We start from the raw sequence: 56,366 nt of genomic DNA, 5'->3' as shown, positions 1-56,366 counted from the left end.
ATCAGCAGCCCGTGCCAGGGCCGCTGCACGCGCATCAGTGCCGCGGGCAGCACCGCCAGCGACAGCAGCTGCAGCCACCACAGCGGCTGGCCATAGCTGGCCGGGAAACCATCACTACGCCAGGGCCAGGCCAGCGACCAGGCTTGCAAGACCCCGGCGACCAGTGCCAGGCAGGCCCACAGCCAGGGAAAGCGGCGGGGTGACTCAAACAGGGAATAAGAAGAATAGGACGCGGGCACAGGTCAATCAGGGTTTGGCAGGGGGGAACCACCGCGCGCTCTTTGGGCACGGCCGCTGGGCGCACTATACGCGATCCCCCTCTGGAGCGGGCAGCGGCGCGGAGGGCCCAGCGCAGCTGCCGGCTACGTCGGGCAATGGTCGATAGAAAATAACAAATGCAGCAAATTCGCTACAAAAGAGAATGCATTTGAGAACAATTATCGATTGCAATATAAAATTACAAACTAGTTACCCATCACTTCTGCCAACCCCTTTCACCCTCCCCAACCATGCAATACGCACGCTACACCCCGGTGGTTCACGCCGTTCTGCTGGCCATTGGTGCCATCGGCTTTGCGGCCCCTGCCTTGGCACAAACGGCCGACACCACCGACACCGCGGCAGCCAACGCCAAGGCCGACGCCCCCAGCACCACCTTGGAGACCGTGACCGTCATCGGCTCGGTCAACGATCTGCAAAGCCTGGACTTCTACGCGCCCAACTCCAGCGCCGTGCTGCAAAAGGACCAGATCGACGCGCTGGGCGCGCGCAAGCTCGACCAGGCCCTGCAGTACCAGGCCGGCGTGGTCAGCGAGCCCTTTGGCGCGGACAACAAGGTCGAGTGGTTCAAGATCCGTGGCTTTGACGCCTCGGTGTCGCTGGACGGCACCCCCACCTCGCCCAACGGCTACTTTGTCTGGAAGCCTGAAATCTTTGGCGTGGAAACGGTGGAAGTCGTCAAGGGCGCCAATTCGCTGGTCTTTGGCGCATCCGAATCCGGCGGCGTCGTCAACCTGGTGACCAAGCGCCCCAAGAAGGAACGCGCACTGCAGCTGAACACCGAGGTCGGCAACCAAAAGCGCCTGGGCGCTGGCATCGACTACAACGACATCGCCAATGCCGATGGCACCGTGTACTACCGCCTGGTGGCGCAAGCGCGCCGCGAAGACGGCATGCAGCGCGAAACCAATATGAAGAGCTACTACCTGGCGCCCAGCGTCACGATGGAGTTCACGCCCCAAACCTCGCTGACCCTGCTGGGCAGCGTGCAGCGCGAAGATGGCCGCCCCACCAACGGCTTCCTGCCCGCCTACGGCACCATCACCGATACGCCTTATGGCCGCATCGACCGCCGTCTCAACGCAGGCGAGCCCGGTGTGGACCACCTCAAGCGCACCCAGTCGAGCCTGGGCTGGCTGCTGAGCCACCAGATCAACAGCGACTGGAAGTTCACGCAGAACTACAAGTACACCCACCTCGATCTGGACCAGGTCAACACCTTTGCCTATGGCTCGGACGGTGACCGGACGCTGTCGCGCGGCTACACCTACACCGATGGCAGCTCCAAGAGCCATTACCTGGACAACCGCATCACCGGCAAGCTCAAGCTGTCCGACAGCATCCAGCTGCTGCCCACCTTCGGTATCGACTACCTCAAGTCCGACACCGATGGCCTGAACAACGGCTTTGGCTTTGTGCCGGGCCTGGACATGTTCAACCCCGTCTACGGCGCGCCTTTCGACATCACCGGCACGCCTTATGGCCTGCACTCGAAGCAGTGGGGCGCTTATGCCTCCACCCAGCTGCGCGTGGGCAGCCACTGGAACTTCAACGCCGGCTTCCGCCATGACAAGGCCAAGAACACGGGCTCGGTCAGCGGCTCCGATGCGGCCTACGATGTGAGCAAGAACAGCGTCAACCTGGGCGCGATGTACATCACCGACTTCGGTGTCTCGCCCTACATCAGCTATTCGGAATCGTTCAAGCCCATCACCGGCGTGGACAGCGAAGGCAGGGCCTACAAGCCCTACGAAGGCAAGCAAAGCGAAATCGGTCTGAAGATGGAGCCCACCTGGCTCAACGGCACCCTGACCCTCGCCTACTTTGACATCAAGGAAAAGAACGCGCTGATCTCGGACGCCTCCAACATCCAGACGCAATCGGGCAAGCGCACCAACAAGGGCATCGAGCTGCAGGGCGACTTCAAGTTGGGCGCGGCGACTGCCATCAAGGCGGCCTACACGCACAACAACTCCAAGCAGGACATCTCGGCCACGCAGACCGTGCGCACGCCGCTGATCCCGGACAACCAGGTCAGCCTGTGGCTGAGCCACAGCCTGAGCCTGGCCAACAGCCAGAAGCTGACCGTCGCCGCCGGCGCCCGCTACAACGGCCAGACCGAAGACCAGCGCTACAGCCCCGGCAAGCGCATCTCCGGCTACACCTTGCTGGACCTGATGGTGCGCTACGACCTGAGCCGCGAATGGGCACTGCAACTCAATGCCCGCAACCTGACCGACAAGACCTATGTCAGCGGCTGTGACTTCTACTGCTACTACGGCGGTGGTCGCACGGTGGATGTGCAGCTGCAGTACCAGTGGAAGTAAGCCACTAAGATTGAATGCATAGTGCCAGTGCTGCGGGCCGCGCCCGTGGCACTGGATTGGCTTCTTCTCTGTCTTTCTCTCCATGACGACTTCTTCCGGCAGTGCCGCCCCCTCTGCCGCCGACACCGGACCCGCGCAGTGGTCCTTGCGCGCTTTGCTGACGGTTGTTTTTCTGGGCCTCACCGCCGGGGTGCAGATGAGCGACTATGGCCTGCAGGCCATCTCGCTGTCGGCCATCCAGAAAAGCTTTGCGATCAGCGATGCCGCCATTGGCGCGCTGCAGGGCCTGGCCGGTGTGCTGGTGGGCAGTGCGCTGGCGATTCCGCTGGCGCGGTTTGCCGACCGTTTCTCGCGCAAGCGTGTGCTGCTCTGCCTGATTGCCGCCTCCACCGCGATGATGGTGCTGAGCGCGCTGGCACCCAACTTCCCCCTCTTCTTTCTGGGCCGCTCGGCCGCTGGCATCACCGAGTTTGCGATGGTGCCGCTGGTCTACTCGATGATCCCCGACCTGGCACCGCAGCGCCACCGCGTGCTGGCCAACCTGGGCTTTGCGGCGCTCGTCTCCAGCGGCGCCAGCGCCGGCTTTTATTTTGCCGGTGATATCCAGAGCGCGGCCGTTGCGCTTATTCCGGGTGACATGGATGCCTGGCGCAAGGCCTTCATGCTGCTGTCGGTGGCCGGCCTGCCCTTGCTGCTGGCGGGCCTGTTCACCGCCGATCCGCCGCGCTACATCGCCAGCAGCGATGGCGCCAGCGGTGCCTCGCTGCGCCAGTTTCTGCGTGCGCGCTGGCAGTCCATTGGCCTCTTTGTCGGCATTGCCGGCAGCCTGATGATTGCCGTGCAAGGCTTGAACCAGCTGATCGCCTTGGCGCTGGAGCGCCGCTTTGAGGCCACGCCCGCCCATATTGGCGAGGTGATGGGCCCGATCCTGCTGGTCAGCACCCTGGGCTGCCTGCCCGTGGTGGCCTGGCTGGACCGCTGGCTCGCCCAGCGCCTGGGCCAGGCGGCGCGCCCGCTGATCATGGGCGTCTGCGCACTGCTGGCCATCCCGGCCATCCTGATGCTGTTCTCCACCGCATCGCTGCCGCAGGCCTTTGTCGTGGTGGGGCTCTTTCTCTTCATCACCTGCACCGCCAATGCGCTGGTGCCGACCATGCTGCAGGACCTCACCCCCGCCGCCTTGCGCGCCCGCATCTTTGCGCTGTGGAGCTTTGTGGTCTCGGTGTTCAGCGCGCTGGGGCCGCTGCTGGCGGGCTTTATCTCCACCTGGGTGGTGCAGGGCCATTTGCTCAGCGCCATCTCGGTCACGGCCGTTCCGGCACTGCTGGTGTCGGCCTGGTGTGCCTGGGGGCTGTTCCAACGCAGCCGGCCCCAGGCAGCGCTGCCACGCTAAACAGCTGGCGGCTTGCCGGCCGTGGCGCAGTGCTGGGCAAAGGCCCAGAGGCGCGCGGCCTGGCCCAACACACTCTCCTGCTGGTCGCTTTCCTGGTGGCCGCTGTCCGGGTTCAGCAGCAACAAGGCGGGCGCCGCGCTGGTGGAGCGGCGGCGCACATTGGCCATCAGTTTGGCCGGCTCCCAGTATGGCACGCGGTCATCCTTCAAGCCGGCGGTGCACAGCAGCGGCGGGTAGGCCGCCTCACGCACATTCTCGTAGGGCGACAGCGCGGCGATGTAGTCATAGGCAACCGGGTCGGCCAGCGGATCGCCCCAGTCCGGGCGCAGCAGCGGCACCAGCGGGTGGTCGGCATCGCTCATGGTGTTGAGCATGTCGACAAAGGGCACCTGCGCGATCACGCCCGCCCAGTGCTGGGGCTGCATGTTCATAGCGCCGCAGACCAGCAGGCCGCCAGCCGATATGCCCTGGGCCACCGTCTGCTGCGGTGTGCTGTAACCCAGCTGCTGCAAATGCTGCGCGCAGGCGATGAAGTCGGTCATCGAATTGCGCTTGTGCTCGCGGCAGCCGCCCTGGTACCAGTCATGGCCCTTCTCTGAGCCGCCGCGCACATGGGCAATCGCATAGCGGTAGCCGGCATCGGCCCAGGCGAGGGCCGGCAGCGAGAACGAGGCCTCGTGCGCAATGCCGTAGGCGCCATAGCCGGTCAGCAGCAGCGGCTGGGGCTGGCTGGCATCGATGTCCTTGCGCGAAAGCACCGTCAGCGGCACCCACTGGCCGTCATCGGCACGGGCCTGCAGGCGCTCGATGCGGTAGTTGGCCGGGTCCAGCCCACTCCAGGTCTCGCGGCCCACCTCGGTCATCTGGCCGTCGGCCAGGCGGATGTCCAGCCAGCGCGGCGGCTGGGCCGGCGTCTGGTGCTTGATGCGCACATGGCTGGCATCCCAGTGCTGGCCGGGCAGCAGGTCCAAGGTGTAGGCGGGTTCGTCGAAGCGGACCGTGGTTTGCGCCCCGTCGCGCTGCAGCAGCACCAGCTGGTGCAGGCCATCCACCCTCTCCAGCCGCACCAGCGTGCTGGCAAAGGGCTGCATCTTGATGATGGGCACGCCATGGCGGTGGGCGGCCAGCGTTTGCTGGGGCTGCAGGTCGGGGCCCAGCCGCAGGATCTGGCGGTCGGTGGCGCCCCCGGCATTGGTCAGCGCCACCAGGCTGCCATTCCATTCGTTGACTTCGTAGCGGATGCCGCGCTCGCGCGGGCGCAGCAGGCGGGGCGCGGCATGCTCCTGGCCGGCGGCAATCAGGTGCAGCTCGCTGGTGTCGGGCCCGAACAGGCTCAGCACCACAAAACCATTGGCCGCCGTGCGCGCCACGCGCATGAAGAGCGCCGGGTCGGCCTCCTCATGCACCAGCACCGGCTGCCCGCCCTGCAGCGCGCTGCGGTAGAGGCGCGAGGGTCGGCTGTGCGCATCGCGCCAGATCCAGAACAGGTCCTGCGACGACGGCGAAAAAGTCAGGCCGCCATAGCCAAAGGCATCGCCCTCCACCAGCACCTGGGTCTGGCCGGTATCGGTGTCGAGCACGCAGATGCGGTGGCGGTCATTGCCGATCAGGTCTTCGGCCCAGGCGTAGTAGCGGTCGTCCGGGCTGGCCTGGTGGTCGGTGGCGCGGTAGTACCGATGGCCCTGCGATTGCACGGCCTCGTCGACCAGGGTCTGCACCCGGCCATCCGAATGGCTGCGCACAAACACCCGCTGGCCGCCCGCCCCGGGCTGGCTGCTGTAAGCCCAGCCTTGCAGTGCGGCGGGCGCAGCCAGCGCAGTGCTGCAGACATGGGCAGCCATCGCATCGTAGAAGCGCTGCGCCGATGCGGCCTGCGGCGCCAGCATCTGCTGCGCATAGTCGCGCTCGGCCTGCAGCAGGCTGCCCAGCGGCTCGGGCAGGTTGTCCATGCTGCGCGTGCCGGTCTCTGGGATGTATTTGAGCCAGGCAAAGTCATCATTGCGGCGGCGGCCCAGCTGTTCAATCCAGTGGTCCTGGGGCGCCGCATGCGGGGCGGTGATGGCCGGCCAGGCTGGCTGCTGAGCCGTGGTTGCGCTATCAGCGGCAGCTGCCGGGGTGGGGGCTTGTGGGGAGGTGGGCATGGAGCAGCATTTTAGGGAGGCTGCGCTACAGCCCTGCCCATAAGGCCAAACACCGGGCAGGCGCAGCGAGCGCCGATAAAAAATGGCAGCGAACCGGGGTTCGCTGCCATGGATTGCAGCCCAGCTGCAGGCGGTATGGGCGCCTATCCGGCGCGGACTCAAGCGTCTGCGGCCGGGTCCGACACTGGCGCGGCCCGCTGCACGCGGAACCAGCGCACGGCGCCGCCCTTGGTCAGCAGCACCTCAAAGTGCAGGCCGCCCAGCATGATGTGGGCGCCGCGCTTGGGCACATGGCCCAGCTCATGGGCAATCAGGCCGCCAATGGTCTCAAACGACTCATCGGGGTCGCTGCTCTCGAGCACCACGTTGAACTCGTCAGCCACCCGCTCGACAGGCGTATCGCCCGAGATGCGGAAGGTGTCATCGGCCAGCGCAAAGATATCGCCCTCGTCTTCGGGCAGATCGAACTCGTCCTCGATCTCGCCGACGATCTGTTCGAGCACATCTTCAATCGTGACCAGGCCGGCCACACGGCCGAACTCATCGATGACGATGGCCAGGTGGTTGCGGTTGCCCCGGAACTCGCGCAGCAGGTCGTTGAGGCCCTTGCTCTCGGGCACAAACACCGCCGGGCGCAGCAGCGCGCGCAGATTGAGTTGGGGGGAACGTTGCAGCTTGAGCAGGTCCTTGGCCATCAGGATGCCAATGATGTTTTCCTGCTCGCCCTGGAACACCGGGAATCGCGAATGGGCGGTGTTGATGACGGTGTGCAGCACCGACTCGTAGTCGGCTTCGATGTCGACCAGGTCCATGCGCGGTGCGGCCACCATCACATCGCCTGCGGTCATGTCTTCCATGCGGATGACCCGCTCCAGCATCACGCGGGAGTCGGCGTTGATGACATCGTTGCTTTCGGCTTCCGCCAGGGTTTCGATCAACTCGTCCGCAGAGTCTGGGGCCGGGTGAATCAGTTCAGCGACCTTCTGGAAAAAGGTGCGTTTGTCTTCCTTGTCAGGGAAGCGCGAGGGATGGGGGTCTGACACTGTCTTGGAATGCAGGACGTGCGGTAGTGAAACAAGCGATCAGCATAACGGATTGCGGATTTCCTCCGAAATCGCTGCCCAATCCTTCAGCACTCCCCTGTGACAAACCCGGCTGTTTAGAGCCGATAACACGGCCCAGCAAACCGAAGGTTTGCGGTTGAGACTAGGCGTCCTGCCGCAGGCAGTACAGTAGTACGACAAGGCAGGGCAACGACGTATCAAGGGTTGTGTTAGCGGCTCCTACTGGCCCGACTTGTGCCGGCCTTCCTGCACATCACGCCGCACTTCCTGCACGGTCGACAGGAAATCCCAGAACTGGCGCGCCTGCTTTTTGAACTGGTAATCCATCTCGCCCATCTGGTCCTCGACCAGGTCGGCCATGCGGGTGTCAAAGCCGGCGGGCGGCAGCTTCAGGTAGGCCTCGGATTCGGAGCCATCGCGCTCCACCGTGGCGCCGGCCTTGCGGGCGATCTTGAGCATCGCGGTGTTCTCGGACAGTGCATGGATGAACAGCATCTGCACGCCTTTGGTGCGCGCATCCATCGCGGCGCGCTCGAACAAGCGGCTGCCCAGGCCCTTGCCCCGGCCGGACTTGAGCACGGAGACGCCAAACTCGGCGCAGCTGGCCATGTTCGACGACGGCGGCGCGTAGGCCACATGGGCCATCGCAATCAGCTTGAGGCTGCGGTTGTAGATGCCAAAGATCTCGTCACGCTCGAAGTTCAGCCCGTCCACATAGCGCTCGATCTGCGCGTCGCTGGCCTGGTAGCCAAAGCGCAAATAGCGGTCCTGCGCATCGAGCGCCAGCAGATGGGCGAGGATGCGCGGGCGGTGACGCTCACTGAGGGCGCGGATAGGAACCATAGAGGCGGAAGGTCGTGGCTTCTTGCCGTCGGGCTGCTGCGGGCTCTCGCCCAACCGGCCAAAGAAGGGGAAAAACGCCATCATGCCGTTGGCAACGGATGAAGGGAACCATTCTTTCGTCGTGATCATGGGGTAAATATACGGGTTAACCCGCGTATTATCAATCATGCTGCGATGCAGCATATTTCGTGCCTATGGCTTACCCCGCGCTTACAAAGGGTATTCAAAGCCCCCGGCCATGCGGCTTTGCGGCGCAAGTGGGCACTCGGGCATGCGGTTTGAAGGGCCTGTGAGCGGTCCAGCAATCGCTGCGCCGTTTGCGCTGGCGCAACATCGGCTGTGGTTCAGACCCCGGGCAATACCGGCAGCGCTGTGGTGAGCTTGACACGGTCCAGCACAAAGCTGGTCTTGCAGTCCTGCACAGCGGGGTGGCGCAGCAAGGTGTCCATCACAAAGCGGCTGTAGTGCGCCATGTCGGCGACGACCACGCGCAGCAGATAATCCATGTCCCCGGTCAGCGCCACGCATTCGACCACCTCGGGCCAGCTTTGCACGCTGGCGCGGAAGAGATCGAGCGGGTTGCGCTTGCTCGCCTCGGTGAACTTCTCCAGCCGCACATTGAGGTAGGCGGTCATCGACAGGCCCACCGCCTCGGGCTTGACCAGGGCCACATAGCGCTCGATCACGCCCACCTCTTCGAGGCGCTTGACCCGGCGCAGCACGGCGCTCGATGACAGGCCCACCTGCTCGCCCACGACGTCATAGGTCTCGCGGCCATTGTGCTGCAGGCGCTGCAAGATGGCACGGTCGAGCTTGTCCAGGGGGTAGGCAGAGGTGGTCATGGCAGGGGTCCGGAATGTTTTTGCTGCACCGCAGCAGCGCGACACAACAGGATCACGCAATTTTAATGCTTGATTTTTAGCAAGAACACACAAATCAGGCTTTCACTGGGATTGGACTGGGATAAATCGCCAAAATGCTGCGCACCAAGATCGGTACAGTGGAGCCACAGCAGCCAGCCGACGCTGGCGCCACCCGAGACGATCCACAGGAGACCTGCGATGACAGCCGCCATTCCCCACCAGACCACCGAATTCACGACCTGGGACAACCCCATGGGCACCGACGGCTTCGAGTTCATCGAATATGCCGCGCCCGATCCGGTCGCCATGGGCAAGGTCTTTACGGCCATGGGCTTCAAGCCCGTCGCGCGCCACCGCCACAAGAACGTGACCCTGTACCGCCAGGGCGAGATCAACTTCATCATCAATGCCGAGCCCGACAGCTTTGCCCAGCGCTTTGCCCGCCTGCACGGCCCCAGCGTCTGCGCCATCGCCTTCCGCGTGCAGGATGCCAAGGCCGCCTACGAGCGCGCCCTGGGCCTGGGTGCCTGGGGCTATGCCGGCCAGGCCGGCCCGGGCGAGCTGAACATCCCCGCGATCAAGGGCATTGGCGACAGCCTGATCTACCTGGTGGACCGCTGGCGCGGCAAGAACGGCGCCCAGGCCGGTGACATCGGCAACATCGGCTTCTTCGATGTGGACTTCGAGCCGCTGCCCGGCGTCAGCGCCGAAGAGGCGCTGAACCCGCACGGCCATGGCCTGACCTATATCGACCACCTGACCCACAACGTGCACCGGGGCCGCATGGACGAATGGGCGGGCTTCTACGAGCGCCTGTTCAACTTCCGCGAGATCAAGTACTTCGACATCGAAGGCCAGGTCACCGGCGTCAAGAGCAAGGCCATGACCAGCCCCTGCGGCAAGATCCGCATTCCCATCAATGAAGAGGGCAAGGAAAAGGCCGGCCAGATCCAGGAATACCTGGACATGTACAACGGCGAAGGCATCCAGCACATCGCGATGGGCTCGGACAACCTCTATGCCACCGTGGACCAGCTGCGTGCCGGCGGCGTCAAGCTGCTCGACACCATCGACACCTACTACGAGCTGGTGGACAAGCGCCTGCCCGACCACGGCGAGGACGTGGCCGAGCTGAAAAAGCGCAAGATCCTGATCGATGGCACCGGCCAGAAGTTGCTGCTGCAGATCTTCAGCGAGAACCAGCTGGGCCCCATCTTCTTCGAGTTCATCCAGCGCAAGGGCGACGATGGTTTTGGCAATGGCAACTTCAAGGCGCTGTTCGAGAGCATTGAACTCGATCAGATGCGCCGTGGGGTGCTATAGGAAAAATTGAAGGGCTGCGGCTTTGATATTCCTCAATTTGCCACGCGGCCTCTCTATACTGCGGAGCGATTTATCAATCTGGAAACAATTGTGAAACGCACCGTCACCCTCGCCGCCGTTCTGTCTGGTTTCATGTTGGCTGCCAGCGCGCAGAACGCCAGCCAACCGCTGACCTTTGTGGTCCCCTACCCCGCCGGTGGACCGCTGGACACCTCGGCCCACCTGCTGGCCCAGGGCGCCGAAAAGCAACTGGGCGCCATCACGGTGGCCAACAAGCCGGGGGCCGGCGGTGCCACGGGCGCGACCTTGGTGGCCCAGGCCAAGCCCCAGGAGAACATGGTGCTGATGGGCGCGGTGGCCACGCATGCGGTGCTGCCCTACCTGGGCACACCGCCACAGTACGACGCACAAAAGGACTTCAAGCCCTTGATCCTGGTGGCGCGCGTGCCCAACGTGCTGGTGATGAAAAAGAGCCGTGCCGAGCAGCTGGGCATCAAGACCACCTCGGAGATGGTCAGCTACATCAAGGGCCACCCCGGCAGCTTGAAGATGGGTTCGGGCGGCAACGGCAGTATCGGCCATATCTCGGGCGAGATGCTCAAGTCGCTGGCCAATCTGCAGATGCCCAGCGTGCCCTACGCCGGTGCAGCCCCGGCCCAGAAGGCGCTGCTGAGCGGCGATATCGATGTGGTGTTTGACAACCTGGCCTCGGCCCTGCCGCTGATCAAGTCCGGCGAGCTGTTGGCGCTGGCCGTGACCACCTCGGACCGCAATGTGGCCCTGCCCCAGGTGCCGCCGGTGAACGAGTCGGTGCCAGGCTTTGATGTCTCTACCTGGTTTGGCGTGTTTGCCCCCGCCAGCCTGCCCGACCAGGAAGCGCAGAAGTACGCCTACGCCTTCCAGGGCGCGCTGACCGATCCGCGCTTCAAGGCCGAGTACCTGAAGATGGGCATTGCGCCCGAAGACATGCGCCTCAAGGAGCTGTCGCACTTTGTATCGCAGGAAGCACGCAAGTTTCAGTTTCTGATCAACACGATCAAGATCAAGACCAACTGAGCGCCTGCAGCCTAACAACTGCGGGTGCCCGGCTGGTCCTATAAAAAATGAAGGAGCACAGCATGGGACAAGCACCCGTGGTTTATGGACAATCGGACCGGCCGCCCCGCGGCGACTACAGCCGCGCGCAGGACGACTACACCTGCGCGCAAGACTACGCCGCCTACACCGAGGCCGACCACGACACCTACCGGCGCCTGTATGCGCGCCAAAAGGCCTTGCTGCCGGGGCTGGCGAGCCAGGCCTTCATCGATGCGCTGCCATCGCTCGGCGTCGAAGACCGCATCCCGCACTTTGAAGACATCAACCAGCGCCTGCGCCAGGCCACCGGCTGGGAGATCGTCGCGGTGCCGGGCCTGATCCCGGAGGTGCCTTTTTTCAGCCTGCTGGCCAACCGAAAATTCCCGGTCACCGACTGGATCCGCAAGCCCGAGGAGTTCGACTATGTGGTCGAGCCCGATATCTTCCACGACCTGTTCGGCCATGTGCCGCTGCTGTTCAACCCGGTCATTGCTGACTATGTGCAGCGCTATGGCCAGGGCGGCCTCAAGGCCGAGCGCCTGGGCGCCTGCGAAATGCTCAGCCGCCTCTACTGGTACACGATCGAGTTCGGCCTGATCCGCGAGCAAGGCCAGATCCGCGCCTATGGCGCCGGCATCCTGAGCTCATCGGGCGAGCTGCAGCACGCCGTTACCAGCCCGCTGCCCCAGCGCCTGCCGCTGTCCTTGGAGCGAACGATGCGCACCCGCTACAAGATCGACAGCTACCAGCAGACCTATTTCGTCATTGACGATTTCCAGCAGCTGTTTGACATGACCGAGGGCGACTTCACCCCCGTGTATGCCGCATTGCGCGGCCTGCCGGAGCTGGCAGCGGACGCCCAGGATTAAAAGTTGCGCGCACTGCTCAGCGGTAGCGCTTGCAGGTGTGCGAGGGCAGCTCGGCAAACAAAGCCTTGTACTCCTGCGCAAAGCGGCCAAAGTGCCAAAAGCCCCAGGCCAGCGCGGCGTCCGAGACGCTGCTGCCCTGCTTGATCGCGCGGCGTGCACCATTGAGGCGCACGGCGCGCAGATAGCTTTGCGGCGAGATGCCCAGCACTTCCTGGAACGAGTACTGCAAGGCGCGGCGGCTCACCGCCAGCGCCTGGCACAGGTCTTCGACCGTCAATGAGCCATCGGCGCCTGTGGCCACCACCCGCTCCCGCGCCATGCTGACGATATGCGCGCGCCGCTGGTAGGACAGCTGCTCATCGGCCTCGCTGCCCACGCCATCGCGCAGCACCGCAGCAATGGCGGCAAGCACATCGCCGGCCATCTCGTCGAGCTGCTGGGGCGGCAGGGCTTCTGGCGTGGTATCGGCCAGGCACTGCTGCATGTCGGACAGCAGAATCGGTAGGCGCCAGCGCTCATGGGCCGAGACCGGCCGCAGATGCGGCTGCGCCAGCTGGGCCTGCAGCTGCTCGCGTTCGCTGGCCGTCAGATAGGGGTCCAGGCTGCCCTGGTCTACGACAAAATCGATGATCTCCAGGCCGCCGGGCGAGACAAACTCAAAGGGGCCATCGCCCGAGAACACAATCGCATGCCCCTCGCTGCAGGAGCGGTTGCAGAACATGGTGTTGCCCGGAATGCTGCTGGGCAGGCCGATCGCCAACTGCCCGGCGCGCAAGGCACCGGTCTGGTGCAGCGCCTGGCTGGAAAACTCGCGCCAGGCCTGGATAGGCCCCAGGTGCAAGCTGGTGACCCGGCCCTCAAAGCTGCCGGCCGACAGTTGCTCATAGCGCTGGTTCCAGCCCTGCAGCAAGGCCGCCTGCTCATCGACATCACAGGTCTGCGCCACCTGCGCAGTCGCGCAGCGCTCAGCACGGAGGCTGCTCAGCGCGGGCGATGGACAAGGGGCGCTCAGGGACATGGCGGCGCAATGGCGTGGCTAGGCATACAGGCATGGTCACGCAAAAAGCGCACCAAGGTCAACCCAGCCTTCCCCTTAGCCAGATTTGCCGAAATCGGATAGAGCCCGGAGCCCATCTTTGCCACCATCGGGGACACCACAGACAACAAGGCAGGCCATGGCCCAAACCCCCAACCCCGCAGGCGCCAGCGCCGCGCACCCAAGCAACTATTTCGAGCAGCGCCAGCTCAAGCGCGGGGCAGCCGGCTGGCTGCTGCTGGTCGGCCTGGGCGTGGCCTATGTCATCTCGGGCGACTATGCCGGCTGGAACTTCGGCCTCAAGACCGGCGGCTGGGGCGGCCTGCTGGTGGCCTCGGCGCTGATGGCGACGATGTACACCTGCATGTGCTTTGCGCTCGCTGAGCTCGCCACCATCGCGCCCACGGCCGGCGGCGGCTATGGCTTTGCCCGGCGCGCCTTTGGGCCCTGGGGCGGTTTTCTGTGTGGCGTCGCCATCCTGATGGAATACGCGATTGCACCGGCGGCGATTGCCACCTTTATCGGCGCCTACTGCCAGTCGCTGTTCGGCATCGATGGCTGGATGGTCTACCTGGGCTTTTATGCCGTGTTTCTGGGCATCCACATCTATGGCGCGGGTGAAGCCCTGCGCCTCATCTTTGCCGTCACCGCGCTGGCAGTCCTTGCGCTCGTGGTCTTCATCGTCGCGATGGTGCCGCATTTCCAAGTCAGCAATCTGTTCGACATCACCCCCACCGACGCCTGGGGCGCCAGCAGCTTTCTGCCCTTTGGCTACATCGGCATCTGGGCCTGCATCCCCTATGGCATCTGGTTCTTTCTGGCGGTAGAAGGCGTGCCCCTGGCCGCCGAAGAAGCGCAGGACCCGCGCCGTGATCTGCCAAGGGGCCTGATCGGCGCCATCGCCGTGCTGGTGCTGTTCTGCGGCCTGATCCTGGTGCTGGCGCCTGGCGGCGCGGGGGCTGCGGCCTTGATGAACTCGGGCAACCCGCTGGTCGAGGCGCTGGAATCCAGCAAGGTGCTGGGCGGGCCCACCTGGATCAGCCGCTTTGTGAACTTTGTCGGCCTGGCCGGCCTCATTGCCAGCTTCTTCTCGATCATTTACGGCTACTCGCGCCTGGTGTTTGCGATGTCGCGCGCCGGCTACCTGCCCCGGGGCCTGTCCTTGACCACGCAGCGCAAGACCCCGTACCTCGCACTGCTGGTGCCCGGCGCGATCGGATTTGCGCTGTCGCTGACCGGCCAGGGCGATCTGCTGATCCTTGTCGCGGTGTTTGGCGCCACGATCTCCTACGTGATGATGATGGCCGCGCATATCTGGCTGCGCATCAAGGAGCCGAACCTGCCGCGCGCCTACCGCACGCCCGGCGGCGTCTTCACCTCGGGCATCGCGCTGGTGCTGGCCTGCATCGCCGTGGTGGCCGGCTTTCTGGTGGACCCCCGGGTTCTCATCGGCGCCCTCATCGTTTACGCTGTCTTCGTTGCCTACTTTGCGCTGTACAGCCGCCACCACCTGGTGGCCGACGCCCCCGGCGAGACAACCCATTGAGGAAGCGCTGCGACCATGCCCTATTCCCATACCGTGGGCGCCGAGCGCCATCTGTTTGCATCGCTGCGCGAGCTGATGGCCAAGGCCACACCGGCCCGCTCGGGCGACCACCTGGCGGGGGTCGCGGCCCGCCATGACACCGAGCGCGTTGCCGCACAGATGGCGCTGGCCGATCTGCCGCTCGCGCACTTTCTGCAAGAGGCGCTGGTGCCCTATGAGAGCGACGAGGTCACCCGCCTGATCATCGACAGCCATGAGCGCGAAGCCTTTGCGCCGGTCGCACACCTGACGGTGGGCGGCTTTCGCGACTGGCTGCTGTCGGACGCCGCCAACGAGGCGAGCTTGCGCGCACTGGCACCGGGCCTGACCCCGGAGATGGTGGCCGCCACCTCCAAGCTCTGCCGCAACCAGGACCTGATTTTGATTGCGCAGAAATGCCGCGTGGTCACCCGCTTTCGCAATACCATCGGTCTGCCCGGCCGCATGTCCACCCGGCTGCAGCCCAACCACCCCACCGACGACCCCTCGGGCATTGCCGCCAGCCTGCTCGACGGCCTGATGTACGGCAATGGCGATGCGGTCATCGGCATCAACCCGGCCAGCGACAGCATCGCCGCCGTCAGCACCTTGCTCTTCATGCTCGACGAGGTGATCCAGCAGTACCAGATCCCCACCCAGTCCTGCGTGCTCACCCATGTGACCACCAGCATCGAGGCCATTGGCCGGGGCGTGCCGGTGGACCTGGTGTTCCAGTCCATCGCCGGCACCGAGGCTGCCAACCGCAGTTTTGGCCTGGACCTGGCTTTGCTACAGGAAGGCTATGACGCGGCGCAGAGCCTGGCGCGCGGCAGCATCGGCAACAACGCCATGTACTTTGAGACCGGCCAGGGCAGCGCGCTGTCGGCCGGCGCCCACCATGGGCTGGACCAGCAGACCTGCGAGGCGCGCGCCTATGCGGTGGCCCGCAGGTTCGAGCCGCTGCTGGTCAACACCGTGGTCGGCTTTATCGGCCCCGAGTACCTCTACGACGGCAAGCAGATCATCCGCGCAGGGCTCGAAGACCATTTCTGCGGCAAGCTGCTGGGCCTGCCGATGGGCTGCGACATCTGCTACACCAACCATGCGCAGGCCGACCAAAACGACATGGATGTGCTGCTGACCCTGTTTGGCGTGGCCGGCATCAATTTCATCATGGGCATCCCCGGCTCGGACGACATCATGCTGAACTACCAGACCACGTCCTTCCACGATGCGCTCTACCTGCGCAAGACCCTGGGCCTGCGGCCTACGCCGGAGTTCGAGGCCTGGCTGCAGACCATGGGCATTGCCCAGTCTGCTGGGTCGGGCCCGGGCCTGCGCCTGGCCGCTGACCTGCCCGCGCCTTTTTCGCAAGCGCTGGCCCAGCTCAACTGAAGCGCCCCATGTCCCCACGCCCTTCTGCCCCAGCCGCCCTGCCCGCCCCAGCCGAGCCCGGGAGCACCACCGTCACCCCCAACTCCTGGGAGCGCCTGCGCCAGTTCACCAGCGCCCGCATTGCGCTGGGCCGCGCCGGCACCAGCCTGCCCACGCGCGCGCACCTGGACTTTGCCCTCGCCCATGCCCAGGCACGCATGGCCGTGCATACCGAGCTTGACATGGACCCGCTCGCAGGCGAACTACAAGCGCTGCACACCCAGCCGGTGCTGCGCCTGCACAGCGCAGCCCAAGACCGCCCCACCTACCTGCAGCGCCCGGATCTGGGCCGGCGCCTGAGCGCCGAGTCGCGGGCCCTGCTCCAGGGCTTGACCGCTGCCCAGGCCGATGTGGTGTTTGTCGTCGCCGATGGCCTGTCCTCGCTGGCCATCGAGCGCAATGCCTTGCCTTTTCTGCGCCAGATGCTGCCGGCGCTGGCCGAGCAGTGGCGCGTCGGCCCGATCACGGTGGTGCGCCATGCCCGGGTGGCGCTGGGCGACGAGATTGGTGCGGCACTGGGCGCCTCGCTGGTGGTGGTGCTGATTGGTGAGCGCCCGGGCCTGAGCTCCCCGGACAGCATGGGCCTGTACATGACCTGGCAGCCCCGCCTGGGCATGACCGATGAGTCGCGCAACTGCATCTCCAATGTGCGCGAGCAGGGGCTGAGCTATGCGCAGGCCGTCCACAAGCTGCACTACCTGATGCAGCAGGCGCGCCAGCGCAAGCTCTCGGGCGTGCAGCTCAAGGACGAATCCGACACGCTGGCCGCGCCCCAAGAGGCCCGCCAGGCCTTCATGCTGGGCAGCAGCGGCCCGCAAACGCCCCGCTGACACCTGGGTGCCAGCGCCAGACATGCCGCGTCTGCTAGGCTGGCGGTCTTGCCCCTTCGCCTGCGCCACCATGTCCGCCTCCACCGCTTCGCTGCCAGCCGATCTCCAGTTCATCGAGCGCGGCTGGCTGTCGGCCAACAACACGGTATTTGTGCGCGGCACCACGGCGGTGGTCGATACCGGCTACTGCAGCCATGCCGCGCAGACCGTGGCGCTCGTCGAGGCCAGCCTGCAAGGCGCGCCGCTGCAGCGCATCGTCAACACCCATTTGCACAGCGACCACTGCGGCGGCAATGCCGCCTTGCAGCAGCGCTGGCCCCAGGCCCGCACCAGCATTGCGCCCGGCCATGCGCAGGCGGTCGCCGATTGGGACGAGCACCAGCTGAGCTACCGCCCCACCGGCCAGGACTGCCCGCGCTTTCAGATGGACGAGCTGCTGCAGCCGGGCACAGAGATCGCGCTCGGTGAACAGCGCTGGCAGATCCATGCCGCGCCCGGCCATGACCCGCATTCGGTGATTCTGTTCGAGCCCGCCTCAGGCATCCTGATCTCGGCCGACGCGCTCTGGGAAAACGGCTTTGGCGTGGTCTTTCCGGAGATCGAAGGCACGGCGGCCTTTGACGAGGTGGCCGCCACGCTGGATGTGATCGAGCGCCTGCAGCCGCGCCTGGTGCTGCCGGGCCACGGCAGTGCCTTCAGCGATGTGGCCACTGCGCTGCACACCGCGCGCCAGCGGCTGGAGCGCTTTGTGCAAAGCCCCGAGCGCCATGCGCTCTATGCTGCCAAGGTGCTGCTCAAATACAAGCTATTGGAGTGGCAACAGCTGCCTTTGGGGCAAGTGCAGGCCTGGCTGGCCGCCACGCCCTACTACGGCCTGCTGCACCAGCGCTACTTTGCAGACCAGGAGCTGGCGCAGTGGCATGCATCGCTGGTGGCCGACCTGGAGCGCTCGGGCGCTGCACGGCGTGAGGGCGCGCTGCTGGTCAACCAGTAAGCGCACCCAAGGCCGCTCAAGGCAGCTCTTTGGACAGATCCGGTTCGCCCTCGGGCTTGGGCCCCACCGAGCCCAGGCGTGCGCGCAGCGACTGGGGCTGGCCGGTCAGAATCGCCGCATAGCTGGTGGTATTGGAGAGCACCTTTTTCACATAGTCACGCGTCTCGGCAAAGGGCACGTTCTCGGCCCAGATGGCGCCGTCCAGCACCGGGCCATTGCGCCAGTTGCGCGGCCGGCCGGGGCCGGCGTTGTAGCCGGCAGCCGCCAGCGCCATCGAGCCGTCAAAATCATCCAGCGCGAGTTTGAGGTAGGCGGTGCCCAGGGTGATGTTGGTGTCGCGGTCATTGATGCTGGCCGGCGTGAAATCGGTCATGCCGATCTTGCGGGCGGTCCAGCGGGCGGTGGCCGGCATGATCTGCATCAGACCCGAGGCACCGACGCCCGAGCGCGCGTCCATGATGAAGCGGCTTTCCTGGCGGATCAGACCATAGACATAGGCGGGATCAAGCCCGATCTCGCGCGATCGGTTGACCACGGCCTCCTTGAACGGCATCGGGTAGCGCTGGCCCACATCGACCACGGTCTTGGTGCGCTCGCTGGTGTTGATGCAGCGGTCCCAGATCTGGCGCTGGCAGGCCAGCTCGGCAGCGGCCAGCAACTGGGCATCGTCCATGCCGCCGCGCTGGTGCAGGTTGGTCATGTAGTTCCACTCGCGCACCCCTTCGCTGCGCAGCCCCAGCTGGATCGCATAGAGTGCACGTGCCAGGCCCGCACTGCTGCGCACCGCCTGGCGCGCCTGCTCGTCGATGGCCACCGGCTGCGACGGGATGACGATGGGCTGGCCCAGCTCCTCCTGCGCCAGCTGCTCATAAAAGCCCTGTGTGCCGGCAATCTTTTGCAGCAGCTGGCGCGACTGCTGGGTCTGCGCCTCGCTGATGCGGCCCGCCTGCAAGGCCTTGGCCTGCCAGTACATCCAGGTCGGGTCTTCGCGCTCCTCGGCGCTCATCGCCTCGATGCTCTTGCGCACCTGCTGCCACTGGCCGGCGCGCAGTGCCGCGCGCGTCTTCCAGGCCAGCAGGTCGTCGCTCAGGTTGGACTCCTTGCTCACCTTGGCAAAGCTGGCCATCGCATCGGGCGACAGGCGCGTCGCCTGGGTCTTGCCGATCACGCCCCAGACCCAGTCGCGGCGCGGCTGCGTCAGCAGCTCGTTCCAGCGGCTTTCCATCAGGCTGGCGGCGCCATCGGGGTTGTCTGCGGCGATCTTGATCAGCCCCAAGGTGGCCAGCTCCTGCTGCTCCTTGGATGACGTCTTGGCCTTGGCCGTCAAAAACTTGCTGGGCGACTGCAGCATGGTCGCAAAGGCGGGCAGCTGCATCGGGGCCACCACCTCCACCGCAGCGCGGGCGGCGCGCGGGCGGCCCGTCTCCATGGTCTGCCGCGCTCGGCGCCAGATATCGTCGGCCTGCAGGCCGCCGGCCGAGAACAGCTCCGAGGCCGCCAGGTTGCAGCCGTCTTCCGAATCGCGCTGCGCATACCAGTTGCTCTTGACCGTGCTGGCCAGCGGCTCGCGCTCGCCGCCCTTGGCCAGATCGATCACCGCCGCGTAGCAGCGCAGCTCGCGGTCATCGCCCATGCGGAAGGCCGGGTACATCGCATCAAAATTGCTCCAGTCGCGGCGCTGGCCCAGGAGGTGCAGCCAGTCGTTGCGCAGCCGGTCTTCCTGGTAGGTGCCGGCCCAGCGGGTCAAAAAGGCCTGCACCTCGTCCTGCGTGGCCTCGTTCAGGCGGGCGCGCAGCTCCCAGTACGCGGCCCAGGGCTCGAGCACATGGCCGCGCGCGCCGGGCAAGAGCTGGGTCAGCTTGCTTTTCTCGCGCTTGCGAAAGGCCTGCTGCATGTCGACGATCACATCGTCGTTGACCATGCCGCTGCTGACCGACGGGCTCGACTGCAGCTGCACCGGCGTCTGCACCGAGGCGGGCGCGGCCGTTGCGCCCTGCAAAATCGTCTGGGCGGCCAGCGGCAGCGCGCTCCAGGCCAGCAAGGCCGCCATCAAGGGGGTAAGCAAAACATTCCGAGGCATAGCCGATCCAGGTTGTGAGACAGCGGCGCTATAGAGCGGCGCCCAGGTGATCCCTAAAATCATACACATCGCCTGACGCGCCAGCGGTCCCAAAGGCTGCAATACCCGGCCTCCTCTTACATGCGCTTACGGAAACTGCCGCAATATGTAAAAAAGCTATCTGGTTTTCACGGTAGCCAATTTGCTGGGAACGTCACTTTTGGCTGTCAGAATGGTTGACCCAGCGTGTTTCTGTAGGGATATTTGCAATGGATAAAAAAGCCGTACGCCAAGCGCTCATTGAACAGCGTCTGCATATGCCCGATCGTCTGGAGCGCGCCGAACAGCTCCAGCAAGTCCTGCGTTTTTGGCTGATGGAGCGCCAGGATGCCGTGATCGGCGCCTACTGGCCGATCAAGGGCGAGTTCGACCCACTGCCCGCGCTGCACCGCTGGAAGGAAGACGGTGCGCTGATGGACGAGCCCAAGCTGCGCCGCATTGCGCTGCCGGTGGTGAACAAGCAGCACAAGACCTTGAGCTTCCACGCCTGGTACCCCGGCTGCCCGATGGAGATGGACGCCTACGACATCCCCAAGCCGCAAAATACCGAGCTGGTCGTGCCCACCCTGCTGTTTGTGCCCTGCGTGGGCTATGGCCCGGGTGGCTACCGCCTGGGCTATGGCGGCGGTTTTTATGACCGCACGCTGGCCGCGCTGGAGCCGCGCCCCTTCACCGTCGGCCTGGGCTTTACCAATGGCTTTGTCGATGACTTCGAGCCCGAAGCGCATGACCTGCCGCTCGACGCCATCCTCAACGACAACGGCGTGGTCTGGCCCCTGGGCGATTCGTAGCCGCAAGCGAGCCCGTTTGGGGGCTTGCGCATACGGTATAAGTCGCTCTGTACCTTCATTCATCAATCGGTTGAGATCATGCTGCAGCTTTATATCGGCAATAAAAATTACTCCTCCTGGTCCATGCGCGCCTGGGTGCTGCTGCGCCAGGCGGGTATTCCTTTTGAAGAGAAGTTTGTCCGCTTCGACGGTTTTGACAGCCAGTCCGAGTTCAAGCGCACGATGACCGCCATCAGCCCCACCGGCACGGTGCCGCTGCTGCGCGATGGCGACATCAGCGTCTGGGACAGCCTGGCGATTGCCGAATATGCGGCGGAACAATACCCGGACAAGCAGCTGTGGCCCAAGGACAAGGCGGCCCGCGCCAGCGCCCGCAGCATCTGCGCCGAGATGCATGGCGGCTTCACCGCCCTGCGCAGTGCCTGCCCGATGAACATCGAGGCCGACCTGGCCGAGGTGGGCCGCATCGTCTGGCGCGACAACGCCGCCGTGCGCAAGAATGTCGAGCGCCTGTGCAGCATGTGGAGCCACCTGCTGGCCCAGCATGGCGGCCCCATGCTGTTTGACCAGTTCAGCATTGCCGATGCCTACTACGCGCCGGTGTGCTCACGCCTCAAGACCTACCAGCTGCCCATCCCCGGCGAGATCGCCGCCTACATCGAGCGCGTGCACCAGCTGCCCGGCGTCAAGGCCTGGATCGATGCGGCACTGGCCGAGCAGGACTTTGTCGCGGTGGACGAGCCCTACCGCGCAGAGCGCTGAGCATCGTCGGCCTTTGCGCAGTGTCTGGCACCGCGCTGTTGGGCTGCCAGAGCACGGGCATCGGCCGTCTGGTGATCAAAGCGCCTGCGGCCGGTACACCCGCGCATCCAGCGGCGCATTGATGCTGATCAGGTAGACAAAGCGCTCGTCCTCGGGCAGCAGGCCCTGGATCGCTTCAAACAGCTCGGCATGCGCCAGGTTCTGGCGCAGCAGCGCTTCCACCTGGGGCGCATCCGCCGTCCAGGCGCTGCGCCGCAGTGCGCGCTCTGCCACCTCTTCTGCGCCGAGGAGCGCATGTACATAGACCAGCTCATGGGCCATCGCCTGCCACTGCGCAGCAGACACCTGCCCGCTGCGCAGCACATGGTCTTGCAGGGCCTCTTCGGTCGCAGTTTGCTGGCTCTGCCTTTGTGCATCGTAGGCGGCCTGCCATTGCGGCTCGGTCAAGGTCGGTAGGGCACTGCCCAGGGCGGCGGCATCCTGCAAAGCCATGCGCTTCCAGGCCTCCAGACCAGGCATGGGCTGCGACAGCTGATAGTCCATCATCTCCGCGTACATGCGGGCATTGAGCTGGCGCAGATTCCTGGGCGTGGCCGCCACCACCGCAGATTGCAAGGGCCGCGCGTCCAGCCACTGGGCCAGGTCCTGCATGGCCGTATCGCGTGGAAACTGGCGGTACTGCACATGGCTGGGATAGTGCTCGGCATGGAACACCGGGTTGGTGCCCGCGCCCAGCGCTGCACCATTCTCATAAAACCGGACCACATCTGCGGAGAAGTAGCGGTCTGCCAGTTCCATCACCAAGGCCAGACTGCCGTTGTGCGGATGCGTGCCCGCCCAGATCTTGATTCCAGGCATTTCATCCACCGTGTAGCGCCCGGCCGATGCATAGCCCAGCGCCTTGAACTCCTGCATCACCCGGCGCACCTGCGGGTCGCTGAACTGCAGCTTTTCCAGCTGCATCGTGATGCGCGCCACCACGCCTTGCTGCGCACTGCCCAGCGCCTGCACATGTTTGAGCATGCGCGAAAAATACCAGCGAATGCCGAACTTGAGCAGCACAAACAGACCGACAAATGTCAATGCGATGGTTACCAGCACCACGCCCATGGTTGTCCACATAAATCCCTCCCTCTTTGTCTTATTTCGAATCAGCCCATCGGGCCAACCGAGCAGCATAGCGAGGAAGTGCGGCTGATGCAAAGCGCTGGGGACCTGTGGGCTCCCACTACGCAGCCTTCGCCCGACGTCAGGCCAAGCTGCGGCCAGGCTGGCGGGCCCGCTCCAGGCTGGCCTGCAGGGCCTCGGCCAGCTGCTGGGCCACCAGCTTGACCACCGGGCCTGGCGGGCGCGTGGCATCGACGGCCACGCTGATGCTCTGGGGCTCGGCGCCCTGGTCGCGGATGGGGATAAAAACCAGCGTACCGGCCGCCAGCTCAGGGGCAACATCGAGCTGCGAGGTGAAGATCAGGCGCTGCCCGCCCAGCGCCAGCTGCTTGACCAGCTGCAGCGAATTGCTCTCGACAAAGCCCCGCGCATCCTTGAACAGCCAGCTGTACTGCGCCTCCAGCAGGCGGCGGATGGTGATGGCGCGGCTTTGCAGTGCGATCGGATAGGCGGTCGCTTCCTGAAAACTGACGCTCTTGCGACCGGCCAGCGCATGGCCCGGCGCCACAACACAGCCCAGCGGCAGCTGGGCTTGCCACAGCACCAGCAGCTCACGGCGCGGCGCCAGGTTGAAGATGGCGGCCAGGTCGGCCTTGCCGGTCATCAGCGCCGTCTCGGCATCGTCGGGGGTGCTCAGCTCTACCGACAGGCTGACCAGGGGATGCTGGGCATTGAGCGCCTCGATCAGCGCGGGCAACACGCCGGTGGCATGGCTGTCCATCGCGACCAGCGACACATGGCCCTGGTGGATGCCCTGGATGCGCCGCACCTCGGCCACCATGCGGGTCTCATCCTGGCGCCAGCGCCGGGCCATCGTGATCAGCGCATCGCCAGAGGCCGTCAGCCGCATGCCTCTGGGCATGCGCTCAAAGAGCGGCACGCCCAGCTCTTCTTCCAGCGCCAGAATCTGGCGGTTGATCGCCGATGCAGCCACATGCAGCTCGCGCGCGGCTTTCTGGATCGAGCCCGAACGGGCCACCTGGTCGGCATAGCGCAAAGCGGTAGGGACAAGCGAATGGCGCATCGGTTGGGGTCTCCGGAATGCGGCGATTGTACTAATTTTGCGTATGCAGCATTGCCAAACCTATGATGGACGGCAATGGTCTGCAGGCCTAGCATGGCCTGCATGACGCCTGCCCAACGCCTCGACCACCTCAACCATTGCAGCCCTGACGAGTTCTGCGCGGCCCTGGCCGACATCTGGGAGCATGCGCCCTGGGTGGCGGCGCAGACCGTGGCGCTGCGCCCCTTTGCCAGCGCCGATGCCTTGCACAGCGCCATGCTGGCCGTGGTCGCCCGGCTCGACGAGCCCGCACGCATCCGCTTTTACGCCGGCCACCCGGAGCTGGGCGGCGCGCTGGCCCGGCAGGGCGCGATGAATGCCGCATCCACCGACGAGCAGGCGAGCCTGGGCCTGGGCCAGCTGCAGGCGGCCGAGGCCCAGCGCTGGGATGGCCTCAACCGCGCCTACCGCGAACGCTTTGGCTTTCCCTTCATTCTCTGCATCCGCCAGCACAGCCTGGCATCGGCCTTGCTTGTGTTCGAGCAGCGCCTGGGCCACACGCGGCAGATGGAGCTGCAACTGGCGCTGAACGAGATTGCCGCCATCAGCCGCCTGCGGCTGGCGCGCTACCTGCAGGCCAGCGATCCCGTCCCGGCCCCCAGCCATTGATTTTTCAGGAGTGTTCATCATGCATCGTCGTCACTGCTTTTTCAGCCTGGCCGCAGCGCTGGGTCTCCTGGCCTTCGGTGCCCAGGCCCAGACCCAGACCGCCAGCTACCCCAACCACCCCGTCAAGCTGATGGTGGCCCTGCCCGCGGGCGGCGGTGTCGACATGATTGCGCGCCTGGTCGGCCAACAGCTGCAGGCCAGCACCGGCCAGCCGTTCATCGTCGACAACCGCGCCGGCGCCTCCGGCCGCATTGGCCTGCCGGTGGTCGCCAAGGCCAGCCCCGATGGCTACACCTTGATGGCCTCGCCCGCGTCCTTCCTGACCACCAACAAAAGCATCTTCAAGGACCTGCCCTATGACCCGCAGGCCGACTTTGCGCCCATCACCAAGCTCGCCAACCAGGCCATGGTGCTGGTGGTCAAGGACCGCAAGAAATTCCCCAACGCCGCAGCCGTGCTGGCCGCCGCCAAGGCCCAGCCGACCGTCGTGACCTATGCCAGCTCGGGCGAAGGCAGCCCCCAGCACCTGGCAGCGCTGATGTTCGAGACCCGGGGCCATCTGCAGATGACGCATGTGCCCTACAAAGGCGGTGCCCTCGCCATCAACGACATGCTGGGCGGGAATGTGGATCTGCTGTTTGCACCGCTGCCCGAGGCCCTGCCCCACCTCAAGTCCGGCAAGCTCAGCGCGCTGGCGCTGATGAGCGACAAGCGCTCACCCTTGATTGCCGAGGTGCCAACCATGGCCGAGGCCGGTATCCCCGACATGGTGATGCAGACCTGGATCGGCCTGCTGGCCCCGGCGCGCACGCCGCGCCCCATCGTCGATGCGCTCAACCGCCAGGTGCTGGCCATCTTGCTGCGCGACGATATCCGGCAGCAGCTGCAGGATGTGGGCATGGAAGTGGCACCCACCACGCCGGAGCAGTTCCAGCACACCATTGCGCAGGAGATCAGCCTGCATGCGCAGCTGGTCAAGGCCGCAGGTCTGGTGCCGCAATAACGCAAAAAGACCAGGGGGCTGGCCCCTGGTCCTGCTCTCTTTCTTCTTGGCTGCCGCTGGTCAGTAACCAGACCTCAACGAGGGCTCAGATCCCCTTGGACGAGGGGTTGGCAAAGGCATCGCGCGTCTCGGCGTTCAGCGGGTAGTTGATGTTGATGCCCTTGGGCGCAATCGGTGACATGAACCAGCGGTTGTAGAGCTTTTCCATCTCGCCCGATTGCATCAGGCCCGAGACGGTCTCGTCCACCAGCTGCTTGAAGGCCGGGTCGTCATTGCGCAGCATCAGCGCCTGGTTCTCGGTGCGCAGGCTCTCGCCAACGATCTCGTAGTTCTGCGGGTCACGCGCATTGGCGATCTGGCCGGCCAGCAGGATGTCGTCCAGCACAAAGGCGGCGGCCTTGTCGCCCTGCACCAGCAGGAAGGACTCGGTATGGTCCTTGCCCGGCACATTGGTGATGTCGAGCTTGCTGGCCCGGTCGGCCTGGCGCAGCAGGCGGAACGAGGTGGTGCCGGTGGTGGTGGCGACCGATTTGCCCTGCAGATCGGCAATGCCCTTGATGCCCGAGCTCTTCTTGACCAGCATGCGCACGTTGTAGCGGAAGATGTCCGGCGAGAAGGCCACCTGCTTTTGGCGCTCCACCAGGTTGGTGGTCGAGCCGCACTCCAGATCGACGGTGCCGTTTTGCACCAGCGGGATGCGGTTGGCCGAGGTGACCGCCTGGTAGTTCACCTTCAGCTCGGGCAGTTGGAGTTTGTTTTTGATCGCGTCCAGAATATGCGCGCAGATATCCATGCTGTAGCCGATGGGCTTGAGGTTGGCGTCCAGGTAGGAGAAGCCGAACGAGGCCTCGCGGTAACCCAGCGTGATCGCGCCCGAGCTCTTGATCTTGTCCAGCGTGCTGCTTTGCGCCATCGCGCCCATGGAGGCACACACCAACGCAGCCAGCGCCACCGCGCGCTTCACACCCATTTTTCCTTGCATATCCTGATCCTCCTGGCACCCCATCGGTACCGGCCAATGCCTTGCGGCGTTTTAGAACTTTTGCTCCTTTTTTATTTTTTTTGGATCATATGTTCCATGTCGCACAATGGCTACCCGTGATTTCCCTAAATCTGAAGAAAGACCCGCCGCCATGGGCGTAATCGACCAATTGCGAGACCGCTTTGCCTCCCTGAGCCCGTCGCTGCAGCAAGTGGCGCGCTATGTGCTTGACCACCCCAATGAGGTGGTGACGCAATCGATGCGCAATGTGGGCCAGCATGCCCAGGTGCCCCCCACCACCTTGGTGCGCTTTGCCCAGACCTGCGGCTTTGAAGGCTGGAACCCGTTCAAGCAGGCGCTGACCGCCGATATGGGCCTGGCCAGCGAGGCGGGCAACCAGTACGGTGAGCGCGCCCGCAGCCTGCTGGGCCGCGCGCAGGACCAGCAGCTCACCGCCGAGATGTTTGCCATGCAGCGCAGCAACCTGGATGTGACCGAGCAGCACAGCGCGGCGCGCCTGCTGACCGCCGCCCAGCTGCTGGAGACGGCCGACCAGGTGCATGTGATGGGCATGCGCGCCTGCTTTCCGGTGGCCTTCTCGCTGGTCTATGTCTACCGCCTGTTTCGCCGCTCAGTGCATCTGCTCGAAGGCATGGGCGGCGTGCGCGAGATGCAGCTGCGCGCCATCGATGCGGGCGATGCGCTGGTCGCCATCAGCTTTGCGCCCTACTCGCAAGAGACCGTGCATGCGGTGGAACTGGCCCGCGCACGCGGCTGCAAGGTGCTGGCCCTGACCGACAGCCTGGCGTCACCGCTGTCGCTGGCCGCCGATGAAACCCTGCTGTTTGCCGTCAACAGCCCCTCCTTCTTCCCCTCGGTCACCGCCGCCCAGGCATTGTCCGAGTCGCTGCTGGAAGTGCTGGTCAGCCGCGCCGGCCCGCAGGCCGTGGCCCGCATCGATGCAGCCGAAGGCGAGCTGCACGACAGCGGCGTCTATGTGCAGCCGGTACGCAAGTAAACTCGCACGATGAATACATACATGGTCGGCGGCGCAGTGCGGGACCGCCTCTTGGGACTGCCGGTGAATGACCACGACTGGGTGGTGGTGGGCACCACGCCCGAGGCCATGCTGGCCCAGGGCTTTGTGCCGGTCGGCAAGGATTTCCCGGTGTTTCTGCACCCGCGCACGCATGAGGAATATGCGCTGGCCCGCACCGAGCGCAAGTCCGGCCGGGGCTACCGGGGCTTCAGCATCGCCACCTCGCCCGATGTGACCCTAGAGCAGGACCTGGCCCGGCGCGACCTGACCATCAATGCCATGGCCGCCCCGGTCGACTGGAATGGCAGCGGCCCTGTCACCGACCCCTATGGCGGCCAGGCCGATCTGCAGGCCCGGGTACTGCGCCATGTGACCGATGCCTTCCGCGAAGACCCCGTGCGCATCTTGCGGCTGGCGCGCTTTGCAGCACGCTTCCATGACTTCGCCGTCGCCCCGGAAACCGTTGCCCTGATGCGCCAGATGGTGGCCGAGGGCGAGGTCGACGCGCTGGTGCCTGAGCGCGTCTGGCAAGAGCTGGCGCGCGGCCTGATGGAGGCCCGGCCCTCACGCATGTTCGAGGTGCTGCGAGATTGCGGCGCCCTCGCCCGCCTGCTGCCCGAGCTGGACCGCCTCTGGGGCGTGCCCCAGCGCGCCGACTACCACCCCGAGGTGGATACCGGCATCCACGTGATGATGGTGCTGGACCGCGCCGCCCAGCTGGACGCGCCGCTGCCCGTGCGCTGGGCCTGCCTGGCGCATGACCTGGGCAAGGGCACCACCCCAGCCGATGTGCTGCCCCGCCACATCGGCCATGAGGAGCGCAGCGTCGATCTGGCCCGCCAGGTACAACAGCGCCTGCGCGTGCCCAGCGACTGTGCTGAGCTGGCACTGATGGTCGCCGCCGAGCACGGCAATATCCACCGCAGCCCGGGCATTGCCGCCGCTGCCGTCGTGCGCCTGCTGGAGCGCTGCGACGCCTTTCGCAAACCCGAACGCCTTGCGCACGCGCTGCTGGCCTGCCAGTGTGATGCGCAGGGGCGGCTGGGGCTGGAAGACAAGCCTTACCCGCAACGCGCACAGCTACTGCGCCTGCTGACCGCCGCCCAGGCCGTCAGCACCAAGGAGGTGGCAGAACGCGCCGCCCGCACCGGCCGCCAAGGTGCCGAGATTGGCGCCATGGTGCATGAGGCGCGTTGCCAGGCAGTGGCACAGGAGATGAAGGCAGAGCAGTAATGGCTTTTAGGAATTTACTGACACCCACGCTGTACGTGCGCATTGCACCCGATTCGGTCCTGATCCGCAGCAGCAACAGCGATGCCGTATGGCGCGATGAGGCGTTGCTTGCCTTGCGAGCAGGCCCCTCAACCAGTGTTTTGGCCGCTGGTGCTTCCGCACGATTGGCAGTGGCGCAAACCCCGGGAGCCATTCTGTGCGAGCCGTTTGGCCACCCCCGATGCCTGATCAGCGATTACGCAGCAGCGGAGGCGTTTCTGAAACATGCACTGCTGTCCTATCTCAAGCTCAGGCGCGTCAATCGCTGGTTGATGCCTTCGCCACACATGTTGCTGCATCCTTGCCCTTCGCCCGCCCAGGCAGTTGGGGCTCTGACAGGGGTAGAGCACCGCGCCCTGCGAGAGGTGGGCCAACGCTGCGGGGCCCGCAGTGTCGAGTTGATGGCATCTGCAGCCCTGAGCGAAGCAGAGATTCAGGCACTGATGCAAAGAGGGCCTGTTCGTGGCTAGCCCCAACCATCACTTCAGGAAGGCGGCGGCACCACGGAGTGCAGCAGCACCGGCACATTGCCATCGCCGTTGACGCTTTCCAGCTGCACGCCAAAGCCCCAGAGGCGCGCGGCATGCTTGAGCACTTCCTGCACATCGTCGGACAGCGGGCGGCCCTGGTACTGGGTATGGCGCAAGGTCAGGCAGCGGTCACCACGCAGGTTCACGTTCCAGACCTGGATATTGGGCTCGCGCGCGCCCAGGTCGTACTGCTGTGACAGGGTCTGGCGCAGGTTGCGGTAGCCGTCCTCGTTGTGGATGGCGCTGACGAGCAGTTCGCGTTCGTTGGCATCGTCATGGATGGAGAACAGGCGCATGTCGCGCATCAGCTTGGGGCTCAGGTACTGGCCGACAAAGCTCTCGTCCTTGTAGTTCTGCATGGCATGGTGCAGCGCCGGCAGCCAGGGCGTGCCGGCCAGATCGGGGAACCAGCGCCGGTCTTCGTCGGTCGGGTGTTCGCAGATGCGCTGGATGTCGCGGTACATCGCAAAGCCCAGCGCATAGGGGTTGATGCCGCTGTAGGCGCGGTGGCCGGCAGGCGGCTGGTAGATCACATTGGTGTGCGACGACAGCCATTCGATCATCACCCCGTCGGTGAGCCAGCCCTCGTCGTACAAGGTGTTCAGCAAGGTATAGTGCCAGAAGGTGGCCCAGCCCTCGTTCATCACCTGGGTCTGGCGCTGCGGGTAGAAGTACTGGGCAATCTTGCGCACAATGCGCACCACCTCGCGCTGCCAAGGCTCCAGCAGCGGGGCGTTCTTCTCGATGAAGTACAGCAGGTTCTCTTCCGGCTCCTTGGGAAAGCGCTCATGGTGCTGGGCCGGGCTGTTCTTGTCCGGGCGGGCCGGCAGGGTGCGCCACAGCTCGTTGACCTGCTGCTGGGCATAGGCCTCACGTTGCTCGCGCTCAGCACGCTCGCGCGCCAGGGTCTTCTTGGAAGGGCGGCGGTAGCGGTCCACCCCCAGGTTGGCCAGCGCATGGCAGGAATCCAGCCACTGCTCCACCGTGTCAATGCCGTGCTTCTCTTCGCACTGCGAGATGAAGTCGCGCGCATAGACCAGGTAGTCAATGATGCTGCCCGCATCCGTCCACATGCCAAACAGGTAATTGCCTTTGAAGAAGCTGTTGTGCCCATAGGCTGCATGGGCAATCACCAGCGCCTGCATCGCCGTGGTGTTCTCCTCCATCAGGTAGCTGATGCAGGGGTTGGAGTTGATGACGATCTCATAGGCCAGGCCCATGTGGCCGCGCCGGTAGCGCCGCTCGGTGGCCAGAAACTCCTTGCCATAGCTCCAGTGCCGGTAGCCCACGGGCATGCCGACGCTGGCATAGGCGTCCATCATCTGCTCGGCCGAGATCACCTCCAGCTGGTTGGGGTAGGTATCCAGCCCATAGCGCTCGGCCGTGGCGGCAATCGCGGCGTGGTAGCGCTCGATCAGCTCGAAGGTCCAGTCGCTCGGATCGGGCAAGGGCTGGTTCGGGCGCTGGCCCGCAGGCCGGGGCGTGGCGGGCACATCGCGCTGGGAGCGGTCTCCGGAAAACGGCACTTTCCAATGCGGGGAGCCCTTGCGCCGTGCGAGCACGGGGTATTGCGACGGGTTCATACCGTTACCCCTTCCTTCTTGAACAGATCGCGGAACACCGGGTAGATATCACCGGGCTCGGCCACCTTGCGCATCGCGAAATGCGGGAACAGCGGCAACAACTGGCTGTATTCCTGCCAGAGGCTTTGCTCATCCGGGGCCACTTGCACATAGGCAAAGTAGCGCACCAGCGGCAGGATCTTGTCGGCCAGCAGGTTGCGGCAGTTGCCGCCATCGTCGCCAAAGTTGTCACCATCACTGGCCTGGGCCACGTAGATGTTCCAGTCCGCCACCGGGTAGCGTGCGCTGATGACCTGGTCGAGCAGCACCAGCGCGCTGCTGACCACGGTGCCGCCGCTTTCGGTGGAATGGAAGAACTCGTCCTCGCCCACCTCGGCCGCCTGCGTGTGGTGGCGGATGAAGACGATCTCGATCTTCTCGTAGTGGCGCGTCAAGAACAGGTAGAGCAGGATGAAGAAGCGCTTGGCCAGGTCCTTGCGCGACTGGTCCATCGAGCCCGAGACATCCATCACGCAAAACATCACCGCCTGGCTGCTGGGCTCGGGCACCTTGGTGCGGCTGCGAAAGCGCAGGTCCAGCGGATCGAGAAAGGCCACCTTGCCCATGCGCGCCTGCAGCAAGGCGATGCGCTGCTGCAGCTCGGCCACCGCTTCGCTGGTGCCGTCATCCTGCGCCACGAGGTCTGCCAGCGCGTCCTCCAGCGCCTTGAGCTCACGGTTGGGCGCCTTGGTCAGCGCAATGCGCCGGCCCAGCGCGCCGCGCATGGTGCGCAGCACGGCCAGGTTGTGCGGCGTGCCGTCATGGCTGTAGCCGGCCCGGCGCGTCTTGTACTGCAAGGTGCTGGCGATATGGGTGCGCAAGAGGCGCGGCAAGGCCAGGTCTTCAAAGAAGAGTTCCATGAACTCTTCCTTGGTCAGGGTGAAGGTGAAGTCGTCCTCACCCTCGCCGCTGTCACTGGCCTGTGAGCCACCGCCCCCGCCCGCCCCCCCCTGGGGCCGCGCAATGCGGTCACCCCGCACATGCTCGGTATTGCCCGGGTGCACGGTGTCGCGCACACCGCCTTGCCCATGGTGAAAAACGGGCTCCTGGATGTCCTTGCGCGGGATGGTGATGTTCTCGGCCTGCTCGATGTGGCGGATATCGCGCTTGGCCACCGCGCGGCGCACCGCATCGGCGATCTGCGTCTTGTAGCGGCGCACAAAGCGCTCGCGGTTGCCCACCGACTTGTTCTTGCCGGCGAGCCTGCGGTCGATGATTTGCAATGCCATCTATGCCCCCATCCATGACCCGGCGCGTTCGGTGCCGGCGCGCCGTTATCGTTGCCTCAGCTGCTCTTGCGCACACGCAGGTACCACTCGCACAACAGGCGCACCTGCTTGGGCGTGTAGCCCTTGGCCTCCATGCGGGTGACAAAGTCTTCGTGCTTGCGTGCATCCTCGGCGCTGGCCTTGGCGTTGAAGCTGATGACGGGCAGCAGCTCTTCGGTGTTGGAGAACATCTTCTTCTCGATCACCAGGCGCAGCTTCTCGTAGCTGGTCCAGCTGGGGTTCTTGCCCTGGTTGTTGGCACGCGCGCGCAGCACGAAGTTGACGATCTCGTTGCGGAAATCCTTCGCATTGGCAATGCCGGCGGGCTTTTCCACCTTCTCCAGCTCGGCATTGAGCGCATTGCGGTCGAACACCTCACCGGTGTCGGTGTCGCGGTACTCGCTGTCCTGGATCCAGTAGTCGGCGTAGGTGACGTAGCGGTCAAAGATGTTCTGGCCGTACTCGCTGTAGCTTTCCAGATAGGCGGTCTGGATTTCCTTGCCGATGAACTCGGCGTAGTGCGGCGACAGGTATTCCTTGATGTAGCCGGTGTACTTGGTCTCCAGCTCGGCGGGGAACTGCTCGCGCTCGATCTGCTGCTCCAGCACATACATCAGGTGCACCGGGTTGGCCGCTACCTCGGTGCTGTCGTAGTTGAACACCTTGGACAGGATCTTGAAGGCAAAGCGGGTGGAGATGCCCGACATGCCCTCGTCCACGCCGGCATAGTCGCGGTACTCCTGGTAGCTCTTGGCGCGCGGGTCGGTGTCTTTCAAGCTCTCGCCGTCGTAGACCTGCATCTTGCTGAAGATGCTGGAGTTCTCGGGCTCCTTGAGGCGCGTGAGCACCGCAAACTGCGCCATCATCTTCAAGGTGCCGGGCGCGCAGACCGCGCTGGCGAGCGAGGACTCGCGGATCAGCTTTTCGTAGATGCGCACCTCCTCCGAAACCCGCAGGCAATACGGCACCTTGACGATATAGACCCGGTCCAGAAACGCCTCGTTGTTGCGGTTGTTGCGGAAGGCCTTCCACTCGCTCTCGTTGCTGTGGGCCAGCACAATGCCATCAAAGGGGATGGCGCCAAAGCCTTCGGTTCCCTTGTAATTGCCCTCCTGCGTTGCGGTCAGCAAGGGGTGCAGCACCTTGATCGGGGCCTTGAACATTTCGACAAACTCCAGCAGGCCCTGGTTGGCCAGGCACAGGCCGCCTGAGTAGCTGTAGGCATCGGTGTCGTCCTGGGCATAGTTCTCCAGCTTGCGGATGTCGACCTTGCCGACCAGGCTGGAGATGTCCTGGTTGTTCTCGTCGCCCGGCTCGGTCTTGGCCACGCCCACCTGGCGCGATATGCTGGGGTAGCGCTTGACGACCCGGAACTGGCGGATATCGCCGCCGTATTCATCGAGGCGCTTGACGGCCCAGGGCGAGAGCACATGGTTGAGGCAGCGGCGCGGAATGCCGAACTGCTCCTCGAGCACCGGGCCGTCTTCGATCGGGTCGAACAGCGCCAGCGGTGACTCATTGACCGGCGAGCCCTTGAGCGCATAGAACGGCACCTTCTGCATCAGGTACTTCAGGCGCTCGGCGATGGAGCTCTTGCCACCCCCGACGGGGCCGAGCAGGTAGAGAATCTGCTTGCGCTCTTCCAGGCCCTGGGCGGCATGGCGGAAAAAGCTCACCACCTGCTCGATGGAGTCCTCCATGCCGTAGAACTCGGCAAAGGCCGGGTAGCGGCGGATCATCTTGTTGGCAAACAGCCGCGAGAGGTGCGGATCGTTGCGCGTGTCGACCATCTCCGGCTCGCCAATTGCCGCCAGCATGCGGTGTGCCGCGCCCTCATAGACCATCGGGTCGCGCTGGCACAAGCCAAGAAACTCGTCGAGCGACATTTCCTCTTCGCGCAGGCGCACGTAGCGGGCGGCAGAGTTGCTGATGACATCCATACGACCTCCGTGGCGGCACCCAAGGGGCTGACCGTGCCGCAAACTTGTTAGGACCCCTCTGCAAAACTCCCTGCCTCGTGGTCGGAATGCGTCCATACCATTTGGCGAGGGTTTTGCAGAGCCTCCCTAGGCAACCGTTGTCGTGACTTGGTTTTAGCACCTTAGCGGCGCTTTGACCAGATCACATGTCCTACACACGGATGACCACAATGCAGGCAATATTTCTGGTTACGGCGCCAGCGGCCGCGCCGGCCTCTGATGGCCTCTGCCGCCCTCGGAAAACCGTCCAGCAACGCCCGTCACACATCGCCGCAACGGCTCCATTTGGCGGCTGAAGACGGCAGCCGGCCCCGCCCGCATCGTCATAAAAACGACACAACAACGTCATGCCTCTGCCATGGGCGCCGCCGATACTCGCTGCGCACCACAGAGTATGTTGGCCCGGATCTCTCATGGGCCTCTGTGGTGCATCCAAACACCACATAACACCCCACGGAGTTACCGATATGAGCGCAGTGCTGACCTCGCGTCGCCGTCTTTTGCAATTTCTGGGCAGCGCACCTTTGCTGCCCTTGTCCGGCTCCCTGTCTGCAGCAGGCCTGCTGACCGCCTGCGGCGGCGGTGGTGATGACGATGGCCCGACGGCTGCGTTCAAGTCGGTGAGCTTCTCCAACATGGCAGCGCCCAACCTGACCAACCCCGCAGCGATGGCGACGACCTCGACCACGGCGGTGATGACCATCCTCTACGCCGATGACAGCAAGCGCGAAGTGGCACTGGCCTATGAGTCCTTCTTCGTGACCGGCGACATGGTGGCAGACGGCAAGGGCGGCAAGATCCTGGCTGGCGGCTACTATGACATCAACAACCAGCCGATCATGGACAAGTCGGTGGCGGGCAGCGAGCGCCACTTCTTCTCCGACTGCCCCGATGGCTCCTCGATCATCCAGGTCGCCGATGCCAAGGTCGACGGCGTCAAGGGCAAGCCCGTGTTTGCCGTGGTGCAATTCGAGTACACCTCCAAGGACCTGTCGGGCGCCGATGCCTACGGCACCCTGCCTTCGCCCATCGCCGTGCTGACCCTGGACCAGGACCAGGACACCGGCAAGCTGAGCCTGGTCAAGTACCACAACGTCGACATGTCCAAGGCCCACGGCCTGTGGATCACCTGCGGCGCCAGCCTCTCGCCCTGGAACACCCACCTGTCCAGCGAAGAGTACGAGCCCGATGCCTTCACCGCGGCCAGCTCGGCCCAGTTCAAGGCCTTCAGCAAGCATGTGTACGGCAACGAAACCACGGCCAACCCTTACCACTACGGCCACCTGCCCGAGATCACCGTCAACAAGGACGGCACCGGCACGGTCAAGAAGCACTACTGCCTGGGTCGCATCTCGCACGAGCTGATCCATGTGATGCCCGACAACCGCACCGCGCTGATGGGCGATGACTACACCAACGGTGGTCTGTTCATGTTCGTGGCCGACAAGGAAAAAGACCTGTCCGCCGGCAACCTGTACGTCGCGCATTACACCGACGTGCTGACCGACACCTCGACCGCCAAGATGGAGTGGATCCACCTGGGCCACGCCACCAGCGCCGAGATCGAAGCTTTGGCCAACACCCTCAAGCCGGCCGACATCATGGAGTCGCTGACCACCGACCCGCAGGATGCCAGCTACACCGCGGTGTTCCTGGACGGCAAGGCCGCCTGGCTCAAGCTCAAGCCCGGCATGGAAAAGGCGGCCGCCTTCCTCGAAACCCACCGCTACGCCAACCTGGTGGGCGGCTCGATGGCCTTCACCAAGATGGAAGGCACCACCGTCAACATCAAGGACAAGGTGGCCTACTCGGCACTGGCCAACATCCAGACCTCGATGATCAACGGTGACAAGGCCTGGAATGCCAAGCACAACGTGACCTTCCCCAAGACCGTGAAGGCCGGCGGCGTGCTGGCCCACAACCTGGGCGGCGGCATCAAGGACCGCCAGGGCGCCACCATCAACAGCGAATGGGTGCCACAGCAATCGCACATGCTGATGATGGGCGAGGACATTGCCGCAGACGCACTGGGCAACACCTCCAACCCCGACAAGATCGCCAGCCCGGACAACCTGAAGTTCTCCGAAAAGATGCGCACCCTGTTCATCGGCGAAGACAGCGGCAACCACGTGAACAACTTCCTGTGGGCCTACAACGCCGACACCAAGCAGCTCTCGCGCATCCTGTCGACGCCTGCGGGCGCCGAATCCACCGGCCTGCACGCCGTGGACGAGGCCAACGGCTGGACCTACATCATGAGCAACTTCCAGCACCCTGGTGACTGGAGCGCACTGCACGCCAAGATCAAGGACCAGCTCGATCCGCTGATCAACGCCAACTACAAGAACAAGTTTGGCGCCTCGGTGGGTTACCTGACCGGCACCCCGCAAGCGGTGAAGCTGTAAGCACAGAGCGCGTGGCCACTCGCGCGCTCGCTTCACGACAAAAAAATGCCATCCAGACGGATGGCATTTTTTCATGGGGCAGTGCGTTTACAAAACCGACTGCAGCCAGCGCACGATCTCGCCAGGCGGCAGCGCGCCGGAGATGCGTGCCGCCTCCTGGCCGCCCTTGAACACCACCATGGTCGGAATGCTGCGGATATTGAAGGGCTGGGCGACGTGCGGATAGGCCTCGGTATCGAGCTTGGCAAAGCGCAGCCGGGGTTCGAGCTGTTTGGCGGCCAGCGCATAGCCAGGCGCCATCTGCAGGCAGGGGCCGCACCAGGGCGCCCAGAAATCCACCACCACGGGGATGTGGTTGCGCCCCAGCTGCTTGGCAAAGCTGTCGGCATCCAGCGCGACCGGCTCGCCGGTGAACAAGGCCTGGTGGCAGCTGCCGCAGTCGGGCTGCTGGGCCAGCTGCGCGCGCTGCACGCGGTTAGCGGTATGGCAATGGGGGCACACAATGTGCAAGCTGTCTTCGGTCATGGGGCACTCTCCTGCTGCCCATCATAGGCAGCGATGCACACGCCAGTTGCAGGCCGGTGCCGCATATTTCAAGCCAGTGTCAACAGTACCGGCTGGTGGTCGGACAGCTGCGTGGTGCTGTCGCTGTGCCAGGCCCGCACCTGGCTGTGCAGGCTGTCGCTGACCAGCGCAAAATCGCAGGCCACCGGCGCGGGCCCCCAGGTGCGGTCAAACAGGCAGAAGGTGGGCGGCTGCGGCGCACTGCGATGCAGCAAGGTCCAGCTGTCATGCCAGAGCGCGGATCCATCGGCCTGGGCTGCGACCAGGGCGGCATAGGCGGGCTCACCGGCGTGCAGGTTGAAATCGCCACACAGCACCGCATGGGGCGTGTGCACCGGCGTGGTGTAGGGCGTGGCCGCCGATGCCGCAGCGGGCAGCGCCTGCAGCTGCGCCAGCGCCTCGGCATGGATCGCCCGCAGCGCCTGCACCTGCGCCATGCGCTGGCTCGCGCTGTGGTACTCCAGATGCGTGCACATCACCCGCACCAAGCCCAGCGCCGGGTCGCGCACCGTCACCACCAGGCAGCCCCGGGGCATGCTGACCACCCCCGCCTCGGCCAGCCAGGGCAGGCGGTGCTGCGCCACCTCGGCCACCGGCAGGCGGCTGGCCACTACATTGCCAAAGCTGCGGCGCTGGCCACTGGCATCAAAACCATCGGTGGTGGCGGCAAAAAGCAGCTGCCAGCCCGGCAGCAGCGCCTGCAGCTGCGCCACCTGGTCACCGGGCGCGCCCGCCAGCGCGCCGTGGCCCACCGCGACCTCCTGCAGGCACAGCACATCGATGCCGCCCGTGCCCTCGCCCATGGCCAGTGCATGGCGCAGGATGCGCGCCGGGTCGGCCAGGCCATCGAGGCCGCAGCACCATTGCACATTCCAGCTCAGTATTTGCATGTGGAAAACTCTGTGGATAGCCGCGCCCGCTGGCGCCATCGCCTGCCATTGTGCAGCAGGGGCCAAGCGTTTTTCGTGTCAGCGCGCCAGGCCAGGCCCGGCGCCTCTATAGTCGGGCGATGCCTAACCACCAAGCAGATTCCTTTCATATCCGCCCCGCCACCGTGGGCGATGTCGCGGCCATGTTCCAGGTGCGCCTGGCAGTCACGGAAAACCGCATGACCCTTGACGAGCTGGCCGCCGCCGGCGTCACGCCCGAGTCCATTGCCGAGGCTATTCGCAGCGCCTCTTGCGCCTGGGTCGCCACCATCGAGGGCGAGGTCGCCGGCTTTGCGATGGTGGACCTGGACAGCGCCTGCCTGTTTGCACTGTTTGTGCGCAGCGACCACGAAGGCCGGGGCCTGGGCACAGCCCTGTGCCGGACCTGCGAGCAGGCCTTGTTGGCGCAGCATGAGGCGGCCTGGCTGGAGACGGCCACAAGCAGCCGCGCAGCGCGCCTCTACCGCCACCTGGGCTGGGGCGATGAGCGCGATGTGGGCGACGGCGATATCCGCCTGACCAAGCGGCGCGCTTGAGAGCGCGCAGTGCTGCACGCTGGCCTGGCGTCTGCTACATTGCGCTGATGGCCCTGTGCACCAGCCCCCGAATTATTCGCATTGTCGAACCGACGGTGGGATAGCGCGCGGCCACGCAAGCATGCAACCCACCCTGGAGGTGGGTTTTCCGTCTCTGGGGTTTCCTCCAAGGAGATGGAATGAACACCAGCCAAACGCCTGACACATTCGCCGATAGAGACACCGATACCGGCACCCTGCACCTGCTCTGCGGCAAGATCGCCTCCGGCAAGTCCAGCCTGGCCCGGCAGCTCGCCGCGCAGCCCCGCACGGTGCTGGTCAGCGAAGACGCCTGGCTTGCCCAGCTCTACCCGGATGCGCTGGTCTCGGTCCAGGACTACGTCCGATTGTCTGAACGACTGCGCGGCGCGATGCAGCCCCATATTGTGTCGCTGCTGCAAGCCGGCACGTCGGTGGTGCTGGATTTTCCATCGAACACCCCCAGCACCCGCGCCTGGGCGCGCAGCATTTTTGAGGCAGCCGGGGCCCCGCATGCGCTGCACTGGCTGCAGCTGCCCGACGAGGAATGCAAGCGCCGCCTGCGGGCGCGCAATGCGTCGGGCGAGCATCCGTTTGAAACCAGCGATGCGCAGTTCGACCTGATCAGCCAGCACTTTGTCGCGCCATCAGCGGCGGAAGGCTTTGCGCTGGTGCTGCACGGCTAATACCCGCTGCTAGCGGCCAGGCCTTTGAACAGGTGCTTAGGCGCGCTGCGGCAGGTAGCTCGGCCGGTCTGCCGCCAGCCCGCGCTTGACATGCTGCGTCAGGTCATCGGCCAGCACCTCGTCCAGCCCAGCTTCCAGCGCATCGAGCGTGCGGCGGACGATATCGGCCGGGCTGGACTTGGGGGCATCCAGCCCCCGAGTCAGGTCGGTATCGACAAAGGCCATATGCAGGCCCAGCACCTGCGTTTTCTGGGCAGCCAGCTCGTAGCGCAGCGAGTTGGTGAGCGACCAGGCGGCGGACTTGCTCGCCGAATAGGCGGCCAGATCGCTGCCGTTCACCCAGGAGGCAATCGACAGCACATTGAGCAAGCCGCCACCGCCATTGGCCGCCAGCACCGGTGCAAAGGCCTTGCTCATGCGCAGCACCGCGAAGAAATTGGTCTCGAACATGCGCCGTGCCACCGCTTCGCTGTCCTCGGCAAGAAAACCACCTGTCTGCGCGATGCCGGCGTTGTTGATCACCAGGGTCACATCGGGCGCCTGCGCCACAGCTGCCGCCACGTCCTCGGGCTTATTGACATCCAGCCGCAGCGGATGCACCCCCGCTTGCGGGCTGATATTGGCGGGATCGCGTGACCCTGCGTAGACCTTGCGGGCACCGCGGGCGAGCAACTCGCGCACAAAGGCCTGGCCAATGCCACGGTTGGCACCTGAAACAAGAACGACAGCGTTAGCAATTTTCATGGAAATCTCCACATTGAACGAGGTTGAAGGAGCGCACAGCAGCGCTGGATGACGGCATTCCCCTGAGCAGGACCAGCCTCGGCATGGGCCCGTGCACCAGGGGTGCATTCACAGGGGAAAACACCATCGGCCACCAGGCCGAACGCCCAATGCGATCAGTGCAGCGATCTGGCGCAGCGGCACGCGGCCACCCGCTCTTTTACGATGGCGATCCCACACCAAGGCTTGCATGTCCGCATTTCGCATGATGTTCATCATATTAAAAATCAAAAAAAAGCAGCGCGCTGCTAGGCGCTGCTGCCGGGCGTGAGATCTGCTGCCCGATCGGCGGGCAGCAGATGCTGGAGCGCCGCTTCGCGCAAGCTGTCCGACAGCGCCGGGTCGTCTACCGCACGGGCCAGCAGCAGGCTGCCCACCATCGTGGACAAGGCCACCATCGCGCGCTCATGCGCTTGCGCCTGCCCCCAATCGGGCGATTGGCGGGCGATGAGGTCCACCATGCCCTTGATGTGCTGGGTGGTCAGGCGGCGCACTTCCGGCGCCTGACGTGCGGTCTCCGAACCCAAGGCCACCAGCGGGCAGCCTTGCTCGGCATGCTGCACATGGGCTTTCGAGAGGTAAGCGCGCAGCAGGGCGTCCCAGGCCTGGTCAGGGGGCGCCTGGGCCGCAACCTCGGCCACCACGGCAGCAGACTCGGCACACGCCAGACCGGCAGCTTCTGCCAGCATCGCCTCGCGCGAGGCGAAATGCGCGTAGAAGGCCCCATGCGTCAGGCCCGCCTCTTTCATGATGTCGGCCACCCCCGTGCCGCCATAGCCGCTGCGGCGGATAGCGCGCGCGGCAACGGACACAATGCGATCATGCGTCGCTTGCTTGGCCGCAGCACGGGTGTTGGAAGTATCATTTCGCATGACACTCATCATACATAATTTTCAGGCCCTGCGCATTGCAGGGTGAATGCCGCGCAACGCCGGCGCAGCAAGCAGCGCCCTGCCCCCGGTCACCGTGGCTGGCCTTGCGCGCCCAGCCATTGGAAGACCTGCGCAACCATGTCCGAGCGGGCAGGCCCAGCCACGCCCGACAGCCACCAGGTGCTGCCCGGCACACGCGGGTAGCCTGGCAGCATCTGCAGCCGCCCGCTTGCCAGGCTGCCCTCCAGCAACAGGCTGGGCAGGCAAGCGATGCCTTGCGCTGCCAACACGGCATCGAGCACCAGCCGCGCATCGTCATACATGGCGCGCTTGCGAAACTGCGCCAGGGGCCCCAGAAAAAGCGGCGCCGTGGCCTCGGAAGTAAGGCTTTCTTCCAGGCACACCATATCGGCATGCAGGTGGTGCTGCGCCTGCGGGATGCGGCCCAGCTTCTGGGCGATCCCCGCATCGGCCACCAGCAGCCACTCGTCCTGCAGCAGGGGCTGCTCCTGCAAGCCCGGCTGCAACAGCGGCCTGCGGCTGATGGCAATGTCCACATCGATCTCATCGACAAAGCGGGCGCTCTCGTCGGCCGACAGCACCAGGCTCAGCCCGGGCAGCAGCGCATGCAGCTCGGGCAGCCGGGGCTGCAGCCAGCCGCGCAACAGCGGCGCGGGGCAGACCAGGGACACGAGGCCCGGATCGAGGTAAGTGCCAATGCGCTCCACGCCGCTGCGCAGCACGCTGAGCGAGCGCTGAACGCTGCGCAGCAGCACCTCGCCTGCGATGGTCAACTCCACACCGCGCCCCGCACGCCGAAACAGCGGCTGCATCAGCTGCGCTTCCAGCTGCTGCACCTGGTGGCTGATAGCAGACTGGGTCACATGCAGCTCATCCGCTGCGCGCGAGAAACTGCCGAGCCGGGCAGCGGCCTCAAAGCCCATCAACAGCTTCATCGAAGGGATACGCGGCTCAGACATATGAGAACTATTAATGAATCAGCGTAAATCTTATCATTTGATCTCATACATAGTGCCATCCACAATGCGACCTGAACCGAACATTCGGCAACGCAACCGCTTCGGACAGGAGCCATTGGAAAAGTGATGAAGACAGGTCAAGATGTGATGCGCGATGGCGCGAACGACCCCATGGGAGCCAACACCATGCAACGACGACAATTTCTCTCGGCCGGCACCACGCTGGTCGCTGGCGCTACGGCAGGCATGCCAGCGCAGTCGGCGCCCGCTGCAGACAGCCAAGGGCGCATGCCCGATGAAGGCGAGCGCCATGCTGCCACCTGGATGGCCTTTGGTGCCAGTGACGCGATCTGGGGCCGCCGGCTGAAGGCGGGCGCACAGGCCAACCTGGCGCTGATTGCCCAGACCATTGCCCAGATGGAGCCGGTGCAGATGCTGGTCAACGCCCAGGACTACGACCTGGCCGCGCGCCTGTGCGGCAGCAAGGTCAAACTGCTGGTGCAAGACATCGATGACCTGTGGATGCGGGACACCGGCCCGGTATTTGTGAAGAAGGCAGGCAGCGGGCTTGCCGGGGTCGGTTTCAACTTCAATGGCTGGGGCCGCAAGCAATCCCACCACCATGATGCCAAGGTGGCAGCCTTTGTTGCCGGTACGGCAGGGGTGCCCTTGCTGAAAAGCAGCCTGGTCCTCGAAGGCGGCGGCATCGAAGTGGACGGCCAGGGCACTGCCATCATCACCGAGAGCTGCGTGCTCAACGCCAACCGCAATCCCGGCCTCAGCAAGGCGCAGTGCGAGCAGGAATTGCAGCGGGTGCTGGGGATCGACAAGGTGATCTGGCTGCCCGGCCTTGCCGGCCACGACATCACCGATGGCCACACCGACTTCTATGCCCGCTTCTGCGCGCCCGGGGTCGTGGTTGCCGGTGTGGACAATGACAGGTCCTCGCCAGAATATGCGGTCACCCAGCGCCACCTGGCCATCCTCCGCAAGGCGACGGACGCGCGGGGCCGCCCCTTGCAGGTGCTGCGCATGCCGGGGCCTGACGAGGTCCGGCCGCAGTATGAGAACAAGGATTTTGCGGCAGGCTATATCAATTTTTACGTCTGCAACGGCGCGGTGATCAGCCCGGAGTTTGGCGATAGCCGCGCTGACCGCAACAGCCGCGCCCTCTTGCGCGAACAGTTCCCGGGGCGCGAGATTGTGCAGCTCAATATCGACGCCATCGCGGCGGGCGGCGGCGGCATCCACTGCACCACGCAGCAGCAACCGGCCTGAGCAGTGACCGCGCTGGCCCCGGCTACACCAGCGCCGGAGCGTCCTCGCGCAGCTGGAAGACATTGCCCTCGCAGTCCATCGCATTGCAGGCGCTGTAGCCCGGGCCGGTCCAGGCTTCGTGGAACATCGCGCCACCCAGGCTGCTGGCGCGCGCGCCGGCATCCTGCAGCGATGGCACGCTGACAAAGAACTTCAGCGCCACGTTCTCGCGGCGCTGGGGTGGCGTGCTGATGTGGATGCGCTCGGCGATCTCGGCCGGGATCGCATGCAGCTCCAGCTGGAAGGCGGCAGATGCCAGCGCCACCCAACCAGGCAGACGGTGCTGCTCCTGCAGGCCCAGCACCTGCGTATAAAACTGCGCCACGCGCTCGATATCCTTGACGTACAGCACCACGCCAGCCTGGCCCTTTGCGGACATAGAAAGCTCCTTAGAACAAGCACACCCAAAGCGGTCACTCTAGCGTTTTTACTTGATCCCTGCCCGCATAAAGCTCTGCACAAACTGGCGCTGGAACAGGATAAAGCCAATCAGCAGCGGCCCCGAAGTCATCAAGGTGGCGGCGGTGATGGTGGACCAGTCCACGCCCTGCTCCACGCTGGAAAACACCTGCAGGCCAACGGTGAGCGGGCGCGATTCCACGCTGTTGGTGATGATCAACGGCCAGAGAAAGTTGTTCCAGTGAAAGCTCACCGACACCAGCGCAAAGGCCGTGTAGACCGGCCGGGCCAGCGGCACATAGACGCGCCAGAGAATCTGCAAGGTGCAGGCCCCTTCGACACGCGCGGCCTCGTCCAGCTCCTTGGGGATGCCCATAAAGGTCTGGCGCAGCAAAAAGATCGCAAAGGCCGAGGCAAAGTACGGCAGGCCAATCGCAAACAAGGTATCGACCAGGCCCAGCCGGGCCATGGTCTGGTAGTTCTCCACCAGCAGGATGTCGGGCATGATCATCAGCTGCACCAGCACCAGCGCAAAGGCGATGTTCTTGCCCCGGAACTGGTAGCGCGCAAAGGCAAAGGCCGCCAGGGTGGACAGCACGAGCTGCGCCGCCAGGATCAGGGCCACCAGCAAGCTGGTGTTCAGAAAGTAGCGCGCAAACGGTGCCGCATCCCAGGCCTTGCGGAAGTTCTGCAAGGTCCAGGGGGCACTCAGGTCAAAACGGATCGCGTAGTCGCTGGGGTGGAAGGCCGTCCAGAACGCATAGGCCAGCGGCAAAATCCACAGCAGCGCCAGCAGCCAGGCGGCAACGGTGTCCAGCCAGGTGTGGCGGTAGATGACGGCAGGGGCTTGGCTGCGGCTCATTGGTAGTGCACCTTCTTGTCCAGCACAAAGAACTGGAACAGCGCCACGCTGGAGAGCACCACCACCAGCACCACGGTGATGGCCGCTGCGTATGCGGTATCCCAGAACTTGAAGCCCACCTCATAGAGGTGGTAGAGCAGCAAGGTGGTCGCATTGTCCGGGCCGCCCCGGGTCAGGATAAACACATGGTCGACCAGGCGGAAGGCATTGATCACCGCATTGACCAGCACAAACACCGTGGTGGGCATCAGCAGCGGCCACTGCACGCGGCGGAAAAAGTACCAGCGCGATGCGCCCTCAATGGCGGCGGCCTCCTTCAGGCTGGGGTTGAGCGTTTGCAGCGCCGCCAGGTAGAAGATCATGAAAAAGCCCGCTTCCTTCCACACCGCCACCAAGGTGATGGCCCCCAGCGCGGTCGACGGGCTGCCCAGCCAGTTGTGCGAAGGCAGGCCCAGCGCGCCGGTGACCTGCTCCAGCAGGCCGTACTGCGGCGTGTAGAAGAACAGCCAGATATTGGCCACCGCAATCATCGGCAGCACCGTGGGTGTGAAATAGGCCATGCGCACAAAAGTGCGGCCTGCGATGCGCTCGTTCACCCAGACCGCCATCAAGAGCGCCAGGCCGATGGAGGCGGGAATCGTGGCCGCCGCAAACCAGAGGTTGTTGCGCACCGCCTGCCAGAACACCGGGTCATCGGCCATCGCCTGGTAGTTCTCGACCCCCACCCACACCGCCGCACGCGCCCCCTTGGGGGTGGAATAAAAACTGTCGATGAAGGTCGCCACGGCCGGCCAATGGGTAAAGGCGACCAGCAGCACCAGCGCAGGTAGCAGCAGCAGCCAGGCGTGGATGCTGCGCTGGCCGCTGCCGGCAATGGACGAGGAAGAGGCGCTCATGCGTTGGGTTCTCTCAACCGGGCTGGGGCCTTGCCCCAACCCTGGCCCGGCATGGCCTGCAAGCAGGCCATGCCGGGTGGGGACGTTACTGGTAGCTGCGCAGGATGCGATCCGCTTCCTTCTGCGCATCCTTCATCGCCTGCGCCGAGGTCTTGGTGCCGTTCAGCGCGGCCTGCACGGCATCGTTCAACACCTTGGTCACGCGCTGGTTGTCATGCGTGGAGAACTCGGCCACCGAGACGGGCAGCTGGTCGCGGGCCACCAGGGCCTGCGGGAAATCCTGGCCGTACTGCTTCAGGATCGGCGTGTCATAGGCGGCGGGCGATACGGCCACATAGCCGCTGTCCATGCTCCACTGCGCAGCGCGTTCGGGCTGGGTCACCCACTTGGCAAATTCGAAAGCGGCCTGCTGCTGCTCCTTGGGTGCCTTCTTGAAGATGTAGAAATTGCCGCCACCGGTGGGCGAGCCACCCTTGCGCACATGGCCTGCAATCTGGCCAACCCCGAAATCAAACTTGGCGTTGGCCTTGATATTGGTCAGGTTGCCGGTGGTGGTGACGATGATCGCGGCCTTCTTTTCCATGAAGTCCTTGGGCGTCGTGCCCCACTCGATCACGCCCTTGGGGTGCACGCCTTCCTTGGTCAGGTTGACCCAGTAGTCCAGCGCCTCGATCACCTTGGGATTGTCAAAGCTCACCTTGGTACCCGCCTCGTTGGCCAGCAGCACATCGTTGGGGGTGGTCAGGGTCTGCAGCATCCAGTAGGCAAAGCCAGTCGACGGGATCTGGATGCCGTACTGGGTGACGTTGCCACTGGCGTCTTTCTTGGTGAGCTTCTTGGCCGCCTCGCTCAGCTCCTTCCAGGTGGCAGGGGCCTTGTTCGGGTCCAGGCCGGCTTCCTTGAAGGCGTCCTTGTTGTAGTACATCACCACGGTGGAGCGCTGGAAAGGCACGCCCCAGGTCTTGCCACCCGTCTGGCTGTTGGCCATGAAGGCGGGGTAGAAGCCCTTGAGCCAGGCCTTGTCGGCATCGGTCTTGGCAAAGTCGTCGATCGGCACGATCGCGTCTTCATCGATCAGCGTGAACATGTCGGTCGACAGCAGCACCGAGGTGGCCGGCGCCTTGCCCGACTTGTTGGCAGTGAGCGCCTTGACGATGGTTTCCTGGTAGGTGCCCGCGTAGATCGGCGTGATCTTGTACTGCGGATGCGCCTTGTTGAAGTCATTCGCATAGCCGTCGATCACCTTGGTGATCGGACCGCCCACGGCCACCGGGTAGTAGAAAGGCACTTCCAGCGGATCGGCGGCATGCGCGATGCCCGCACCCAGGCCCAGCATGGCGACGGCCGATGCGGCCAGGGTCTTCAAAAAGATATTGCGTTGCACGGAATCACTCCTCGGGTTATGCGCCTGCCTGCAGGCGCTGCACAAACAGTTCAGTCAAAGAAAAGGGGGTTGCCTGCCTCAGGCCATGCGCTGGCCATGGGCATCGAAGAAATGCATGTCCTCCGCGCGCCAGGCCAGGCGCAGCACCTGCCCCACAGCCACTGCCTGCTGGCCGGGTGCGCGCACCGTGATCTGCTCGCTGCCAATCGCGCAGCGCAGCACCGTATCGGCGCCCAGGTATTCCAGGCTGCTCACCTGCGCATCCACGCCTTCGGTAGCCAGGCACTGCACGGCCTCAGGCCGCAGGCCCAACGCAGCAGCACCGGCCGGCGCAGCCACCTGCACCTGGCTGCCGGCAATCGCGCCGCCGCTGAGCTGGACCAGGTTCATCGCCGGCGTGCCAATAAAGCGCGCGGCAAAGCGGCTGGCCGGGCGGGCATACATCTCGCGCGGGGTCGCGCATTGCTCGACCCGGCCCTGGTGCAGCAGCACCACCTGGTCGGCCATGCTCATCGCTTCGGTCTGGTCATGGGTGACATAGACCACCGTGAGCCCCAGGCGCTGCTGCAGCTCGCGCAGCTCGGCACGCATCTCCTGGCGCAGCTGCGCGTCCAGGTTCGACAGCGGCTCGTCCATCAGGCAGACATGGGCCTGGGCCACCAGGGCCCGGCCCAGCGCCACGCGCTGCTGCTGGCCGCCCGAGAGCTGGCCTGGCTTGCGCTCCAGCAACTGCGCCAGGCCCAGCAGCTCGGCCGCATCCTTCAAACGTTTGTCGGCCTCGGCCTTGGGCACCTTGCGCACTGCCAGGCCAAAGCCCATGTTCTCGGCCACCGACAGATGCGGAAACAGCGCATAGTTCTGGAACACCATCGCGATGCCGCGTTGCGCTGGCGGCAGCTGCGTCACATCGCGCCCCCCAATCAGCACCTGGCCGGCGCTGGCGGTCTCCAGCCCTGCAATGATGCGCAGGGTCGTCGATTTGCCGCAGCCCGAGGGGCCCAGCAGCACGCAAAAGCTGCCCGGCGCGATCTGCAGATCGACCGCATGCAGCGCCGTGGTGCTGCCCCAGGATTTGGCAACCTGCCGTAACTCAATGCTTGACATCGCGCCAGTGTATGAAAGCACGGTGACAATTTGTTTACAAGCTTTCCCTTAGCTGACGCTGCGCTCCAGGGGCGGTGGGTCTATCCACCCCCGAGATTGGCTTACAACCATGACAGATGCTGCGGTGCAGCAGTGTTCGGCGCTCCCTGCGCTTACAGCCAGCGCGCAATCCCCGCCGCCAGCAGGCTCAGCACCACGGTCGTCGCAATCGGCAGCCACAGGGTTCTGCCAAACAGCCGAATCTCGAAATCGCCCGGCAGCCGCCCCAGCCCCAGTTTGCGCAGCAGCGCGGCAAAGCCGTTGAGCAGCAGCAGCGCGAGGAAAATGACAATCAGCCAGCGGATCATCGCAGCGCCTCCGGCAGGTGAATGGGTCGCGAAGCCATCATGCGGCGCAGTAGACCTGCTCGCCGGCAATCCAGGTGGCTTGCACGCGCAGGCTGCCAATGTCGGCGGTGGGCACCGTGAAGATATCGCGGTCCAGCACCGCAAAGCTGGCTTCAAAGCCGGGGGCGATCTGGCCGAGCTGGCCCTCGAACGGCGACAGGCTGGCAGCGCGTGCGGTGTAGAGCAGCAGGGCCTGCGGCACGGTCAGCGCCTGGCTGTCCACAATCGGGGCGCCGTTGTAGGCGCGGCGCTGCACGGCAGCCTGGATGGAGACAAAGACATTGTCCGGATCGGCCCAGGTGGTGGCCGGGGCGTCGGACGACAGCGCCACATGGTCGATCTCGTCATAGAAGGTCTTGAGCGCGTAGGACTGGTCAAACTCGGAATCAACCAGGTTCTCGGTATAGGCCTCGTACTCGGCAAACATAAAGATGATCTGCGTGGCCACGCCCCACTGCATCGGCATCGCATTCATCTGCGCGATCTGCGCGGGCTTGAGCAAGGTGGCATGCTCCAAGCGTACCGAGGGCACGCCCGCAGGCAGCCAGGGCTTTTTATCGGCAAAGAAGTCGATCACCAGCTGCAGGGCCGCATCGCCCATCGCATGCACCGCCATCTGCGCTCCGTTGGCCACTGACCATGCATAGGCCTGCGCCAGCGCCGCGCTGCTGAGCAAGGACATGCCAAACAGGCTGCCCGTGTGCTTGTAGGCGCAGCTGCACCAGGCCGTCTTGCCGGAGATGGAGCCATCGGCAAACAGCTTGATGCCGGCAATCTTGATGCGGCCCTCCTTTTGCGCGGCCTGCAGCCCTGCCGACAGATCGCCCTTGCAGGGCTCCCAGGAGAAATACAGTGCCGCCTGCTGCTTGAAGCCGGCCTGGGCAGCATCGCGGTAGACATCGAGGTGGTGGAAGGGCTGGGTGAAGGCCATCATGTCGGTCACCGCGACAATGCCGCGCTCGCTAAAGCGCTGCGAGGTGCGCGCGAGGCTCCCCACCGCCTGCGCATAGTCCAGCACCGCCTTGGCGCGCTGCACCACGCTGTTGGCCGCCAGCTCGGTCAGCACGCCATTGGGCGTGCCATCGGCATCGCGGCCAAAGTGGCCCCCGATGGGGTCGGGCGTGTCCTTGCCAATGCCCGCCAGCGCCAGCGCACGGCTGTTGCAGATACCCGAATGGCAGTCGGAGCGGCCCACATAGACCGGCTGCGTGGTCGATACCAGATCCAGGTCATGGCGCGTGGGCGTGCGCCCTTCCTTCAGCTTGGACTCGTCATAGCCCCAGCCCTCAATCCAGTCGTTGGGCCCCAGCCCCGCCTTGGGGTGGCTCTTCAACGCCGCAATCAGCCCCGGAATGTCTTCAACCAGCGGCACCGTGCAAGGCACTGCATCGACGATCTGCGACAAAAAGGTGGGATGCGTATGCACATCGATAAAGCCCGGCACCACTGTGCGCCCCTGCAAATCCACCTGCTGGTCGGCCGCCGGCTGCGACGCATCGCCCACATGCCCCACCCAGGCAATCTTGCCGTCTGCGACCACAAAAGCCGAGGCGAAATCGCTCTCGCTGCGACCGGTAAAAACATGGGCGTTGGTGAACAGACAAGAAGGCATGACAGAGGCTGCAAAAAGCAAAGGCGGCAAAGAAGCCGCCATTGTCGGCGATTGCAGTAACCACCCAACGAACCTAACGCGTTGGCCGTTCAAAACAGCAACCCAAGCAGCAAGCGCAGCGCCTGAACCGCCACATCCAATGGCGAGATGGGTGCGTAGGCGCGACGTCGGGGGCGCAGACAATACGCCTGTATGGCAAGCCCCCGCAACAAAGCCTACGCGCCCATATCGCCACCCCCAAACGATGACTGCCAGCGCCCCAGCCAAAAACAGCATCGCCAGGGCAAAGGTTCGCCACAGCCAATCACCCACCGCATTGGACTTCAAAACAACCACCCCAGCAGCAAGCGCAGCGCCTGAACCGCCACATCCAATGGCGAGATGGGCGCGTAGGCGCGACGTCGGGGGCGCAGACAATACGCCTGTATGGCAAGCCCCCGCAACAAAGCCTACGCGCCCATATCGCCACCCCAAAACGAAAACTACCAACGCCCCAGCCAAAGAAAGCACCGCCAGAGCATTCACCCCCCAACGCATAACCAGACAAACCACAAAAAGAAAAAGCCACCCGAAGGTGGCCACTAAGAACTTACACAGGATCCGTATGCCCTGGAGCCCGGTTCAGCATTTGCGTTCGCTTGTCTGCGCTGAGTGACAGATAGCGCTCGTACTGGCGGAGAATATCGGCGATCAACTCCTCGCTGCGCAAGTACTGCACGTCATAGCCCGAGCGCCCATCTTCGAAGAAAGTCACCGGCTCATACATGTAGCGGCGCGCGTTGCTGCCGGCGCTCTCGCGCACCGTGAACGTGGGCATGGTGCGGCGCACGGCGCGCACGCCGTAGACAAAATCGCGCAGCTGCTCGACCGGAACGACCAGGCGTGCTTCGCTGTCGGCATCGCCCTCCAGGCTGTCTTGCACATGCGCCTGCAAGCCCCGCTTTTGCATCTCTGCGGCCACCTCGTTCATCGCAGGCAGCACGGTGGTGCTCAGGAAGCGCTGCACATCGTCCTTGTGCGGCTGGTGCACGATCTGCTCGAGGCGCTTGCGCCAGTGCTGGCCGCTCCAGAAGTTGGTGGCGGGCGCCAGATCGGGCGAGTAATGGGCCAGGTCGGCCACCATGCCGCGCCACAGCCCCACGCACAGCACCAGCATGATGAAGGCCACCGGCAAGGCGGTCACCAGGGTGACGGCCTGCAGGGCGCCCAGGCCGCCGGCGAGCAGCAGCACGATGGAGGTCAGGCCCAGCAGCACGCACCAGAACAGGCGCTGCCAGACGGGCGCCTCGTTGTTGCCACGCGAAGCGATGGAGTTGACCACCAGCGCGCCCGAATCCGCCGAGGTGATGAAGAACACGCCAATCAGCAGCACCGCCAGCCAGGAGACCGGCTTGACCCAGGGCAGGTACTCGAAGAAGCGGAACAGCAAGGCGTCCACATTGGTGGCGGTCTGCGCCAGCGCACCAGCGGCCACATGGCTGTCGGTCCAGATCGCGCTGTTGCCAAAGGCCGTCATCCACAGCAGGTTGAACGCGGTGGGCACCAGCAGCACGCCGATGACGAACTCGCGCACCGTGCGGCCGCGCGAGATGCGCGCGATGAACAGGCCGACAAAGGGTGACCAGCTCACCCACCAGGCCCAGTACAGGATCGTCCAGCCACCAAACCAGCCCTCCTCCCGCGACGGCGCATAGGCGAAGGTGCGCAGCGACATGCCGATAAGGCCCTGCAGGTAGTTGCCGATGTTCTCGCTCAAGGCCTTGAAGATATGCGCGGTGGGGCCGGCGATGATGACAAAGCTCAGCAGCAGCACCGACAGCAGCATGTTGAATTCGCTCAGGCGCCGCACGCCTTTGTCCACGCCCAGCAGCGCAGACAGACTGGCCAGGGTCACCACCACGACGATGACGGCCACCAGGAACCCGGAGGTCTCGGTTTCCCAGCCGGTCAAGGTGTGGATGCCGGCGGCGATCTGGCGCGCGCCATAGCCCAAGGTGGTGGCAATACCGGCAATGGTGCCCACCAGCGCAAACGCATCGACGCCGTGGCCAATGGGGCCGTTGATACGCTCGCGCAGCAGCGGGTACAGGCCCGAACGCATCGTCAGCGGCAGGTTGTAGCGAAAGCCAAAATAGGCCAGCACCAGGCCCATCGTGCCGTAGACCGCCCAGGCATGAAAGCCCCAGTGGAAGAACGTGGCCTCCATCGCCTCGCGCGCGGCAGCGGGCGTGCCCGGCTCCTGTGTGGCCGGGTTGAGGAAATGCTGCAGCGGCTCGCCCACGCCAAAGTACATCAGGCCAATGCCCATGCCGGCGGCAAACAGCATCGACGACCAGGAGACAAAGCTGAACTCCGGCTTGGCGTCATCGGGGCCCAGGCGGATATCGCCATAGCGGCTGGCTGCCAGCACCACCAAAAACAGCAAGAAGGCGCTCAGCGCCATCACATAGAACCAGTCAAAACTGGCCACCACCCAGCGCTGCGCGCCCGAGAACAGGCGGTCTGCGGCATCGGGCGCCAGCACGCAAACAAGCAGCAGGACGCCCAGCACCAGCAGTGCAGGCACCACCACCGGCAGCGACATGGTCGAGCGCTGGCTCGCCTGCGGCCCCTGCGGCGTCTGCGCAGCGGGCTCCGGGGCCGCTGCGCCGGCCTCTGGCGAGAGCGCAGTATCAGAAGAAGAATTGGTCATAGGTCCACCCGTGTTGGGAGCACGCCCCATCCGTCACAGGCGCGCAGCAGCAGCCCTCCGGCCCCCAATGGGCATGATCAGGCACTGCAAAACCTATCAGTATGCAATAGCTGATTGCAAAAATGCTATTTTGACAAGCCGGCAATCTTCAACAATCGCTACAGTCCTACAGCTGCGCCGCTGCTGGCCCGCTGCGCTTGTTGGGATGCGACCACAGCGCCCGCAGCCCGGTGAGCGCATCAGCGCTGCACACCCCAGCGCTTGACGGTGACGCGCTCCAAAGGGTGAAAGCCCAGGTTCTCGACCAAGAGGCCGATGATGATCACCAGGGCCAGCCCGGCAAACACCTGGTCGGTATAGAGCTCGTTGCGGCTTTGGAAGATATACCAGCCCAGGCCGCCCTTGCCCGACGACGCCCCAAACACCAGCTCGGCGGCAATCAGGGTGCGCCAGGCAAAGGCCCAGCCAATCTTGAGGCCCGACAGGATGGACGGCAGCGCAGCTGGCACCAGGATTTGCAGCACATAGCGCGCGCCGCGCAGGCCATAGTTGCGGCCGGCCATGCGCAAGGTCTCGGGCACCGACTGAAAACCGGCATAGGTGGCCAGCGCCAGCGGCCACAGCACCGAATGCACCAGCACCGCCAGCAAGCTGGCCTGCCCCAGGCCCAGCCACAGCAGGGCCAGTGGCAGCAGCGCAATCGCCGGCAGGGGGTTGAACATGCTGGTCAAGGTGGTCAGCACATCGCGCCCCCACTGGCTCGATACCGCCAGCAGCGTCAGCAGCAAGGCCCCGGCCACACCCAGCAGATAGCCTTGCAGCAAGATGCCCAGCGATATCGCCGCCTTGCCCAGCAGCGCGCCATTGCCCAGCTCGCGCAGCAAGGTCGCTGCCGTCTGGCTGAAGGTGGGCAAGAGCAGGTCGTTGTTCTGCCAGCGCGCTGCCAGCTCCCACAGGAGGGCCAGCACCACCAAAATAAGGGCCTTGCGCAAGGCCGGGTGCTGGAGCAAGCGTTTGGCCAGCGGCAAGCGGCGCACCGCCAGGTGTGCCGGGGCATCGGGCAGGGGGTATTCGGCCTCGGGCCGCAGGGGCGGCAGGGCCTTGGCAGCGCCAGGCCAGGCCGTCAGGGGGGTGGATGCCATAGCGGGTCTCTTCTCTCGTGTCAGGCCACGCGGCGCAAGCCGGTGGCAGCGCTGCTGCCGGGGTCGGCGGCGGCGGCGGCGGGGGCGCCAGCGCGGTCTTCGTCAAACAGCAGCCGGTGGATGCGCTGGTGCGCGGCCTCGAACTCGGCGCTGCCGCCGCTCGCCAGGCCAAAGGCATGGGCGTTGATCTCGGCCCGCAAACGCCCGGGATGCGGCGAGAGAATGGCGACGCGGCTGCCCACGACCAGCGCCTCCTCGATCGAATGGGTGACAAACACCAAGGTGAAGCGCAGCTCGTCCCACAGCGCCAGCAGCTCTTCCTGCATGCGCCGGCGCGTCAGCGCATCGAGGGCCGCAAAGGGCTCGTCCATCAGCAGCACCTGCGGGTGCATGGCCAGCGCACGGGCAATGGCCACGCGCTGTTTCATGCCGCCTGATAGCTGGTGCGGGTGCACATCGGCAAAACGGCTCAGCCCCACCTTGTCCAGGTAGAGATCGGCGCGCTCGCGCGCCTCGGCCTTGCTGCAGCGGCGCGAGGCCAGCAGCGGGAACATCACGTTCTCGCGCACCGTCTTCCAAGGCGGCAGCTGGTCAAACTCCTGGAACACCATCACCCGGTCCGGCCCGGGGCCCTCGACCGGTTGGCCAGCCAGGCGGATCGCCCCTTCGCTGACCGGCACAAAACCGGCCATGGCCTTGAGCAGGGTCGATTTGCCGCAACCAGACGCCCCCAGCAGCACAAAGCGCTCGGCCGCATGCACCTGCAGGCTGACCTGGTGGGTGGCACGCAGCACACGCTCGTCGGTCACATAGTCGATGCTGACCTGGTCGACCTCCAGCAAGGCGCTGCCCGCCTGCGCTGCCTGGCTGTGCAAGGTCTGGCTGGGTGCCGATGTTGGGATGGGCGGGGCACGGCTGATCAGGCGGTCGGCCAACTCGGCCTCGGCCAGGCTGGCATAGGGCTCGGCAGCGCTGCGCAGCCAGCTGCCGCGCGACAGCGCAACATCACCCTCCTGCGCAAAAACGTGGGGCCAGCGCATCTCAGCTCCCCCCGGAAATGCGCGGGTCGTCAAAGAAATAGTCGCGCACCGATTCGGGCTTGGTCTTGATCACGCCCACCCGCTGCAGGAACTGGCCCAGGCCCACGGTGTTCTGCGGCTGGATCGTGAACTGCACCTGCGGGTTCTTGATGATCTGCAGGATCAGATTGCGATCGACCTTGCCGCCGCCACCGCTCTTCAAAAAGATATCGGCCGCCTGCTCAGGGTTGGCCTGCACAAAGCGGGCCGATTCATCGAGCGCATCGAGGAAGGCGCGGTAGGTCTTGGGGCTTTCCTGACGGAACTTCTCGGTGGCGTAGAGCACGGTGGACGAGGCCGGCCCACCCAGCACCTCATAGCTGTTGAGCACAATGCGCGCACTGGGGTTGCCAGCCAGCTCCACCTCCTGGAACGGCGGGTTGCCAAAGTGCGCGGTAATCTCGGTGCCGCCCTTGATGATGGCCGCTGCCGCATCAGGGTGCGGCAAGGCCACCTGCAGCTTGTCGAGCCGCTGGTAGTGCTGCTCGCCCCAGAGCTTGGCCGAGGCGTACTGCAGCACGCGCGACTGCACCGAGACGCCGACCGCCGGCGTGGCAATGCGGTCCTTGTCGCTGAAGTCGGCAATCGTCTTGACCTGCGGGTTGTTGCTGACCAGGTAGTAGGGGAAGTTGCCCAGCGACGCCACGCCCTTGACGTTCTGCTTGCCCTTGGTGCGGTCCCAGAGCGTAAAGAGCGGCGCAACGCCGGCGCCGCCAATATCGACATTGCCCGAGAGCAGCGCATCGTTGACCGCCGGGCCGCCGGAGAACTGCAGGTAGCTGACCTTGATGTCCACCCCCTGGGCCTTGCCCTGCTTTTCGATGAACTGCTGGTCCTGCGCCACATTGAGCAGCAAATAGACGATGCCGTACTGCTGCGCAATGCGCAGCTGGCCCTCGGCCGCCTGCGCGCCGCCTGCAGCCACGCCCCAGAGCGCAGCGGTGGCGGCCAGCACGGCTGCCGCATGCTTGCTGGCAGAGCCGAGGCGGGCGCCATGGGCGGCGGCAGCGGGACGGCTGGATGGTGTGGTGGACTGTTTACCGGGCGGCTGGCTGCGCAGCGCCCAAGGATTGCGGATGTTCATAGTGCGTCAAGAGGTATGGCTGGAATCGTTGGGCCGCAGCGCAGCACCACCGCGCTGTGGGAGCGGGTGGGACATCGCTGGGGATGGGCGTCAATCGCCGTTGTCAAGGAGCGGGCAGCGCCGCCGCAATGGCGGGCGCTGGCGATCAACAACAGGCGGCAGCCAGGCTCAGCGACAGCAGAAACAGCGGCTGGTGGCGTTGCGGGCCGGGCAGCCCGGTAGCGCGCAAGGTCGGGGAGGCGGCGTTCATACCGGCACATCCCCCTCGATCGTGGTGCGGTAGAGCTTGCGGCGCTGGCCGGCTGGCACGCCGGTGGCCAGGTGCAGCACCGCGCGGTTGTCCCAAAAGACCAGGTCCCGGTCACGCCAGTGGTGGCGGTAGACAAACTGCGG

Annotated in this window: 51 protein-coding genes (2 of these 51 running past the window's edge); 20 read left to right on the top strand and 31 right to left on the bottom strand. The window is 64.9% G+C overall.

Going from position 1 to position 56,366, the window contains the following annotated elements:
• Nucleotides 1-239 carry the 5' end (the start) of an apolipoprotein N-acyltransferase gene (gene lnt / locus WH265_RS15330; protein WP_445228536.1) on the bottom strand. Its footprint begins 1,354 nt before the window's first position, so the window shows 239 of its 1,593 coding nt (coding positions 1-239); the start codon lies at nt 237-239; its stop codon lies beyond the left edge, outside the window.
• Between the two features lie 270 nt (nt 240-509).
• On the opposite strand from lnt, the gene WH265_RS15325 reads away from it, so the two are divergent.
• A complete protein-coding gene (locus tag WH265_RS15325; RefSeq protein WP_339558842.1) occupies nt 510-2,606 on the top strand; it encodes a TonB-dependent siderophore receptor in 2,097 nt (698 codons plus the stop codon).
• An 82-nt stretch (nt 2,607-2,688) separates the two neighbouring features.
• A complete protein-coding gene (locus WH265_RS15320; protein ID WP_339558841.1) occupies nt 2,689-3,999 on the top strand; it encodes an MFS transporter in 1,311 nt (436 codons plus the stop codon).
• Here the strand turns inward: WH265_RS15320 and WH265_RS15315 are convergent.
• The 5 genes from WH265_RS15315 to WH265_RS15295 all read right to left on the bottom strand — a co-directional run bounded on the left by WH265_RS15315 (nt 3,996) and on the right by WH265_RS15295 (nt 9,122).
• Nucleotides 3,996-6,140, bottom strand: a complete 2,145-nt coding sequence (locus WH265_RS15315) for a prolyl oligopeptidase family serine peptidase (RefSeq protein ID WP_339558840.1) — start codon at nt 6,138-6,140, stop codon at nt 3,996-3,998. The two genes, WH265_RS15320 and WH265_RS15315, sit on opposite strands and share 4 nt — an antisense overlap.
• Before the next feature lie 158 nt (nt 6,141-6,298).
• Complete coding sequence (locus tag WH265_RS15310) at nt 6,299-7,183, bottom strand: HlyC/CorC family transporter (RefSeq protein ID WP_116926628.1); 885 nt, start codon at nt 7,181-7,183, stop codon at nt 6,299-6,301.
• A 240-nt stretch (nt 7,184-7,423) separates the two neighbouring features.
• The gene (locus WH265_RS15305) at nt 7,424-8,176 is read right to left on the bottom strand and encodes a GNAT family N-acetyltransferase (protein WP_027011339.1); all 753 of its coding nucleotides are present in this window, start codon (nt 8,174-8,176) and stop codon (nt 7,424-7,426) included.
• Nucleotides 8,177-8,391: 215 nt separating this feature from the next.
• The gene (locus tag WH265_RS15300; protein WP_021028762.1) at nt 8,392-8,889 is read right to left on the bottom strand and encodes an Lrp/AsnC family transcriptional regulator; all 498 of its coding nucleotides are present in this window, start codon (nt 8,887-8,889) and stop codon (nt 8,392-8,394) included.
• Between the two features lie 62 nt (nt 8,890-8,951).
• Nucleotides 8,952-9,122, bottom strand: a complete 171-nt coding sequence (locus WH265_RS15295) for a hypothetical protein (RefSeq protein ID WP_339558839.1) — start codon at nt 9,120-9,122, stop codon at nt 8,952-8,954.
• Between WH265_RS15295 and hppD the strand changes: the two genes are divergently transcribed.
• The 3 genes from hppD to phhA all read left to right on the top strand — a co-directional run bounded on the left by hppD (nt 9,109) and on the right by phhA (nt 12,179).
• Complete coding sequence (hppD, locus tag WH265_RS15290; RefSeq protein WP_021028760.1) at nt 9,109-10,233, top strand: 4-hydroxyphenylpyruvate dioxygenase; 1,125 nt, start codon at nt 9,109-9,111, stop codon at nt 10,231-10,233. The two genes, WH265_RS15295 and hppD, sit on opposite strands and share 14 nt — an antisense overlap.
• Nucleotides 10,234-10,323: 90 nt before the next feature.
• Nucleotides 10,324-11,289, top strand: a complete 966-nt coding sequence (locus tag WH265_RS15285; RefSeq protein ID WP_339558838.1) for a Bug family tripartite tricarboxylate transporter substrate binding protein — start codon at nt 10,324-10,326, stop codon at nt 11,287-11,289.
• Between the two features lie 62 nt (nt 11,290-11,351).
• Nucleotides 11,352-12,179 carry a phenylalanine 4-monooxygenase gene (gene phhA, locus WH265_RS15280; protein WP_339558837.1) on the top strand — a complete coding sequence of 276 codons (828 nt, stop codon included), beginning with the start codon at nt 11,352-11,354 and terminating at the stop codon, nt 12,177-12,179.
• Between the two features lie 16 nt (nt 12,180-12,195).
• On the opposite strand, the gene WH265_RS15275 is transcribed toward phhA, so the two are convergent.
• Nucleotides 12,196-13,197 carry a helix-turn-helix domain-containing protein gene (locus WH265_RS15275; protein WP_339558836.1) on the bottom strand — a complete coding sequence of 334 codons (1,002 nt, stop codon included), beginning with the start codon at nt 13,195-13,197 and terminating at the stop codon, nt 12,196-12,198.
• Between the two features lie 157 nt (nt 13,198-13,354).
• Between WH265_RS15275 and eat the strand changes: the two genes are divergently transcribed.
• The 4 genes from eat (at nt 13,355) to WH265_RS15255 (ending at nt 18,037) form a co-directional block, all read left to right on the top strand.
• Complete coding sequence (eat, locus tag WH265_RS15270; protein WP_339558835.1) at nt 13,355-14,761, top strand: ethanolamine permease; 1,407 nt, start codon at nt 13,355-13,357, stop codon at nt 14,759-14,761.
• Between the two features lie 15 nt (nt 14,762-14,776).
• Entirely contained in the window at nt 14,777-16,174 is a 1,398-nt protein-coding gene (locus WH265_RS15265) for an ethanolamine ammonia-lyase subunit EutB (RefSeq protein WP_339558834.1), read from the top strand.
• A gap of 8 nt (nt 16,175-16,182) precedes the next feature.
• Complete coding sequence (gene eutC, locus WH265_RS15260; RefSeq protein ID WP_339558833.1) at nt 16,183-17,043, top strand: ethanolamine ammonia-lyase subunit EutC; 861 nt, start codon at nt 16,183-16,185, stop codon at nt 17,041-17,043.
• Nucleotides 17,044-17,113: 70 nt separating this feature from the next.
• Nucleotides 17,114-18,037 (top strand): MBL fold metallo-hydrolase, encoded by a 924-nt coding sequence (locus tag WH265_RS15255; protein ID WP_339558832.1) that lies wholly within the window; start codon nt 17,114-17,116, stop codon nt 18,035-18,037.
• 16 nt (nt 18,038-18,053) lie between these two features.
• Here WH265_RS15255 and WH265_RS15250 read toward each other — a convergent pair whose 3' ends face one another.
• Nucleotides 18,054-19,958 (bottom strand): lytic transglycosylase domain-containing protein, encoded by a 1,905-nt coding sequence (locus tag WH265_RS15250; RefSeq protein WP_339558974.1) that lies wholly within the window; start codon nt 19,956-19,958, stop codon nt 18,054-18,056.
• A gap of 407 nt (nt 19,959-20,365) precedes the next feature.
• On the opposite strand from WH265_RS15250, the gene WH265_RS15245 reads away from it, so the two are divergent.
• Together WH265_RS15245 and WH265_RS15240 are read left to right on the top strand one after the other, a co-directional pair.
• Complete coding sequence (locus WH265_RS15245; protein ID WP_021028751.1) at nt 20,366-20,947, top strand: 5-formyltetrahydrofolate cyclo-ligase; 582 nt, start codon at nt 20,366-20,368, stop codon at nt 20,945-20,947.
• 78 nt (nt 20,948-21,025) lie between these two features.
• Nucleotides 21,026-21,709 carry a glutathione S-transferase family protein gene (locus WH265_RS15240; RefSeq protein ID WP_312987001.1) on the top strand — a complete coding sequence of 228 codons (684 nt, stop codon included), beginning with the start codon at nt 21,026-21,028 and terminating at the stop codon, nt 21,707-21,709.
• Nucleotides 21,710-21,784: 75 nt separating this feature from the next.
• On the opposite strand, the gene WH265_RS15235 is transcribed toward WH265_RS15240, so the two are convergent.
• Together WH265_RS15235 and WH265_RS15230 are read right to left on the bottom strand one after the other, a co-directional pair.
• Nucleotides 21,785-22,831: a hypothetical protein gene (locus tag WH265_RS15235; RefSeq protein ID WP_339558831.1), complete on the bottom strand. Its 1,047-nt coding sequence runs from the start codon at nt 22,829-22,831 to the stop codon at nt 21,785-21,787.
• Nucleotides 22,832-22,958: 127 nt separating this feature from the next.
• Entirely contained in the window at nt 22,959-23,900 is a 942-nt protein-coding gene (locus tag WH265_RS15230; protein ID WP_339558830.1) for a LysR family transcriptional regulator, read from the bottom strand.
• 102 nt (nt 23,901-24,002) lie between these two features.
• Here WH265_RS15230 and uraD point away from each other — a divergent pair, with 102 nt between their 5' ends.
• Both uraD and WH265_RS15220 read left to right on the top strand, forming a co-directional pair.
• Nucleotides 24,003-24,548: a 2-oxo-4-hydroxy-4-carboxy-5-ureidoimidazoline decarboxylase gene (uraD, locus tag WH265_RS15225; RefSeq protein WP_339558829.1), complete on the top strand. Its 546-nt coding sequence runs from the start codon at nt 24,003-24,005 to the stop codon at nt 24,546-24,548.
• 19 nt (nt 24,549-24,567) lie between these two features.
• The gene (locus tag WH265_RS15220; RefSeq protein ID WP_339558828.1) at nt 24,568-25,551 is read left to right on the top strand and encodes a Bug family tripartite tricarboxylate transporter substrate binding protein; all 984 of its coding nucleotides are present in this window, start codon (nt 24,568-24,570) and stop codon (nt 25,549-25,551) included.
• An 85-nt stretch (nt 25,552-25,636) separates the two neighbouring features.
• Here the strand turns inward: WH265_RS15220 and WH265_RS15215 are convergent, their stop codons facing one another.
• Complete coding sequence (locus WH265_RS15215) at nt 25,637-26,533, bottom strand: amino acid ABC transporter substrate-binding protein (protein WP_445228535.1); 897 nt, start codon at nt 26,531-26,533, stop codon at nt 25,637-25,639.
• A 151-nt stretch (nt 26,534-26,684) separates the two neighbouring features.
• Between WH265_RS15215 and WH265_RS15210 the strand changes: the two genes are divergently transcribed.
• The 3 genes from WH265_RS15210 to WH265_RS24250 are packed head-to-tail and all read left to right on the top strand — an operon-like array spanning nt 26,685 to nt 29,314.
• Nucleotides 26,685-27,551: a MurR/RpiR family transcriptional regulator gene (locus WH265_RS15210; RefSeq protein ID WP_339558827.1), complete on the top strand. Its 867-nt coding sequence runs from the start codon at nt 26,685-26,687 to the stop codon at nt 27,549-27,551.
• Between the two features lie 9 nt (nt 27,552-27,560).
• On the top strand, nt 27,561-28,805 hold the full coding sequence (locus WH265_RS15205) for a multifunctional CCA addition/repair protein (RefSeq protein ID WP_339558826.1): 1,245 nt from the start codon (nt 27,561-27,563) through the stop codon (nt 28,803-28,805).
• Nucleotides 28,805-29,314, top strand: coding sequence for a rod shape-determining protein (locus WH265_RS24250; protein ID WP_445228534.1), 510 nt, complete (start codon nt 28,805-28,807; stop codon nt 29,312-29,314). Before WH265_RS15205 ends, WH265_RS24250 begins: the two co-directional genes overlap by 1 nt.
• Before the next feature lie 14 nt (nt 29,315-29,328).
• Here the strand turns inward: WH265_RS24250 and WH265_RS15200 are convergent, their stop codons facing one another.
• From WH265_RS15200 to WH265_RS15190, 3 genes are read right to left on the bottom strand one after another with little or no spacing between them, the layout of a single operon-like run.
• Nucleotides 29,329-30,957 (bottom strand): SpoVR family protein, encoded by a 1,629-nt coding sequence (locus WH265_RS15200; protein WP_339558825.1) that lies wholly within the window; start codon nt 30,955-30,957, stop codon nt 29,329-29,331.
• Nucleotides 30,954-32,225: a YeaH/YhbH family protein gene (locus tag WH265_RS15195; protein WP_339558824.1), complete on the bottom strand. Its 1,272-nt coding sequence runs from the start codon at nt 32,223-32,225 to the stop codon at nt 30,954-30,956. Before WH265_RS15195 ends, WH265_RS15200 begins: the two co-directional genes overlap by 4 nt.
• Nucleotides 32,226-32,281: 56 nt before the next feature.
• Nucleotides 32,282-34,204: a PrkA family serine protein kinase gene (locus WH265_RS15190; RefSeq protein ID WP_021028741.1), complete on the bottom strand. Its 1,923-nt coding sequence runs from the start codon at nt 34,202-34,204 to the stop codon at nt 32,282-32,284.
• A 506-nt stretch (nt 34,205-34,710) separates the two neighbouring features.
• On the opposite strand from WH265_RS15190, the gene WH265_RS15185 reads away from it, so the two are divergent.
• Nucleotides 34,711-36,648, top strand: a complete 1,938-nt coding sequence (locus WH265_RS15185; RefSeq protein WP_339534849.1) for a PhoX family protein — start codon at nt 34,711-34,713, stop codon at nt 36,646-36,648.
• 87 nt (nt 36,649-36,735) lie between these two features.
• Here the strand turns inward: WH265_RS15185 and trxC are convergent, their stop codons facing one another.
• A complete protein-coding gene (gene trxC, locus WH265_RS15180; RefSeq protein ID WP_339558823.1) occupies nt 36,736-37,173 on the bottom strand; it encodes a thioredoxin TrxC in 438 nt (145 codons plus the stop codon).
• 68 nt (nt 37,174-37,241) lie between these two features.
• Nucleotides 37,242-38,102: an endonuclease/exonuclease/phosphatase family protein gene (locus tag WH265_RS15175; RefSeq protein ID WP_339558822.1), complete on the bottom strand. Its 861-nt coding sequence runs from the start codon at nt 38,100-38,102 to the stop codon at nt 37,242-37,244.
• A 119-nt stretch (nt 38,103-38,221) separates the two neighbouring features.
• Between WH265_RS15175 and WH265_RS15170 the strand changes: the two genes are divergently transcribed.
• Nucleotides 38,222-38,677, top strand: coding sequence for a GNAT family N-acetyltransferase (locus WH265_RS15170; protein WP_339558821.1), 456 nt, complete (start codon nt 38,222-38,224; stop codon nt 38,675-38,677).
• A gap of 179 nt (nt 38,678-38,856) precedes the next feature.
• Complete coding sequence (locus WH265_RS15165; protein WP_339558820.1) at nt 38,857-39,381, top strand: AAA family ATPase; 525 nt, start codon at nt 38,857-38,859, stop codon at nt 39,379-39,381.
• A gap of 36 nt (nt 39,382-39,417) precedes the next feature.
• Here WH265_RS15165 and WH265_RS15160 read toward each other — a convergent pair whose 3' ends face one another.
• The 3 genes from WH265_RS15160 to WH265_RS15150 all read right to left on the bottom strand — a co-directional run bounded on the left by WH265_RS15160 (nt 39,418) and on the right by WH265_RS15150 (nt 42,016).
• Nucleotides 39,418-40,125, bottom strand: a complete 708-nt coding sequence (locus WH265_RS15160) for an SDR family oxidoreductase (protein ID WP_339558819.1) — start codon at nt 40,123-40,125, stop codon at nt 39,418-39,420.
• Between the two features lie 287 nt (nt 40,126-40,412).
• Complete coding sequence (locus WH265_RS15155) at nt 40,413-41,048, bottom strand: TetR/AcrR family transcriptional regulator (protein WP_021028501.1); 636 nt, start codon at nt 41,046-41,048, stop codon at nt 40,413-40,415.
• 77 nt (nt 41,049-41,125) lie between these two features.
• The gene (locus WH265_RS15150) at nt 41,126-42,016 is read right to left on the bottom strand and encodes a LysR family transcriptional regulator (RefSeq protein ID WP_339558818.1); all 891 of its coding nucleotides are present in this window, start codon (nt 42,014-42,016) and stop codon (nt 41,126-41,128) included.
• Between the two features lie 126 nt (nt 42,017-42,142).
• Between WH265_RS15150 and WH265_RS15145 the strand changes: the two genes are divergently transcribed.
• Nucleotides 42,143-43,294, top strand: a complete 1,152-nt coding sequence (locus WH265_RS15145) for an agmatine deiminase family protein (protein ID WP_339558817.1) — start codon at nt 42,143-42,145, stop codon at nt 43,292-43,294.
• 22 nt (nt 43,295-43,316) lie between these two features.
• Here WH265_RS15145 and WH265_RS15140 read toward each other — a convergent pair whose 3' ends face one another.
• The 12 genes from WH265_RS15140 to WH265_RS15085 all read right to left on the bottom strand — a co-directional run.
• On the bottom strand, nt 43,317-43,712 hold the full coding sequence (locus WH265_RS15140; protein ID WP_339558816.1) for a VOC family protein: 396 nt from the start codon (nt 43,710-43,712) through the stop codon (nt 43,317-43,319).
• Nucleotides 43,713-43,760: 48 nt separating this feature from the next.
• Nucleotides 43,761-44,594: a carbohydrate ABC transporter permease gene (locus tag WH265_RS15135; RefSeq protein ID WP_339558815.1), complete on the bottom strand. Its 834-nt coding sequence runs from the start codon at nt 44,592-44,594 to the stop codon at nt 43,761-43,763.
• A complete protein-coding gene (locus WH265_RS15130) occupies nt 44,591-45,490 on the bottom strand; it encodes a carbohydrate ABC transporter permease (RefSeq protein ID WP_116926658.1) in 900 nt (299 codons plus the stop codon). Before WH265_RS15130 ends, WH265_RS15135 begins: the two co-directional genes overlap by 4 nt.
• Nucleotides 45,491-45,575: 85 nt before the next feature.
• A complete protein-coding gene (locus WH265_RS15125) occupies nt 45,576-46,826 on the bottom strand; it encodes an ABC transporter substrate-binding protein (protein WP_445228541.1) in 1,251 nt (416 codons plus the stop codon).
• 126 nt (nt 46,827-46,952) lie between these two features.
• Complete coding sequence (locus tag WH265_RS15120; RefSeq protein ID WP_339558813.1) at nt 46,953-47,978, bottom strand: ABC transporter ATP-binding protein; 1,026 nt, start codon at nt 47,976-47,978, stop codon at nt 46,953-46,955.
• 152 nt (nt 47,979-48,130) lie between these two features.
• A complete protein-coding gene (locus tag WH265_RS15115; protein WP_021028510.1) occupies nt 48,131-48,325 on the bottom strand; it encodes a DUF2905 family protein in 195 nt (64 codons plus the stop codon).
• Nucleotides 48,326-48,362: 37 nt separating this feature from the next.
• Nucleotides 48,363-49,976, bottom strand: coding sequence for an amidohydrolase (locus tag WH265_RS15110; RefSeq protein WP_339558812.1), 1,614 nt, complete (start codon nt 49,974-49,976; stop codon nt 48,363-48,365).
• Nucleotides 49,977-50,565: 589 nt separating this feature from the next.
• Nucleotides 50,566-52,560 (bottom strand): BCCT family transporter, encoded by a 1,995-nt coding sequence (locus WH265_RS15105; protein ID WP_239645056.1) that lies wholly within the window; start codon nt 52,558-52,560, stop codon nt 50,566-50,568.
• 347 nt (nt 52,561-52,907) lie between these two features.
• Entirely contained in the window at nt 52,908-53,810 is a 903-nt protein-coding gene (locus tag WH265_RS15100) for an ABC transporter permease (RefSeq protein WP_312986979.1), read from the bottom strand.
• Between the two features lie 20 nt (nt 53,811-53,830).
• Nucleotides 53,831-54,850: an ABC transporter ATP-binding protein gene (locus WH265_RS15095; RefSeq protein WP_339558811.1), complete on the bottom strand. Its 1,020-nt coding sequence runs from the start codon at nt 54,848-54,850 to the stop codon at nt 53,831-53,833.
• Nucleotide 54,851: 1 nt separating this feature from the next.
• Entirely contained in the window at nt 54,852-55,973 is a 1,122-nt protein-coding gene (locus WH265_RS15090; protein WP_339558810.1) for an ABC transporter substrate-binding protein, read from the bottom strand.
• 246 nt (nt 55,974-56,219) lie between these two features.
• Nucleotides 56,220-56,366: the 3' end of a TauD/TfdA dioxygenase family protein gene (locus WH265_RS15085; protein ID WP_021028516.1), read on the bottom strand. 822 nt of this gene lie beyond the right edge of the window; 147 of the gene's 969 nt are visible here — the last part of the coding sequence; its start codon lies off the right edge, out of view; the stop codon is at nt 56,220-56,222.

This window comes from Comamonas sp. MYb396 (assembly GCF_037479555.1).
Classification (GTDB): Bacteria; Pseudomonadota; Gammaproteobacteria; order Burkholderiales; family Burkholderiaceae_C; genus Comamonas.
This window is presented reverse-complemented; position numbering and strand designations above follow the sequence as displayed.

Bases quoted from the DNA above. Each gene is read 5' to 3' on its own strand.
- WH265_RS15170 (WP_339558821.1), top strand. From the start codon at position 38,222: ATGCCTAACCACCAAGCAGATTCCTTTCATATCCGCCCCGCCACCGTG.
- WH265_RS15120 (WP_339558813.1), bottom strand. From the start codon at position 47,978: ATGTCAAGCATTGAGTTACGGCAGGTTGCCAAATCCTGGGGCAGCACC.
- WH265_RS15240 (WP_312987001.1), top strand. From the start codon at position 21,026: ATGCTGCAGCTTTATATCGGCAATAAAAATTACTCCTCCTGGTCCATG.
- eutC (WP_339558833.1), top strand. From the start codon at position 16,183: ATGTCCCCACGCCCTTCTGCCCCAGCCGCCCTGCCCGCCCCAGCCGAG.
- WH265_RS15145 (WP_339558817.1), top strand. From the start codon at position 42,143: ATGAAGACAGGTCAAGATGTGATGCGCGATGGCGCGAACGACCCCATG.
- WH265_RS15295 (WP_339558839.1), bottom strand. From the start codon at position 9,122: ATGGCGGCTGTCATCGCAGGTCTCCTGTGGATCGTCTCGGGTGGCGCC.
- WH265_RS15235 (WP_339558831.1), bottom strand. From the start codon at position 22,831: ATGTGGACAACCATGGGCGTGGTGCTGGTAACCATCGCATTGACATTT.
- WH265_RS15155 (WP_021028501.1), bottom strand. From the start codon at position 41,048: ATGATGAGTGTCATGCGAAATGATACTTCCAACACCCGTGCTGCGGCC.
- WH265_RS15105 (WP_239645056.1), bottom strand. From the start codon at position 52,560: ATGTCGCTGCCGGTGGTGGTGCCTGCACTGCTGGTGCTGGGCGTCCTG.
- WH265_RS15315 (WP_339558840.1), bottom strand. From the start codon at position 6,140: ATGCCCACCTCCCCACAAGCCCCCACCCCGGCAGCTGCCGCTGATAGC.
- WH265_RS15205 (WP_339558826.1), top strand. From the start codon at position 27,561: ATGAATACATACATGGTCGGCGGCGCAGTGCGGGACCGCCTCTTGGGA.
- WH265_RS15230 (WP_339558830.1), bottom strand. From the start codon at position 23,900: ATGCGCCATTCGCTTGTCCCTACCGCTTTGCGCTATGCCGACCAGGTG.
- WH265_RS24250 (WP_445228534.1), top strand. From the start codon at position 28,805: ATGGCTTTTAGGAATTTACTGACACCCACGCTGTACGTGCGCATTGCA.
- WH265_RS15300 (WP_021028762.1), bottom strand. From the start codon at position 8,889: ATGACCACCTCTGCCTACCCCCTGGACAAGCTCGACCGTGCCATCTTG.
- WH265_RS15175 (WP_339558822.1), bottom strand. From the start codon at position 38,102: ATGCAAATACTGAGCTGGAATGTGCAATGGTGCTGCGGCCTCGATGGC.
- WH265_RS15195 (WP_339558824.1), bottom strand. From the start codon at position 32,225: ATGGCATTGCAAATCATCGACCGCAGGCTCGCCGGCAAGAACAAGTCG.
- WH265_RS15150 (WP_339558818.1), bottom strand. From the start codon at position 42,016: ATGTCTGAGCCGCGTATCCCTTCGATGAAGCTGTTGATGGGCTTTGAG.
- WH265_RS15250 (WP_339558974.1), bottom strand. From the start codon at position 19,958: ATGGTCAACGACGATGTGATCGTCGACATGCAGCAGGCCTTTCGCAAG.
- WH265_RS15305 (WP_027011339.1), bottom strand. From the start codon at position 8,176: ATGATCACGACGAAAGAATGGTTCCCTTCATCCGTTGCCAACGGCATG.
- WH265_RS15210 (WP_339558827.1), top strand. From the start codon at position 26,685: ATGGGCGTAATCGACCAATTGCGAGACCGCTTTGCCTCCCTGAGCCCG.
- WH265_RS15140 (WP_339558816.1), bottom strand. From the start codon at position 43,712: ATGTCCGCAAAGGGCCAGGCTGGCGTGGTGCTGTACGTCAAGGATATC.
- WH265_RS15220 (WP_339558828.1), top strand. From the start codon at position 24,568: ATGCATCGTCGTCACTGCTTTTTCAGCCTGGCCGCAGCGCTGGGTCTC.
- WH265_RS15200 (WP_339558825.1), bottom strand. From the start codon at position 30,957: ATGAACCCGTCGCAATACCCCGTGCTCGCACGGCGCAAGGGCTCCCCG.
- WH265_RS15215 (WP_445228535.1), bottom strand. From the start codon at position 26,533: ATGCAAGGAAAAATGGGTGTGAAGCGCGCGGTGGCGCTGGCTGCGTTG.
- WH265_RS15115 (WP_021028510.1), bottom strand. From the start codon at position 48,325: ATGATCCGCTGGCTGATTGTCATTTTCCTCGCGCTGCTGCTGCTCAAC.
- phhA (WP_339558837.1), top strand. From the start codon at position 11,352: ATGGGACAAGCACCCGTGGTTTATGGACAATCGGACCGGCCGCCCCGC.
- WH265_RS15110 (WP_339558812.1), bottom strand. From the start codon at position 49,976: ATGCCTTCTTGTCTGTTCACCAACGCCCATGTTTTTACCGGTCGCAGC.
- WH265_RS15185 (WP_339534849.1), top strand. From the start codon at position 34,711: ATGAGCGCAGTGCTGACCTCGCGTCGCCGTCTTTTGCAATTTCTGGGC.
- WH265_RS15130 (WP_116926658.1), bottom strand. From the start codon at position 45,490: ATGAGCGCCTCTTCCTCGTCCATTGCCGGCAGCGGCCAGCGCAGCATC.
- WH265_RS15265 (WP_339558834.1), top strand. From the start codon at position 14,777: ATGCCCTATTCCCATACCGTGGGCGCCGAGCGCCATCTGTTTGCATCG.
- hppD (WP_021028760.1), top strand. From the start codon at position 9,109: ATGACAGCCGCCATTCCCCACCAGACCACCGAATTCACGACCTGGGAC.
- WH265_RS15325 (WP_339558842.1), top strand. From the start codon at position 510: ATGCAATACGCACGCTACACCCCGGTGGTTCACGCCGTTCTGCTGGCC.
- WH265_RS15320 (WP_339558841.1), top strand. From the start codon at position 2,689: ATGACGACTTCTTCCGGCAGTGCCGCCCCCTCTGCCGCCGACACCGGA.
- trxC (WP_339558823.1), bottom strand. From the start codon at position 37,173: ATGACCGAAGACAGCTTGCACATTGTGTGCCCCCATTGCCATACCGCT.
- WH265_RS15125 (WP_445228541.1), bottom strand. From the start codon at position 46,826: ATGCTGGGCCTGGGTGCGGGCATCGCGCATGCCGCCGATCCGCTGGAA.
- WH265_RS15255 (WP_339558832.1), top strand. From the start codon at position 17,114: ATGTCCGCCTCCACCGCTTCGCTGCCAGCCGATCTCCAGTTCATCGAG.
- WH265_RS15135 (WP_339558815.1), bottom strand. From the start codon at position 44,594: ATGAGCCGCAGCCAAGCCCCTGCCGTCATCTACCGCCACACCTGGCTG.
- WH265_RS15160 (WP_339558819.1), bottom strand. From the start codon at position 40,125: ATGAAAATTGCTAACGCTGTCGTTCTTGTTTCAGGTGCCAACCGTGGC.
- WH265_RS15095 (WP_339558811.1), bottom strand. From the start codon at position 54,850: ATGCGCTGGCCCCACGTTTTTGCGCAGGAGGGTGATGTTGCGCTGTCG.
- uraD (WP_339558829.1), top strand. From the start codon at position 24,003: ATGACGCCTGCCCAACGCCTCGACCACCTCAACCATTGCAGCCCTGAC.
- WH265_RS15275 (WP_339558836.1), bottom strand. From the start codon at position 13,197: ATGTCCCTGAGCGCCCCTTGTCCATCGCCCGCGCTGAGCAGCCTCCGT.
- WH265_RS15165 (WP_339558820.1), top strand. From the start codon at position 38,857: ATGAACACCAGCCAAACGCCTGACACATTCGCCGATAGAGACACCGAT.
- WH265_RS15245 (WP_021028751.1), top strand. From the start codon at position 20,366: ATGGATAAAAAAGCCGTACGCCAAGCGCTCATTGAACAGCGTCTGCAT.
- eat (WP_339558835.1), top strand. From the start codon at position 13,355: ATGGCCCAAACCCCCAACCCCGCAGGCGCCAGCGCCGCGCACCCAAGC.
- WH265_RS15100 (WP_312986979.1), bottom strand. From the start codon at position 53,810: ATGGCATCCACCCCCCTGACGGCCTGGCCTGGCGCTGCCAAGGCCCTG.
- WH265_RS15090 (WP_339558810.1), bottom strand. From the start codon at position 55,973: ATGAACATCCGCAATCCTTGGGCGCTGCGCAGCCAGCCGCCCGGTAAA.
- WH265_RS15190 (WP_021028741.1), bottom strand. From the start codon at position 34,204: ATGGATGTCATCAGCAACTCTGCCGCCCGCTACGTGCGCCTGCGCGAA.